Genomic DNA, 40,849 nt, shown 5'->3' with positions numbered 1-40,849 from the left:
GCAGTATCGGTCCCAAGGTTCGGCGCTGTTGCTGTCGCGGAATTGCTTGTGTGCGGGTACGCCGCTGGACACAATTGAGCTCAGCAATCACTGCGCTACCAAGAGTTGACTCAGATCTCGACTGTTATCCCCGCACCAGAGTTTTGGTGTGCACTCAGATGCACCAGACAACACTACCGAGCGGGAAGCACCACGTAGCGGATCCGAATGATCCGTCAATGGGGGTAGTGGAGGATGAAGGGGGCGGCGCGGGCGTCGAATCGGCGGTGGCTGCCGGGGCCGCGAGGACGAGTAGTGGCGCGGCAATTACAGTCGCGGCTAGGGTTTTGACGATCCTGCTAGACATTTTGCTTTGCTTCCTAATAACGAGATTTGTGACGTCCGCGTAGCGGGCCGCGCTGCCGAGCTACGGGACTTGGGCTGCGAGCACGTCACGTGCCGATCGACTTTGCGGCACGCAATTCGTTATTTCTGAAGTGCATATGCGTCCAGTTGAGAACGCGCATTCAGGTTGGCCGACAGCTGCAGCATCGACCGATCCGAACAAGACGTCATTTGGTACTGCTCTAGGCGTCAACAACAGCTTACCGCTGGCTATCGGACGTTCGGCCGGAACGGGAACATTTAAAGGTAACTTTTCTGCTTTAAGTGAGCGATCCAGTCGGCGTCGCACTCACCGCTGCCCGTTCATGGTCGGGCCGAACGAATACGGCATGCCGATCGTTGTCGAGGCTCAGGGAAGTCGCCCATGTCTTCGACTGCTGGTGTCTTCCGGGACAGGTCGGTCGCATGGGGTTCGAGCTGCTAGATGTCTGAGCGATGAACTGGCCCCGGTACCGTCCCCCTTGGCTGCTGGTGTGCTCGACTCCGAACCTGCAGTCGGCTCTTACTGCGGGTTCGCCCAATGCCCGGTCACGCACACAAGCCGCCGTCGGCGACGAGGGCTGCGGCGAGGCGCCCGGTTCGGTTGCGCGCGTCGTGCTGATCGCGGGGCCGGGGTTCCGCAGTCGATAGTGGGGTTCGTAACGGTCAGCGCAGTGCCCAGGGTGCGGCGGCTCGCTGCTCAGCCCAGCGGTGGGGGTCGGATTCGAGTGTGCTGCGGTCCCAATGGCCGAGTTCGGCTGCGGCCTCGTAGGTTTCGCGGAGAAACTCGGTGACCACGGCATTCGGATCGTCCGCGGTGCGCACTGTTTCATACGGTAGGACGAATTCACCCAGGTTGGGGTCGTAGGTCGCGCCGGGCACCCGTAGCCGACGCTCGCTGTAGCCGTCGGGCTCGGGATAGGAGTAGGCGTAGAACGCGCCTTCCTCGCCACCGCCGGGCCAGAATCCGCAGCTACTGAGCTCGTGTGAATAACCCTCCACCATGACCCAGTCGGCGCAGTGCGGTGCGCCGCCGCCGTGTTCGGGAGCAGTTCGTCCCGAAAAGCGTGTGTAGGCAAGATCCATTGCGCCCCAATAGAAATGAACTGGGCTGGTTTTGCCGGTATAGCCGGAGCGAAACTCGTTGAGCAAGCGGTTGGCGTGTACGAGTTGCCGCCAGAACGCCTGCGCGAATGTCGGATCGTAGGAGACGTGCCGGGTGTCCTCAGCGAATGGTATCGATACCTCGACTTCATTGGGGCGGCCTTGAATTCGGGTCTGGAATCCGAGTTCATCAAGCGCTTGCATGGTTTCGGTGTAGAACTGCGCCACCGATTTCGGTGCGAGTGCCACGGTACGGGTATCGCCGTTATCGGCTCGAATGAGCAATCGGTGCGCGAGGAAATCGAATTCGATGTCGAAGAGGTGGTCGGCGTAGGGTATCGCCGAGGTCGTCAGTCCGCGCGGACTCACATACAAGGTCACTTGCCACCAGTGATTCAACAATGGTGCGTGTGCGAGCCGGATTTTTCCCACCACCTGCGTCCACATGTGCAGGGTGTCACGTGTATCAGTCCAGTCCGCTACGCGCAGCCGCGGCCACGTCGCGGTGGAATTCGATGACGACAGCTCCGACATGTCAGTTTTCCCTTCGTCGCTGGTTCGATTCAGTCGTGGACTCCGCGGAAGGGCCTATTCAGCGAGTGAGGGTTCGTCGCGTCCAGTTGGTGGTCAACGTGCCAGCACACCGCCGCGCATCGGTGACAGCCCGCCTTGTCCGCCCGTGGCTTCGAGCACCAGAACCGGAGGATTTGTCACAACTCCTCCAATCCGAGCAGTAGGTTCGAAATCACTGGCATAGCTACCGTAGCGCGAACTCATGAGAACGTCGCTGACCTCGACCCTTACGCCGATGAACTCAATCGCGTCTGCGCCTGACCGCTCCCTGGTGTGAGCTGGTAGGCCGGTATGTGACCTCGGGGCTCGTCGCGATCCCGGATGAACTGTCCGGTAGTGCAGGATGCTGGGGCCGCCTTCGGGATCGGCTCGACCGATTCGCGATCACCGAGAAGTCCTGTGCGCCATAACGGCTTGCCGTCGATGTCATTCCCACCGGCTCATCGGCCGGTGAAGGCTGGCGGTCTGCGTTCCAGCATGGCGGTGACCGTTTCGCGGTGATCGTCGGTATGGTGGGCGGCCGCCTGCATCGCAGCGGACGGCTCGAGGTGGCTGTCCAGGCTCTGGTGTCGGCCCTCGCGCAGTAGTCGTTTCGTCATCCGGAGTACGTGCGGTGGGTTGCTTGATATCCGGGCAGCGAGGAGGTGGGCAGTATCCATTGGTCGCGGGTTGGAGCCCCTCCGGCCCCACGAAACCCTGGTCAGCGAGCCAGGGGGCATGTGGAAGCCTGCCCAGAAAGGGCCAACTCGCTATTTATTCTCTATTTCGTCGCCGCGCCGATGGGAAGATCAAGTCCTCCCGCCGAGCCGCCAGCCTCGGTGCGGGTCCAGTTGTGCAGGAACAGCCGTCGCGTGTCATTGGGTCCGCCTTTCGGGTGAGGCTGGATGAACATTCCGCCACCACGCAGCCGCACGACAGTGCCCTCGATCAGAACACTCGGTTTGGGCAATGGACAAAACAGCACTCATTCTTGGGGTCGCGGTCGCCCTCACCTGCATACTCGTCGATTATCTGTTTCTGTTGTCACCCATTCGCGTTCACGATCAGGGGTGACCCAGTCGACCACGGGACGGGATCTGACGACTTTGATGTGGCCCGCCCTGTCCTTGTCTAGCAAAGGCGCAGCGACGGACGGCGACCAGAAGGTGGGTCAGTAGTCGGCGACCGGCCGGACTCCGGAACTCGGTCGCCTCGGGAGTCGTTGTGTGCGTGGACGACCTCGGTCGTGGAGTTCACCAACAGAGCAGGAGTAGCCGATGGGATCGGAATCATTGTTGCGGCGAGGGATCAATGGGTTCAACGCTGGAGTGGTTGCGTTGACCGAGGCGCCGGTGGCCGGGAAGGTACTGGGTAAAGCGTTCGCTCAGGTTACCTACACAGGCCGCCGTTCCGGACAGACCTTCAGTACGCCCGTCAACTACCGGCGTTCGAATGGCGAGTACATCATCGGGGTGGCCATGCCGGACAAGAAGAAGTGGTGGCGGAACTTCCTCGGCGAGGGCGCACCGATCACGCTACGTATCGGCGGTGTCGACCAGAGCGGGCACGCGGTGGCGCATCGCGACGAACGCGGACGCGTCACCGTGCGCGTCCAGCTCGCCGAGACGGCCTGAATTATCCGCAGTGCGTCGTGCCGCAGTCGCATGGGCCACTGCGGCAACATCATCCAGCCGATCACCTCATGGCACCACGCCCCTCCGGTGCGTGCCTATGCGATCATGTCACGCTCGACGATGGGGCCGAGATCCCACCGCTACAGCCTGCGGCGACCGGGTCACTCGCTTGTTTGCGCCAGAACCAAACAAGGGGACGGCCCGTTTGCCCCTAGCAGTCAACGCTGGCAGCAGTCATAGTGCTCAAGATGGACTATCGGAGGGCTCCGCTTCCTGTCTGACGGCTCGTAGCAGGCGATGTCGTCGTTCGTTCGCCTCTTCATCGGTAATCGACTGAACGTGAACACCTCTGGCGATATCAGGTGAGACATCCAAGATCGCATCGAGCGCGCGGCGCGCGGCTGCGACCTCTGTCGAGGTTCGGATTATCTCCAGCAGAGCCTCGTTCTGGTGGATAGACGCTTCCGCTTCCAAAGCCGCGATCCGGGCCGCTCGCTCGGCCTTGATTGTGGTTGCCCGCACGATGACATCGAGAATCGCCGGTACGTTGCGCAGTGCGACCCACCCGGCGCGTGCCGCAGCGGCCATCAATCCACCCGTTGTGACGGCAGGAACGGCAACTTGAACGACCTCTTGCCACGGGTTGACCGTCACACTGCTCGAGATCGACAACGATGCTTCGATCCGTGCGGGAAGTCGTCCCGCGAGACCGGAGACGACCGTGGCCAGGGAATCGGCATCTTGGGTTTTCAGGATTTCTCGGACCAAGTCGCCGACTTCGGTGTGATCCTGCGCGGCCTCGTTGATGATCTGCATCAGCTTTTCCGTGGTCTCCGAGTCCGGATCTGGGCGTCGCTCAGGAAGTTTCGATACCTCGTAATCGACGAGCGCGAGCAGCAGCGCCCGCACGACCTGCTGCGTGTCAGACACTTCTCGTAGGTCGGGAAACTCGCCGAAGTCGACTTCTATCAGCAGCGCGTGCCCCACCTCCGACCCGACAGCCCGCACCACCATGTTCGCGCCTGGACTGGCGTATGCGATATCGCGTGGCCACGAGAAGGTGACAGGCACCTCGACCGGTTGTCCCGCCGGGGAGTCCCCAGGGGCGTCGACTTGGCTCGGCTCCCGATCAGTCATCGCTGCATCTTAAATGCCCACCTGCTAGGCGACGAGGTCTCGCAGCCACGCCGTGCCCGAGGGGCCGATCTCTGGAATCGGCTCGGACACATGGAGCTCCGGCCGGTTGCCCACCCAGTAATCCCTACAGACGGGATCGCCACGGCACATCACGATCACCAACCAGGATGATCGCCTCGAAGTAATAAGGAGATCCGTTATGGCACAGCAGGACACCATCGACGCCCTGGCCGTCCAGCTGGTCAAGGCGCGCGGCGAATCATCACCAGATCGGCCGCCTGGAGACCGGTCGCATCCGGTGTTCAAACGGCCTGTGCTGGAGCTTGTTTCGGGCCGCAGTCTGGCCGATGTTAAGCCGGGTCGGGCGCGGCCTGGTCGATGCGTTCATTGCCCAGACACATCGACCCGGCGACGAGGCCGAGGTCGACTTCGGCGAACTCGTGGTCGAGCTTCGTGGTGATTCGGGGTCAGTTGGGCATCATGTCGGCTGGCAAGCGTTTTGCGTTCTCCGCCTCGGTTATGGCGATGACCGCGTGGCCGCGCACCCTTATGTGCGAGCCGAGCGTCATCGGGTTCAGTGAGGTGCGTTCGGCAACTGTCGCCAGGTCGCACATCGGCCAGTTCTCGAGTTCCTCCGACGACGGTGCGAACGGCCAGCTGTCGCCTTCGGCCCGATGCGGCGGGCCGATCTCGTCGCGACCAAGGTCTCCTTGTGCGTAAAGCCTTGTCAACTCGCCATTTTCAGCCAGCGCCCAGCCGTCGAACCCGTAGTCGGACGCATACCAGCAGGCGGTGCCGAACCGACGACTGAGGTCGCACAGGAACGTCTGCAGCGGTTCCCACGACGTGTCGATGCCTGGTAGGTGGTACCCGGAAACCAGCGTCCAACCATCCAACTCGGGGCTGAAGTACGTCACTGCGACTCCAGCGTTGTGCCAAGTGTTCATTACTTCTATCCCCTGGCGCATCGTCACCGGCCTGCTGTCCACCATGCCGAATGATTCCAGCAACGCGTCCTGATCTCCGGTGGATACCACGAACCACTGGTCGAACTGGACCGGTTCTGGCGTTTCGTCTGGTTCTGGTGTTTCCTCGTGCAGCATCGTCTCGTACTTCGGCCCGGTCGGCACCGTCCCGAGGTACCGACATTGGTTTTGCCAGTCCAGCCACGAGAGCTGGCCGAACGTCTCATTCCGACAACAGGTCTCGCCGCGCTGGGCGTAATCGACTTCCACATCGAGCCTGCCGCCCCTACCTCGAGGGATGGAGTCCGGACAGCCCGCATAAGGACTACCACATGAGATCTCTCGACGAACTGTCGTTTCCCGGCCATGGCCTTCGGAGAAGATCGCAGAGGGCCGAATCCCGTTGTGCCAGAAGCAGAATTTCTGACATGGAGATGGCCGCTCGAGATGCGCTCTCAATGGTGAGGCGCGGTGTCAGTGGAGGTGTCAGGTGTGTGTCAGGCCGGTGTCAGTCGGCCCGGCGACAGTGTGTTCATCGAACAAAACGATCGGCACCGACACGGTTCAGTGCCACAACCGATTTCGAGGAGTACACGACATGTCTGTCACCATCACTCTGACTGATCAGGACAAGAGCACCCTGCGCACCGCCGCCTATGGCGCGGTGTCGTTGATGGCGGCTTCCGGTGCGCCGCACAAGGGCATCTCGCACGGTTGCATCGCCTTGACCTCCGCGACCGGGCTGGTCGGGCATGTGCTCGCTGCCAAGTCCAAAGACATTCATTTGCATGGCAAGTCCGTTGCCGAGCTGGCTGATCAGGTGCTGCCGAGCCTGACCGCGGCCATGAGCCTGCTCGGCGAGCAATATCCGGAGGAGGTCGACAACTTCCGTGGCACTGTCTTGGTGGCCGTTGAAGCCGCCGCCGGGCCTGGCAAGGGCGAGCCCGGCCCCGCCGTGGTTGCGATGGCTCGCAAGATCACCGCGGCCCTCGACGCCGCCTGACGGGTGCAGCGCAGTTGGTAGCGGTGTCGTGGGTCCTGTCCGGACCCCACGACACGGCTACCGACCGTCGAACCTCAGGGCGCGGCCGTGGGTAAACACGCGATAGGCCGGATGAGCGGGGCGCGCCGCGACTCGACCGTGTGCCTGCGCACTGGGCGGGCGTTGCGCGTCCCCGAGCCCGCACCCGTGGACGCCCCAAGAAGTTTGGCGGCCCCGACAACCTGATCCGCCACCGTCCCGTCGAGGCTCGGGATCGTGCTTTGGTAAAGGGATCTGATCCTGGGCCTGGACAGCTCTGCGATCGGCACCCTCCTCGAGCGGACCACCCGATTCACCATGCTGCCGCACCTGCCGCGCATCTCCGCTTTCGGATCACGGTGCGGCAGGCGGCATCTTCGAGAGCCTCCGGTGGTCGATAAGCGAAAGTGATCGTAAGCGGGCCGAATCGGTGTTGTTCCCAGCGCCCTCTTCTCGCAGGCTTGGGCAGCACATAGGGAATCCCCCGGTGACTCGGGGTCAAATCTCGGACAATCGGGAGAACAATTGTCTCGCACCAGGTTCGTCGTAAGCGCTTTCGCTTCTCTGGCGCTGGCCGGAAATAGCTTCACGAGCACCCCAGCATCCGCCGATGTGGCCTCGGTCGCCGACCTCAACCCTGGCCCCGCGGTTCCCGCGGTCGCCGACCTCAACCGCGACGGCTACCCGGACGTCGTGTTCAGCGACTTCGTTCTCGGGAACGGCGTCTCGGTTTTCCTGGGCAAGCCCGGCGGGGGTTTTCAGCCCACGGTCCGCTACACCACCGGTGGTCAGGCGGACTACGTCGCCATCGCGGACTTCAACCACGACGGCAAGCTCGACATGGCCGTCACCAACTTCACCTCGAACGACGTCTCCATCCTGATCGGCAACGGCGATGGCACCTTCGCCAAGGCCGTCAACTACTCGACCGACCTTGCCCCCGGGGCGGTGGCCGTCGGCGACTTCAACCATGACGGCAACCCCGACCTGGCCACCTCCAACCAGGCACCTTCGATGTCCGTACTCCTGGGCAACAGCGACGGCACCTTCGCCAAGGCCGTCACTCTTTCCAGCAACCTGGGCGTCGGCTCCGGGTCCGCCGACGCCGCGGACTTCGATGGGGACGGCAACCTCGACCTGCTACGCGGCAACTACGTCAACAGCACCATCCAGATCTACCGCGGCCGCGGCGACGGCACCTTCGCCACCCCGATCACGTTCAGCGAGGGCGCCCTGACCGCCTGGTACGGCATGGCGCGCGACATCAACGGCGACGGCAAGCCCGACATCCTCTTCTCCAACCTCACCGGCGGCACCGTGTCCACGCTCTTCAACAACGGGAACGCCACCTTCGGCGCGCCCAAGGCATACCCGACCGGCGGCCTGCTCCCGCAGTGCTTCGACCTCGCCGACATCAACGGCGACGGAAAGATCGACATGCTGGTCGCCAACGGTGGCACCTCCAGCATCGGCGTCCTGCTGGGGACCGGCAACGGCACCTTCGGCGCCCCCCACACATACCCCTCCGGCGGGCTCGTCCCCCTGTCCACCCCGATTCTCGCCGACTTCAACGGCGACGGAAAGATCGACGTCGTTATCGGCAACACCGGCTCGGGGAACATCACCCTGCGCTACGGCAACGGCGACGGCACCTTCGGCTCCCCCATCGACTACGCGGCGTGATCGACCTCGGCAAGGCCCCGGTGGGCACCTGTCACCGATCTAGAACGTGCCCGTCGCGCGATGACGCCATCATCGCGCGGCGGGTATGCCGCGTTCCTGGTCGACGAAGGCGCCCTGACGGGGGAGCAGGCGCAACGGTGACCTAACGGGGTTCGGCGCCGGAGGTCACCACCGGACGCTGGTCTGATGCTGCGAACCTGTGGCTCAACCCGCCGACAGACTCGAGGGGCCTGCCGCATCAGCTGATTGCCCTTCTCGAGCCGTCAACCCATCGGATGCCGCCGAACAGATAATTGATTTCAAGGGGTGGAACTCGCCGGTAGCGCGTGCCGCATCGCAATCCTCGGCACCGGCCGCGGCACTGGCGACGAAGCTCACCCGGGTCCACGCCGCCGTGACGCGTCGATTCGAGCGGTTTTCCCACCGCAGCGGGCCAAGGGCTGGACCATGGATGCAGGCGGTGCAATGCATACCGCGTCTCTTCCCTTTGTGTTCCGTGATCTATGTCCGCCACACAGGAGGAACGAAGCACATGATGACTATCCCGAGCTCTGGGCACTCTGCCCGTATCGCGGCTGTCTTCACTGCGATGGCCGCCGCCTCGGTGGTGGCTGCCGCTCCCGCGCTCGCCGCCGCGACTCTCGACATCTCCGGTGCCGGATCGAACATGGTCCAGGTCGACTACAGCTGCGACGACTCCGCCGGGGTGGTGAGCATTCAGGCGATGATGGGCGACCCCAACGCCGACCGTCCCGCCGCCCAGGGCGCCCAAAATTCCGTCGACTGCAACGGTTCCCCGCAGAGCGCCACCGTCCCCCTGACGGCGGACCCCAGCCAGCCGCCGCTGACCTCGGGTTCCGAGGCGCAGGTGCGGGTGGCGCTCGTCGACCGTGACGGCATCGTGGTCTCCGGACAGGCTAAGAAGTTCACTGTGTCGTAGTGCGCACCCGATTCCGCACTGGTGCAATTGATTTCACCCCTTATGCCGCCGAAACCAGGCGCCCGGCCAGCGCGTTTAACAGCTGCGCACGTTTCGGGTACTGCGGCGGAAGGGGTCGCCCCTGCGTCAGGGTTGAGGCTTCTCGCATGACGACAACAGCACTTCCTCGACTCTGCTCGCGCCGCCGATCGGAGGTTCCAGGAGATCGACGGCCGCCGCACTTTCGTCCATCGGTCGGACAGGAGCGGACCGGCCGTCGTGTTCCTACCGGGCGCGAGCGCGGTCAGGCTGGACTATTTCGGTGTCCAGCAAGGGGTTTCGCAGTTCACCGCGGCTGTGGTGTATGACCGCGGCACGGGCTATAGCGATCCTCTCCCGCTGCCGCGCACCGCCGCCGCGGTCGCAACGGAACTGCACGAGCTGCTGCGCGCCTAGAACCTCACCGGCCCACACGTTCTCGTGCCGCACTCCCTCGGAGGCTTCTACGCGCATCGGTTCGCGCAGCTGTACCCGCAGGACGTGGCGGGACTGGTCTGGTTGGACGCCCTCCATCGAGACTGGGACGACTTCATGCCGCCCGCAATGCATCTCGCCGCGACCGAGCCGATGGAGCCTGATCTGGAGCAGCTCGAACAGATGCGCCCGGCCCTGCACAAGGGCGCGGTGATTGTGCACACCCGGCCGGTAGTCCCTCCCTAACCCCGACCTACAGCGGCGGGCGATTGCCTGCCGCCGTCCGCAACAGCACGCACAGCGGGAGGGCGGGTTATTCCGCCCCAGGCGCAGTCGTCAACCAAGGTGATCGTGAGCGGTTCACCGAAAACTCCCTTGCCATGGCTGGCAATTACCGTCACTTGCGCCGGGCCGGAAACTGCGAAATCTTCATGCTGGGCACAACCGCCGCCTGCTAGCGAACCTGGAGCTAGCCAGGCAGGTTGTGGAATTACTTCATAGGTCCTCACAAGCTGAGTCGCGCAATGACTTGCCCCGGCCGGTCTCGGTGCGCGGCATGGGCAAGGTGAGGTGGTCGCGCGGGGAGGTGGCGACTTGATGGAATCGACCGACCAGATCGTGGACGGACTGCGCGAGCTGGCGCCGCCCGGGTGGCAGCGGTTGGAGGCCTGGTTCGCGATGACTGTCGTCTGCGAATCGGCGCTGCTGGTCGCTGATGACGGCACGCGGTCCGTCCTGTGCAGGGTGTCGGACACGGTGTGGGATGCGGTGCGTCGGCACCGGCAGCTGTCGGCTCGGTCGGACGACGGTCCGTGGTGGCGGTTGGGCGTGCGCGTAGACGCGCGTGAGGTCGAGGTGGTCGAGGACCGCGGTGCGGAACCGTTCCCCGGCGAGCAATTGTTCGCACCCGATGCGTATCTCGCCGACCTGGAAAGCTTTCCGCGGGAACGGCTGCCGGTGTGGTTGGCTGCCTATATCGGACGCGGGGAACCGCATTCGCGGCCGCCCCGGCAAGCCGCCGACCAGATGCGGGTGGATCAGCGTGCGGGGTTGCGGGCGGTGGCCGTGGACAGCGAACTGCCGGAGCTCGACGTGCTGTGGGCTCGGTGGGCGACGCTGTCGGCAGCCTTCGTCGCGGTCGGATCGGAACGGGGACCACGTGTCGGTCCGTCGGTTGGCATATTCGAGAGCGCGGGACACAGCGGTTCGACCTTGACTCGGCTGCCCGGCGACCGGGCGGTGCTGTCGGGGGGTGTCTGGAATGCGCCGATCCTCGACGCTGTCTACAACACGGGCGCGGAACTTCCGAGATTCTTTGCGGGGGCGCCGGATTGGGTGGCGGACCCGGTGCTCAATCCACGTGCGGCAACCGGCTTGCTGACTTTTTGTTACTGGTGGGAGGGCGGCCGATGGTATCGAGGTGAGTCCGCGCCGATGTCGGAATGCGCACCCGCGATGCCCGCGGTGTGGACGGTCGGCACCGTCGCGGGAATTGTCGAAAGCCTGGTCGAGGACCGCTCGAGCACGACAGCGGAAGCCGCTGAGCGATTGGTGTCCGCGGCGCAGACCGGCAGGGTGACCAGCGCGGCGATTGCGGATGTCTTCGGTTCCGGCGACACGGTCGACGTGGATGGCGCCATGTTCCAGTTCACGATCGCGGGCCTGGTGGCAGACCACGCGCCGCGGCTGCCCGAGGCGGATGCGGTCGCCCTCGTCCGGGACCACATCCGCCAGCGGGGTTACGACACCACCGAATACCCGCTCTCGATGTTGACCGCCGATCGTGTCGATGTGGGCTGGATAGTGCGTTCGCCCGTGCCGCCGGGCGAAATAGCCTTGGACCGCTCCATTTTCTACGTCGCCGACGATGGTGTCGTGGAGCGCTCGACCTCGTCGGTGCCACAGTCGGGGTTCATCACCGAATTCGAACAGCGGTTCCGGCTTCGCCGCGCTCGCCGAGCCTGACCGAAGGGGGCGACGTGCACGATGAGCTCGGCCGGATCTGTGCTGTTGGTGTTTGCTCCAGAGCTCCGCGTCCTTTTCCGAAGGCCGCCCCGGCCGGGTGCCGACCCGCGACGCAGTGACGGCGAACCCGGCTCATCGGCCGGTGAAGGCTGGCGGTCTGCGTTCCAGCATGGCGGTGACCGCTTCGCGGTGATCGTCGGTATGGTGGGCGGCCGCCTGCATCGCAGCGGACAGCTCGAGGTGGCTGTCCAGGCTCTGGTGTCGGCCCTCGCGCAGTAGTCGTTTCGTCATCCGGAGTACGTGCGGTGGGTTGCTCGAGATCCGGGCGGCGAGGCGGTGGGCGGTGTCGAGGAGGGCGTCGGGTTCGACAATATCGGAGATCAGGCCCCAATCGAGCGCGGTGCGCGCATCGATCGGTTCGCCGGTGAAGGCCATTTCGCACGCTCGGGCCATGCCGATCGCCCTCGGCAACAGCCATGAGCCACCGTCGCCGGGTACGAGTCCGACCCGGACGAAGCTCTCGGCGAATACCGCGGTGTGCGTGGCGATCCGCAGATCGCACAGCAGCGCCAGATCGCACCCGGCACCGATGGCCGGACCGTTGACGGCGGCGATCGTGGGGATTTCACAGTGGTACAACGCTTTTGGAATACGCTGGATGCCGTGCCGGTACCCTTGGCGCAGCTCCGCCGGTGTGCCACCGAACATTCCGGCACGATCGCGCATCTGCTTTACGTCGCCGCCCGAGGAGAAGGCCGTCCCGGCCCCGGTGAGAATCGCCGCCCGCACGCTGTGGTCTCGATTGACCGCCGTCACCGCGTTCTCCAGGGCGGTTATCGTGTCGACCGCGGATATCGGGTTGCGCGCCGCGGGGCGGTTCAGTGTCCAGACGACCACATGGCCGACGCGGTCGATGCGGATCGGCTCAGTCATTGCCATATCCGGTGTTCTCGCGCAACACAATTCGAATATCGACCGGGACTATGCCGGAACCGGAAGCGATCACCGGATTGAGATCGAGCTCGGATATCTCCGGGTGCGCGGCTACGAAATCGCCGACGCGGACCAGAAATCGGGCCAGCCGGTGCCGGTCGACCACCGGGAGATGGCGGTAGCCGTCGAGCATGCGGGCGGCGATCGTCTCGTCGATCATTTCGCGGGCCTCGAACTCGGTGAAGGGTGCGGCGCGAAAGGTGACGTCGCGCAACGCCTCGACCATCACCCCACCGCTACCGAAGGCGACCACCGGCCCGAAAATCGGATCGCGAGTGGCACCGACCAGCAGTTCGATTCCGGCATCGGCCATCGGGGCGACGATCATCCCGTCGATGCGGGCATCGGGCAGATGCGCGAGGACAGAGTCGATGATCGCCTGTGCGTGCTCGGCGGCCTGGGCGGCCACTACGCCGACCTTGACTCCGCCCACCTCGGATTTGTGGATGACTTGCGGGGAAACAACTTTCAGCGCGCACGGTCGCTGATAGTCGGCGACAGCCGTGGCCACATCATCGACGGTGCGTGCGAAAGTCCATGCGCCGAGCTCGATTCCGGCGGCGGTGACAACCCGCCGTGCGGTTGGTTCGTCGAGGAGTCCCGATCCGGAGATGGCGGGGGCCGATGGTGGAAGTACGAGGGTGGAGCGTTGCGTGGCGGTCGCCAGCAGGCGACCGCGCCGATCCAGGGCCGCCACGACCCGCACGGCGTGATCGATGGAGCTGATCACCGGTATGCCGCCCGCTCTCAGACGGTCGTGGTTGGCGATGTCGAGACCGGCGTAGCAGCTCTGGATCACCAGGGGGACACCGTGTTCGGCGACGAGCGTGAGCAGTAATCCTGCGGTGGAATCCTCGATCGCGCGCAGCTTTGGGTCGAAGCGCAGGTGGTAGCCGCCATAGAGGCCGATGACCAGTACGAGACCGACCTCGGGATCGCGCATGAGGATGTCTGCGGCCTCGGCGAATACCAATGGGTCGGTGTCGGTGGCGCCCGCCACGTCAACGGGATCGGCCACGGCTGCGGTCGCGCCGAGTAGGTGCCGCAGCCGCTTCTGGGTCCGCTCGCCGAGCCGGGCCAGTTCGATGCCGCGGGCGGCGAGGGCGTCGGCGGCCAGCGTGGCGTGGCCACCACCGTCGCTGAGGATCGCGACTTTGCGTTCCGGTGCGATCGGGGCGCAGTCGGCAAGTGCACCGGCGACGACCGCGAGCTCGTCGGAGCGGTCGACCAGCTCCACCCCGGCCTGCCGCAGCACGGCCGCCGCAACGGCGTCCGATCCGGCGACTGCGCCGGTGTGCGACCGTGCGGCGCGGCGGCCAGTCTCTGAGCGCCCACCGCGCAGCATGGCAACCGGTGTGTCCGGCACCGCACGAGCGGCGGCGATCAGGATTGACCGTCCGTCTGTAAATCCCTCGGAATGAATTGCCACGACGCCCGTACCCGGATCACGGACGAATTCGGCGAGGCATTCGTCGTACCGGATATCAGCCTGGTTTCCCAGCCCGACACAGATGTGGAAACCGGGACCTTTGAACGCCTGATTATCGTTGACCAGCGACAACAGCATATTCCCGCTTTGTGTGATCACACTGATCGGGCCACACGGAACCTCCTCGAGGCCAACGAGATTCGCGCCCGAGGCGACGTTGAGCAGGCCCGAGGTGTTGGGCCCGATAACCCGAATGCCGGTCTCGGCGATCGCGGTTGCGAGCGCGGCGGCGAGTTCGGCGCCGGGTTCCCCGATCTCTGCGAAACCGTTGGCGAGCACGACGGCTCCGGCGATACCGGCGGCGGCGCACCGGCGCAGCATGTCGGGGACGGCCGCGGCAGGCAGCGCGATCAGCGCTACGTCGATGCCGTGCGGGAGCCGATCGATCGAGGGGTACACGCCGAGGCCGAGGATCTGCGGTTCTGTTGGGTGGACCGGGTAGATGGGATGGGCGTAGCCGGACTGTTGCAGGGCGCGGATGGCCTGGAACCCGCGCTTGGCCGGATTGGCGGACGCGCCGACGATGGCGACGGAATGTGGGTCGAACAGCCGCTCGAGTGCGGTGCGGGTGGGAGCGTCGATGCTGGACGCGCGGTCGTCGATGCTGGTCATCGCTACTTTCCTTCGAAGACGGGGGTGCGGCGTTCGGCGAATGCGGCGACGCCCTCTGCCCAATCCCGGGTGGCCATCAATGCCAGGAGCTCGCGCGGCTCAGTGGCCAGCGCCACGTCGAGGGGGTCATCGCGGTGCAATGCCGCCTTCATCCGTGCCAGCGCGAGTGGTGCCTTCGCCGCGAGGGTTTCGGCGAGCGCTTGGGCCGAACTGAGCAGAAGATCCCCGGTTACCGCGGAATGGGCCAACCCCCAATCGAGTGCCTGCCGACCGGTGAATCGCTCGCCGAGGATCAGCATGTCCGTGGCCCTACGCAGGCCGACCAGGCGCGGAAGCCGGTTGGTCACGCCACCACCGACGAAGGTGCCGATGCTGACCTCGGGAAACCCCATTTGCGCGTCCTCGGCCATGACCAGGAAGTCCGCGCTGACGGCCAGCTCCGCACCGGCACCGAGGGCGTATCCGTTGACCGCCGCCACCACCGGGGTGCTCATCGTCTGGATCTGCTCGCAGGCGCGCTGGCCGAGCTCGACGTAGCGCGCCTGCTCCGCGGGTGTCATGGTCGCGGACTTGTGCGCTTTCAGGTCGGCACCCACACAGAATGCCCGTCCGGCACCGGTGAGGACGACACAGCGGATCCCCGGGTCGAAATCGGCGGCAGTCAGTTCCTCGACCAGCGTCCGGTACAGCTCGGCGTTGACGGCGTTGAGCCGTTCGGGGCGGTTGAGAACGAGCGTTGCGATGGAACCGGATCTGCTCACCAGCACTGTGGACATGGACCTCACTTCTTCCTCGGTGGGTTCGACACCTGCACTATGCCATGACATTTGCAATCAGTACATCTTATGCAATTTCTATTGCATTGAACCGGCTGAGCGTGTTGTATGTCACTACTCGCCCACGGTTCATGGAAGAAGGCATCGTGCCCAGCTCGGGAAATCTGAAGCACAGCATCAACACTCGGCAGCTGACGATGATCGGCATCGGTGGCGTGATCGGCGCCGGGTTGTTCGTCGGCAGCGGCAAAGCGATCTCCGCGGCAGGTCCCGGGATCGTCATCGTCTACCTACTAACCGGCTTGGTGATCATCCTGGTGATGCGCATGCTCGCGGAACTGGCGACAGCCAGTCCCGAAACGGGATCGTTCTCGAGCTACGCCTCCCGTGAACTCGGTACCTGGGCCGGACTGTCGGTGGGCTGGGTCTACGCCTATCACTGGTGTGTCACAGTCGCTTTCGAGGCGGTCGCCGGTGCGGCGGTCGCCGGTCAACTCCTGCCGTCGGTGCCGACCTGGCTGTATTCCCTGATCTTCATGAGCGCCCTGACCGGGGTAAACCTCGCGGCGGTAACATCTTTCGCGCGTTTCGAGTTCTGGTTCGCCATGATCAAGGTCGTCGCGATCGTCACCTTCATCGCAATCGGCATCGCGGCCATCTGTGGCCTGTTCCCGCACTACCGGGCGCCGGGGACGGCCAACCTGCTCGGGCACGGTGGCCTGTTCCCGAATGGCGCGATGCCTCTGCTCGTGGCCTCGCTGACGGTGTTCTTCTCCTACTTCGGCACCGAGCTGGTGACGATCGCCGCGGGCGAGGCACAGGATCCGGTCAGCGCGGTGCGCGCGAGCATGCGCAGCGTCGCCGGACGCATCCTGATCTTCTACGTCGGCTCGGTACTCGTCGTGGTCACGCTATTACCTTGGAACGCAACGCAAGTCACGCAGAGCCCGTACACCGCTGTGCTGGACCTGCTCGGTGTTCCCGGTGCGCGGACCACCATGAATCTGGTGGTACTCACGGCGGTGTTGTCGTGCCTGAACTCGGGTCTCTACTCGTCATCGCGGATGCTGTTCTCGCTCTCGCGCCGCGGTGAAGGCCCCCGCGTGTTGGGTAGGACCGCGCGCTCCGGGGTGCCTGTCGCCGGTGTTCTCGCCGCCTCCAGCGCCGGATTCGTCGCGGTCGTGGCGAACTACTTCCTGCCCACCGGAGCGGTGTTCACCTTCCTGCTCAGTTCCTCGGGTGCGGTCGCGGTCGTCGTCTACCTGTGTATCTGCGCCACCCAGATCATCGGGCGTCGTCGTAAGACCGCGGCGCAGATCACTGCGCTGCCGGTGAAGATGTGGGGCGCCCCGTACCTGTCCTACGCGGTCGGAGTCGTCCTGCTGGCCATCGTCGGTGGCATGGCCCTGAATTCCGGTACCCGTACGCCGCTCGCGCTGACTCTCCTGGTCACCGCGACCGCGGTCACCGCGGGTCTGATTCATCAGCGCCGAGCCCGCGCGGCACAGCTCGCTCCGGCGGAGTAGTCGACCGCCGCTTTCACTCGGGGGCGTAGACGCCGAACTCGCTCAACAGCTTCTCCTCCTCGAGCAAGGTGGGGCGCACTTCATGCCCGAGGACTTGGGCAACGGCACCCGTCATCGCCTGCGCGAGGGAGATGAAGGCGGTCATCGATCGCAGGATGCTCGCGCTGGACGCATCGACGTAAAACGTATCGTGCGCCGACACTGCCAGGGGCGATACGGCGGTATCGGTCAATGCGACGACGTGCGTACCGCGCTGTCGAGCCCATTGGGCGGCACGCACGGTGTCCAGGCTGTATCGGTGGATCGACATCGCGACGAAGCAATCGCCCGCACGTACCCGACGCAGTTCGTCGGTCAGCGTTCCCGCAGTGGCATCAATCGCCGACACATCCTCGCGCAGCATCCGCAGCAGATAGGTCAGCAGATACGCCGGGGCGTGGCATTTGCGCATACCCATCACATGCACCCGGGGCGCGTGGGCCAGCCGATCGATGGCCGAATCCCACATCGCGTCGTCGATGCGCGCGAACGTACGGGCGATATTCGCTTGATCCAGCGCCACGGTCTGTTCGCGCGCTCCGACACCTTCGGCTACAAGGTGTTCGAGATTGTCGAAGCGGCGCAACAGTTGTGCTTGCTCTTGCAACCGTTCACGACACAGTCGCGTAAGCCCCGGATACCCCTTCAGACCCAGGCCATTAGCAAAACGCACGACCGTGGCCTCGTTGACATCGACCGCGCTGGCGAGCTCGGAGACAGTCATGAACGCCACCGCTTCCGGGTCCGACAACACTCGCTGAGCCAACTTCTTGTGCGCAGTGGACAGCGAATCCATCCGGCGGCGTATCTCGACCGCCAGCTCGTCGAAGCTCGCGGAACCCGTCGTCTCCGCGTTCGTATCCACCGAACCTCCTCAGCACCTGGTACCGCTTTGCCACGCGGTTGTCTGCCAAGTTAGTCGATTACGCCGATGGTCCGGCGGGCCGAGCGCATCATGTGCCGCTCATGTCGGGGTCGACTCGGCGCAGGGCGGAGCCAACCATTCACTCTCGCGGTGCTCGGCTGGCATCGCGGCCAGCCCATGTGTCGCCTCTGCGACTGCTTCGCCGCTGTACCCGAGCATGGCCAGCACACCGCCGCGTTGGACGGCACCGAATCCGGTACTCCACCAATACATCGACGCACGAGGTTCTACGCCGTCGGCCGCTTCGGCCGCTGCTTCGGCCATGGCCAGCGCGCGCTGTACGTCGCGCTTCTCGCCGTGGGCGGCCAGCAGTTCAGCTCGTCGATTGATCGCCTGGACTGCCCGAGTTCGTCCGGACCAGTCGGTAGGAACTTCAGGTGGCGTCGGTGCCGATCACCGTCGCGTGACAGTCACCTGCACGGTGTCCTGGCCGGGGGTGGTGGTGAGTTGGAGTAGCCGGGCGTCGGGTGACGATACGACCTCGGCGCCCTGGACTTCGACCCGGTAGCCGTTGGGGTAGTTGCTCGGCGGCAGATACACCTCGGTGCGGGCGCCTGGTGGGAACGGTTGGCCGGAATCGGCTCGGCGGGAACTGTATTGGAGGGTGAACGTCCCGGTCGCGCCGTCGTAGTGCCACTGTTGCGGGGTGCCTGCGATCGCTCCGGGATATGGCCGGACAAGGGCCGGGTCCATCAGGTTCGGGCCGGTCGGCGGCTCCTGGGGGTGACCAGGGGTCTGGTTTTGCGCTTGGGACCAGAAAAGCCAGGAAGCCATGTTGTCGTCGTATGTGTCGGCGAGACGCGTCAGCCTCGTCGCATCCTTGGTCGCGCCGAACTCGGTCACCAGCCCGACAACTCCGTCAGCGGCGGCGCGATCCAATCCGTTGCTGATGCAGGTGTCGACCGGACCGACGCAGTAGTCGTGAAAGCTCAAACCCGTGTTCGGATCGCCGGTGGGATTCGGCATCCAGTCCGGCGTACCCAAGTCGTTGGTTACGGAAGGTTCGTAGAACAACAGGTGTTTCTGGTCGACTCGGCGTATAGCGTTCATCGCTTTGGCTTCCAACGGTGCGAGCACATCGCTCTCGAACCGGGGGCAGCCCTGCGGAAAGCAGGTCGGGTAATCCCATCCGGGCCACGGCTCATTGATCAGGTCGTAGCCCAGCACGTACGGCTCGTCGGCGAACCGTTGCGCGACATGCTCCCACATGGCGGCATAGTGGTCCTGTAATCCGATGCCATCGGGGGCAGCCCGGTTGTGCCAGAAGTTCGCCCATGTTTGGTTTTGCGCGGGGCTCGTAAAGTAGACCAATGGAAAGCCGGGGTCGGGCTGCAACGGGAACCCGTCGGTGATCGTTGCCCAGCCGGGGAACCCGCTCCAACTCGCGCCCACCGATTCGTTGAACGCGTCTTGGTGGGAATCGACCAGGCTGTAGATGTTGTACCGGGCGAGCAACTGCTGGGTCTGCTCGAGCTGCGCGATGTAGTTGTCGTCGTATACGCCGGGCTGCGGCTCGACCGCGTTCCATGCGAATCCCAGCCGCACCGCATTGAAACCGTTGTCGGCCAGGAACTGGGCGTCGTTCTCGCCGAAACCTCCCGCTGCCGGGAAGTACGGCGGGTACTTGTAGACCAAGTTCACGCCGTGCAAGGTGACCACCCGGCCCTGGTCGTCGGTGAGCCAGCGGCCCGCGTGCCCCAGCTCGGGAGCCGTCGGTGTCGCCGCGGCCGGTGTGGTCAGTCCCAGCAGCAACACGACCAACCCGAGACACCGCACTGTCGAGGACATGATGGTCAACGCGCAAACCTTTCGACGAGTATGCGCCGACGACACTTCTACGGCGCTGACGACTGCGGTGGATCAATCCGTACGACGAGATGGTGGAGACCACGGCTCTGATGTGGAAATGCTATATATCGCTGGCCCGATTCGGTCACGACACTCCGCCACACATCGGAGGAGGACAGCCGGGCCCGGCCCGCGAAGCTACGGTGGCAGTAGGTGGTCGCTCGATTCGTCAACCAACCGGACGCGTTCCATTGGCTTATCGAGTCCTCGGCGACGGGAACCGGAACGCCAGCCTCGTCGATGGTTAAGTGCCGCAATGCATTTGAGCGGCGCTTACGGAGTTGTGGCTAGCCACTCTTGGGAGTACGCGGTTCAACCCAGTTGATAGCGTGAATCTGCCGGTCGGACAGACTGCTTCGGCGTACGCGACCAGGAGGTGGTAGCCGCCATTGACTTGGGTCTGGCCAGGCCTGAATTCTCGGGGGCATGCGTTTCGATGTACGCATGCGAATACCACCTCCTTCGCGCACCATAAGCGAGCCGCCAAGAGGTTGATGCATCCGTGCATCGGAAACGGTTGTGCCGCATGGTCTCTGGTCGTCGAGTTCGCCAGTCAGCTGGTGCCGACGAGCTGGTCGAATCCGGTGCTGGCGGGGTTTGATCGACTGATCGCGAGCCGAGATCGACGCGGCGGGTCAGGTCGCCTGCGCGCCGATGCTGTACTGACGGTGCAGGCGCTGGACGGCGTCGTCCATGTGCTCGACCAGCAGCGTGCGCGCCCGGCGCGCCGGTCCCGATCCGATCGCGTCGCGCAGTTCGACGTGCTCGCGGGCCTGCTCGCGCAAGTCGGGATACGTTGTTTGCAACGCCCCCAAGCACATTCGGGTTTCGATCAGCAGGGTGCGGGCCGCTCGGACCAGGCGGGGGCTGCCCGCGCTGTCGACCAGCGCCTCGTGGAAGGCTTGGTCGGCGTCGGAAACGCCTGCGGCGTCGCCGTTTTCGGCGCACGCGCACATGGCGGTGACGCTGGGCTCCAGGGCCGCGTGGGCGATCTCGCGACGGCCGTCGAGGATGAGGGCAAGGGCGCCGCCTTCGATGGCGGTTCTGGCGCGGTAGATGTCGGTGACGTCGTCGATGGTCAGTTCGATGACGAAGATGCCGCGGTTGCGGATGCTGTACAGCAGGCCCTCGGTGAGCAGGCGCTGCAGTGCCTCGCGGACCGGGCCGCGAGATACCCCGAATCGGGTGGCGAGGTCGGCTTCACCGAGTTGGGCGCCGGGGGCGAGGTTGCCACGCATGATCGCATCGCGGAGCCGGTCGGCGATCATTTCCGCCGTCGACTGCCGGTTCACCGGCTCGAAATCAACGACCGACATGGATATGCCTTTCCGAGAAGAGAGAGCCGAGCACAGCGGATGCCACCGCGGTGCCGGTGAGCCGCAGGCCCTCCCAGATGGTGACCTGATTGGCCGTCAACACGATCTTGCCCAGGCGCGCCTCGAGTTCCGGCAGCACCCCGAGGGTGTGCATGGCGGTATCCGGGATCAGCAGCGCCTGTGCGTCGGGATGGTCATTCGCGCCCGCCAGTTCGCGCACCTGTGTGGCAGTCAAGGTGCCGACCTCCGCGGCGGTATCGATACCCGCGCTGGAGAAGGCGACCACCTCGATTCCGGCATCGGCCAGGAACTCCACGAACAGCTGCGCGACATCGTCGGGGTAGCTCGCGGCGACCGCGACACGGCGCACGTCGAGCGCCTGTGCGGCGGCGACGAAGGCCAGACTGGTGCTCGAGGCGGGTACTCCGGCAGCGGAGGCAAGCGCGCGAACCTGTTCGCGCGCACCCTGCGGTCCGTATACGAAACTCCCTGAGGTGCAGGCCCAGACGACGGCACCGGGCTGCTCGGGTGCGAGCAATGCGGCACCGTGGCGCAGCTTGTCCGGGCTGCCCAGATCGAGCAGTTCCGGAATGGCGTGCAGATCGGTGCCGTAGATGTGCGCCACCGGCAACCGCACGCCGAGCAGCGACGCGGCGAGTGGGTAGTCGTCTTCGGCCGCGTGGTCCGGGTAGATGAAACCGACGGTGGGTGCCTGCATGTTCTTCCAATCAGAAAACGTTGAGTAGCCACTTTCCCGGACCCGTCATCGGCAGCTTCATCCGGCCCAGGCAGGCCCACATAGTGAGTTGATTCGCGGTGAGGACGGGTTTGCCGAGCGCCTGTTCGAGCGGCTCGATGACGTCGTAGGTGGGCAGGTTGGTACAGCTGACGAAGATGGCCTGGGCGCGCGGATCGTCCGCGCCGACAATGCGTTCGGCGATGGTGCGGTAGTTGACCTTCCAGATGCCGCCGCCCAAACCGAGGTGGTCCGAACGGATTACGGTGCAGCCCGCCTCGGCGAGGAAGTCGTGCAGTTTGTGGGTGAGGATTTCGTCGTAGGGGGTGAGCACCGAGACTCTGCTGATATCCAGGTGCCGGATCGCCTCCACGAGCGCACCGGAGGTGGTGACGGCGTCCAACGCACCGGCCCGGCAGATGGTGTCGCGCAGTGACTTCTCATAGGCAAGGCCCCTGATGAAACTGCCCGAAGTGCACAGGTAGGCAACGACTTCCGGCTCGACGTGCATGACATCGCGGGTCGCGGCGGTCAGATGTACCGGATTGGAGACCAGCTCGGCCATCGCCATCGAAACCGGCACCGGTTCATACGGCGTGCGGGCCAGGTGCAGGCTGACATCCAGCGGCGCCCAGCGCCAGAGTTCGCGTTCGAGCGCGAGGTCGAACGGTGCGATGATCCCGATCCCCCGTTGTGCTACGGGCCCTTCGATATCGGGAAAGCCGAGTTCCAATGCGGCCCCTCTCGCGCTCAGCCGTTAGACCTCCGAGAACGATCGGATTGTTGACAATCATACGATGCGATTTTAGTGTGTCAATGTGGAACAGGGCCCGATTGTCACCGTCCTGCACAGTGACAGTGTGCCCGAGGCGGACCTCATGGCCCCAGTGGCCGATCGAGCCGAAGTACGGTACACGGAAGCGCCCGGACTCGCCGACGCACTGCGCGGCGCCGACGCGCTATTCGTCTACGACTTCCTCACTCGCGCGGTCCCCGGCGCCTGGCATGCGGCCGATCGTTTGCGCTGGCTGCATATGGGTTCCACCGGAGTGGATCCGGTGATGTTCCCCGAACTGCGGGAAAGCGAGGTCGTGGTCACCAATACACGTGGCGTATTCGATACGGCCATCGCGGAATACGTCTTGGGTCAGATTCTCGGCTTTGCCAAGGATCTGTCCGGATCGCTGCGCTTGCAGCAGCGGCACGAATGGCGGCACCGTGAATCCGAACGCATTTCGGGCGCCACCGTCCTGATAGTCGGAACCGGCTCGATCGGTCGCGCCGTCGCGCGTCTATTGCGCGCCGCCGGAATGAACGTGCGCGCGGTGGGCCGCCGCGCGCGTGCCACCGACCCGGATTTCGGCACCGTGAGCACCGACCTGCACGCTGAACTTCCCATTGCCGATTACGTCGTCGCGGTGGCGCCGCTGACGCCGCAGACCCGGGAAATGTTCGATGCCAAGGCATTCGCCGCGATGAAACCACATGCCAGGTTTGTCAATGTCGGGCGTGGGGAACTCGTTGTGACCGACGACCTTCTCGCCGCACTCAGCACCGGATCGATATCCGGGGCGGCACTCGATGTGGTGGATCCGGAACCGCTACCGGCGCGGCATCCGCTGTGGGATCTCCCGAATGTGCTTATCACTCCGCACAATTCGGGTGATTTCAGCGGCTGGCGAACCGAGGTCGTCACGGCGTTCACCCGCAATTTCGATAATTGGATCGCCGGCCGGACTTTGGACAACGTGGTCGATAAAGAGCTGGGGTACGTGCCCGGCTGAAGGAGCCCTGCCATGAGCGAACGAAGTGAGCGAATCATGAGCCAGCGCGCCGTGCGCATGCCGGAGCCGAGCGTCAGCGAGGCGCAGGCATGAGCTACCCGGACAGCAATACTCAACCGGCCGGGATGACCGCCGTCGAATTGGTCTCGGCCTATGCGGCCGGAACCCTTTCGCCGGTCGAGGCGACCGAGGCGATTCTGGAAGCCATCGCGGCGCGCGACGGTGCGGTGAACGCCTACTGTCTGGTCGATCCGGATCGTGCACTGGTACAAGCCAAAGATTCGGAGGCGCGCTGGAATTCGGGCTATGCGCGCGGACTGCTCGACGGTGTGCCGATCTCGATCAAGGACATCTTCCTGACCGAGGGCTGGCCGACTCGGCGCGGCAGCACCTCGGTCGATCCGAGCGGTCCCTGGCAGGTCGACAGCCCGGTCGCGGCCCGGCTGCGCGAGGACGGCATGGTGTTCCTCGGGAAGACGACAACGCCCGAAATCGCTTGGAAGGCAGTCACCGACAGCCCGCTGACCGGCATCACCCGCAACCCGGCCGATCCCTCGACAACCTCGGGCGGCTCCTCCGGCGGCAGCGCGGCGGCGGTGGCGGCCGGGATGGGCCCGGTATCGGTCGGCACGGACGGCGGTGGGAGCATTCGCATTCCGGCCGCGTTCTGCGGCATCGTCGGTTTCAAGCCGACGCACGGTCGGGTGCCGCTGTATCCGGCGAGCCCGTTCGGTCCGCTGGCGCACGCCGGGCCGATGACCAGGACCGTCGAGGATGCCGCGCTGCTCATGGACATTCTGTCGCTGCCCGATCCGCGCGATCCGACCGAGCTGCCGCCCACGGTGACGACCTTCCGCGGCCAGATGTCGCGCGAGGTGCGCGGACTCACCGTCGCCTACTCGCCGACGCTCGGTTATGCGAAGGTCGATCCGGAGGTCGCCGCGATCGTGGACGCCGCGGTGCGGCGGCTGGCCGATGCCGAGCTACGGGTCATCGCGACCGATCCGGGCTTCGAAGACCCGCGCGAGGCATTCGAAGTGCTGTGGGCCGCCGGTGCGGCCACCATGTTGGCGAAATTCCCGGACGGTGCGCGTGAGAAGGTGGACCAGGGACTGCGCGCGGTCTGGGAGCGCGGCGAAACCGTAAGTGCCGTCGACTATCTCGATGCCCGAGCGGTTGCTGCCCAGCTCGGCATCACGATGGGCGCCTTCCACACCACGTATGACGTGCTGATCACCCCGACGATGCCGATCACCGCATTCGAGGCGGGACACGACGTCCCGCCGGGCAGCGGACTCGACAGTTGGCCGCAGTGGACACCGTTCACCTATCCGTTCAATATGACCCAGCAGCCCGCGATCAGCATCCCCGCGGGCAAAACCGCCGCGGGACTGCCGGTCGGACTGCAGATCATCGGACCGCGCCACTCCGATGATCTGGTCCTCGCGGTCGCCCGCTATGCCGAATACGTCCTGGGCTAGGCGCGGGCGAATGCCAACGGTGGGATGCGGTACGTCACGCCATGTGGACGGTTCTGGTTCCCGGGTACCAGGCCCTCGGCCGCGGCCTGGTACCCGCAGTGACACCCGAGAAGCCAGCAGAAGGCCGGGCGGCACACTGGCGAGCTGCCGTCGATACGAGAGTGGTCGTGGGCGCCATCGAGAATGCGGCAGGTTCGGGCTATCGTGTTGAACGCGAGCCGATCCGGTCCGATGGCTGGAATCTGATCGAGAAATCGGGTGCGACTGCGCGCTGCGGAAGTCTGGACCGGCTCGAGGGGTGGGTCAGCCGTCGGAATCCGAATCCACCGCATCGGCTGATGTGGCGGAGAACGCTCTGCCACAACGGATTCCGGTTGCATCCGGGCACATTCCGGCTGTTCCGGCGAGGTCTCTGCCGGTCGAGCTGATGTCTCGGTTCGTCACCGCCGTGACCGGGTGGGCCGCGGGACCGCCGATACGAAATCAATCGAGCCGCCGAACGGCAGCGCAAGGTGGCTGCCCGGTGGAGGTAGCTCTGCTATCTCGGCCAGAGCAGCGCGCGTGTCATTGCGCAGGGCACGCCACCCCTGTAACGTCCACCGCATGCAGGCTGAGGGGGTTCAAATTGCGCGGGGCAAGATTTGGCGCTGGAACAGGAAGCGCGCAACTGGGGTCATCGAGTCCGTGGCTGGTGATCACATTTGGTTCGGCTTGGATTCTCTGCGGGGAAGAAATTTCGACGAAATCAATATTGGAGATATCGTCGACGTCGAATATGAGTTCGCCCAGCAGGATTCGCACGACCGGCGTGCTGTACTTATAACCTGGGTCGAAAACTAGACAGAATCTTTAACGTGGGGGCAACAAGTTAATAAGCTGATATTGCTGTTGATCTCAGCAGCGACTTCCCTATCGACTTTTGCGGGATCTGCTGCTGCGGAACCAAATCCAGCAAACCTCGAATTTACGACGAACTCACCGTACAAAGAGTATCAGAACAACGTCGCTCGGTTTACTGGGCAGATAGACTACGGCACGAACATATTCGCTTGGGCTCTGAAGCTCACGCCAGCCACTCAGAAGGTTGTCTACGGTTCGATGAACTGTCGCACCACGATAAACGGCATTTCAGGGTATTCGGACAATCATTACGACATTACACCCGACTACCTCCTTCACTCGAGTGTTCAAATTGACAAAGGGCACTGGTATGGCCTGCGGAGCAGGTGTGATTTCAAGGTCTTGACCGACACCGGAATGCAGCCTGGTAATGTCGAGACGGCCGTGGATTTGTCGCAAGATAGAGCAGCTGACGTAAATCACTCCAGCTGTCAAATAAAAGCTGCTCTGGCTAGGCGCGGGCGAATGCCAAGGTTTCGCCTTGGACGCCGTGCAGCCAGAGGGTGTTGCAGGCGGCCGCGATATCGGTGAGGCCCGATTCGATGGTGGCGAAGACATTGCCGGGCACCCAGCCCATATCACCATTGATGAGTAAGTTGTTGCGGCCGTAGAACAAAGCGAGGTCGGTGGCGCCCTGCTCGTGGTGCGCCGCCGTACCCGGCTCGTAGCCGTAGGCCGGGTTGCCGATCTCCCACGCTTCGAAATCGAACAGGCACACATCACCCGGAATCGGGGTGACCGTCGGGTTCTCCCGATGCGGTGCCGCCGCGATCCGGGGCAGCAGGGTGTACACCTCATTGCGGGCGTACTTGGCGTGGAATGCGTCGCCCTCCTGCGGCAGCGCATCCCACACCGCCGCACAGGTTTGTGGTGCTTCCGCGTCGAGCAGTCGGGCTCGGCAGGTCACGCCCGCCTTGGTCAGAGTGATCGAGATGTAGCGGCCCATCGGTTCTGCCTCCTGGTCACGCGGGGAGTTCGGCGAGCACGGTCGACCAGATCGCGAGCGCGTCGTCGATCTGGGTATCGGTCACGATCAGCGGCGGGATCATCCGCACCACATTCATATACGCACCGCAGGTGAGCAGCAGCAGGCCCTTCTCGACCGCGAGCCGCTGGGCCGCGACGGCCGTCGCGGTATCGGGTTCGCCGGTGGGCGTGGTGAATTCGGCGCCGCAGAGCAGTCCGAGGCCGCGCACATCGCCGATCGCTTTGCTGGCGCTGTCGCGCAGTCCGGTGAGCAGTTGAGCGCCGCGCGCGGCGGCGTTGTCCACCAACCCCTCCGATTGGATCACCTCGAGTGTCGCGATCGCCGCCGCACAGGCCACCGCATTGCCGCCGTAGGTGCCGCCCTGTGAGCCCGGCCATGCCTTGGCCATCAGCTCGCGCGGCGCCGCGATGCCGGACAGCGGGAAACCACTGGCAAGGCCCTTCGCGATGGTGATGACATCGGGGCGGACGTCGAAGTGCTGATGTCCGAAGAACTTTCCGGTTCGGCCGAAGCCGGTTTGGATCTCGTCGAAGATGAGCAGGATGCCGTGCCGGTCCGCGCGTTCGCGCAGCCCGCGGAAGAACGCGGCGTTGCCGGGGATGTAGCCGCCCTCGCCGAGCATCGGTTCGACCACGAATGCGGCGGTCTCGGCCGGGGAGGTGACGGTGGCGAAGAGGTAGTCGAGTTCGCGCAGTGCGAAGGCGGTGGCCTCGGCCTCGGTCCAGCCATAGCGGAAGGCGGTGGGGAACGGCGCCACGTGCACCCCGGACATCAGTGGACTGAACCCGGCGGAGAACCGGGTGCCCGAGGTCGTCATGGTTGCCGCCGCGACGGTGCGACCGTGGAATCCGCCTTGGAAGACAACGATATTCGGCCGTCCGGTGGCCTGGCGGGCCAGGCGCAGCGCGGCCTCGACGGCCTCACTGCCGGAGTTGGCGAAGAACAGCGTGTCCAGACCTTCGGGCAGCACGGTGCCGAGTCGCTCGGTGAGTTCGAGCAGCGGCCGATGCATGACGGTGGTGTATTGACCGTGGATAAGGCTGGCGACCTGGGCCTGGGCCGCCGCGACCACGTGCGGGTGGCAGTGGCCGGTGCTGGTGACGCCGATGCCCGCGGTGAAGTCGAGATAGCGGCGCCCGTCGGTGCCGTAGAGGTAGCAGCCCGACCCGTGGTCGACGATGACCGGGGTGGCCTGCTTGAGAACGGGGGATAGCTCGGTCATGATCCGCCTCCCGGGGCGCATATCCGCTGATTGTCTATTGTCGGATTGTTGACAATATGCATAACATGGGCACGGGGTTCGCGGCAATGGCCGAAGGCCGCGTCGGGAATGAAAGGAGCCCCCATGCTCACCGAAACCGCCCTGAGCGCAGCCGAACGCGCCGCGATCGACACCGTCCCGACCGGACTGTTCATCGACGGCGGATGGCGCGCAACAGCCGCCACGCTGCGGGTCACCGATCCGGCGACAGGTCAGCTGCTGTGCCAGGTGGCCGATGCCGACTCGGCCGACGGGCTGGATGCCTTGGCCGCGGCCGCCCGAGCGCAGGCGGATTGGGCGCGAACGACGCCTCGACAGCGCAGCGACATCCTCATGGACGCGCACCGCGCGCTGCTCGCCGATACCGAACGACTCGCGCTGATCATGACGCTGGAAATGGGCAAGCCATTGGCCGAGGCCCGCGGTGAAATCGCTTATGCGGCAGAGTTTTTCCGGTGGTTCGCCGAAGAGGCCGTTCGTCTGGACGGCGGATATATGCCTGCCCCCGCGGGGGGTTCGCGATTTCTGGTGACCAGACAGCCGGTCGGTCCGAGCCTGCTCATCACGCCGTGGAACTTCCCGATGGCCATGGGTACCCGCAAGATCGGTCCGGCACTGGCCGCCGGATGCACCTGCGTTGTGAAACCCGCTGAGCAGACCCCACTTTCGATGCTGGCGCTGGCCGACATTCTGGATCGGGTCGGTGTTCCGGCCGGTGTGGTCAATGTGATCACGACATCCGATCCGGGGGCGGTGATGACGCCGATGATTCTGGACAATCGCTCGCGCAAACTGTCGTTCACCGGTTCGACCGCCGTCGGGAAGTTGCTGCTCGAGCAGTGCGCGCGGACCGTGATGCGCACCTCGATGGAGCTCGGCGGCAATGCGCCGTTCATCGTATTCGACGACGCGGATCTCGATGACGCGGTCGAGGGGGCGCTGGCGGCGAAGATGCGCAATATCGGGCAGGCGTGTACCGCCGCGAACCGAATCTTTGTGCAGCGCGGCGTTGTCGACGAATTCGCGACTCGACTGGCCGATCGGCTGGCGGCGCTGCCGATGGGGCGCGGGACCGAGCCGGGAGTGGTCGTCGGTCCGCTGATCGACGCCGATGCGGTGGCGAAGGTGACGAGTCTGGTCGCCGATGCGGTCCGTCGCGGAGCCACCGTGCGCACCGGCGGTGCGGCATTGGATGGTCTCGGAAACTTCTATCCCGCAACGGTATTGACCGATGTACCCGATGACGCCGAGATGTGCCACACCGAAATCTTCGGACCGGTCGCGGCGATCGCCGCCTTCGATACCGAGGCCGAGGTCGTCGCGCGCGCGAATAACACGCCATACGGATTGGTGGGCTATGTATTCACCGAAAATCTGCGGCGCGGACTGCGGATCTGTGAGGCGCTGGAAACCGGCATGGTCGGTCTGAATCAGGGGGTAGTCTCCAATCCCGCCGCACCGTTCGGCGGCGTGAAAGAATCCGGGCTCGGCCGTGAGGGTGGACTCACCGGCATAGACGAATTCCTGGAGACCAAATACATCGGAGTGCGAATATGAGCAACTACCGGATAGCCACCATTCCCGGTGACGGCATCGGTGTCGATGTCACCGCCGAGGCCGTCGCGGTACTCGACGCGGTACTGCCCGGCATCGAATGGACCGAATTCGACTGGTCCTGTGAGAATTATCTGCGCACCGGAGCGATGATGCCCGCCGACGCACCCGGTCAACTCGCCGGATTCGACGCGATCCTGCTCGGTGCGGTCGGTTTTCCCGGTGTGCCCGATCATATTTCGCTGTGGGGATTGCTGATTCCGCTGCGCCGTGCCTTCGGCCAGTACGTGAATCTGCGCCCGGTCCGCCTGCTGCCCGGCACCGAATCCGCCTTGCGCGACCGCACCGCCGAAGACCTGGACATCCTGATCGTGCGGGAGAATTCCGAGGGCGAATACTCCGCGATCGGCGGCATGCACCATCCGGGCCGCACCGACGAATTCGTCCGGCAGGAATCGATCTTCACCAGGGTCGGCTGCGAACGGATCATCCGCTACGCCTTCGAACGGGCGCTGGAACGCGACGGACGCCTGTGCTCGGCAACCAAATCGAACGGACTGCTGCACTCGATGCCGTACTGGGACAGTATCTTCGAGCGCATTTCCTCGGAGTATCCGCAGGTGCAGACCCGGCAACTGCATGTCGACGCGCTGGCCGCAGAAATCGTGCTGCATCCGGATCGGCTCGATGTGATCGTCGGATCGAATCTCTTCGGTGACATCCTGTCCGACCTCGCCGCCGCGGTGACCGGTGGCCTCGGCCTGGCACCATCGGGCAATATCAATCCCGAGCGCACGGCGCCATCGATGTTCGAGGCGGTACACGGCAGCGCACCCGATCTCGCCGGACAGGGCATCGCGAATCCGGTCGCACAGATTCTCGCCGGAGCAATGCTGTTGGAGCATTTGGGCGAACACGGCGCCGCCGTGGCCGTCGATCGAGCGGTCTGTGATGTCCTGCGCGAAGGTCGAATTCGCACACCCGATCTCGGCGGCACGGCGACGACCAGCGAGCTCGGCAGTGCCATCGCGCGCCGCGCGGCCGAATTGGTCGAGACCGGTTCGGTATTCGCGCAACCATAGCTCCGCGTCGTCATGTGACCGCAAAGAATTCGACAGGGCGATCGCAAAGTTCATCCGCGACCATGGGTCGACTCGTGTGTCTGCGGAAGGACGGGGTCATGAAGTTCGAATTCAAAGGTGCGCGATTGCGGCGCGCCATGGCCGCAGCGGTGGCCGCGGCCAGCCTCGTGGTGGTAGCGGGCTGTGGATTGGGCGGCGACGATGCGGCGGCGGTGACCTACGAGGATGCGAAATCCTCGGGCAAGATCAAGGTCGGCTTCGCCAATGAGGCGCCGTGGGCATTCCTCGGTGCGGACGGCCAGTTGACCGGATATGCCCCGACCGTCGCCCGCGCGGTATTGAAGCGACTCGGCATCAATGAAATCGAAGGCGTGGTCACCGATTTCGACGGACTGATCGACGGCGTTCGAGCGAAGAACTACGCATTCGTCGCGGCGGGCATGTTCATCAATCCGAAGCGTTGTGAGAGTTCCGCATTCGCCACTCCCGACTACCAGGTCGGCTCGGCATTCCTTGTGCCGGAAGGCAATCCACGCAATATCAACCGTTTCGAGGACATCACCCGGGAGAACGTCCGTATCGCCACATTGGGCGGCGCGGTCGAAAACGGCTACGCGCAATCCTCGGGCGTACCATCCCAACTCATCGAGCCGATGGCCAAACAGGACGACATCCTGCGCGCGGTGCGCAACAAGGACGTCTACGGCGCCGCAATGCTCGATGTCACCGCCGCATGGTTGGTGAAGAACAATCCGGACGCAAAACTGACGGTCGGTCCGTCCTTCCGCTTCGGCACTAAGCCGGACGTCGGCACCTTCAACTTCCGCATCGGCGACGACAAGTTCCGCGAGGACTTCAACCGCGAACTGCGCGCACTGCACGAAAGCGGTGAATGGTTGAAGCTGGTTGAGCCGTTCGGCCTGACCAAGGCCAACGAGGCGGATCCGGCGGCCACCGCCGAGCAGTACTGCGCGGCTTGACCTCGTGTCGTCGCATTTCTCGACCTACCTCGAGCGGGTACTCCAGGGTCTGCCCTTCACGCTGTGGGCGGCGGTCGGCGGTATCGCGCTGACCGCCGTGCTGTCCTTCGTCGCCGGGATCGCCATGCTGTCGCCGTATCTGCCGGTGCGGTTCGTCACCCGGATCTATGTGGAGGGGTTCCGGGGCAGCTCGGAAGTCGTGCAGCTGTTCTTCTTCGCGGTGGCGATACCGATCTTCTTCGGGGTATCGCTCGGTGCGACGGCGAAGGGGCTGTTGGTCATCGGCATCATTGTGCTCGGCCTCAACCATGGTGCCTACGGCGCCGAAATCGTCAGGGGCGCGATCGGATCGGTGCCGCAGTCGCAGATCGAAGCCGCGATCGCACTGAATCTGTCACCGGCGCAACGCATGTGGCGGGTGGTGCTGCCGCAGGCCGTGGTGGAGATGCTGCCGTCGTTCAACAATCTGTTCATCCAACTCGTGAAAGCCACCGCGCTGCTGAGCTTTATCGCGGTCCCGGAGGTTTTCAAGAAGGCCGATGAACTGCGCGCGGTGCCCGCGTTCTCTCGCGAACTCGGTCTCATCTACGCGATCCAGCTGGTCGTGTACCTGCTCATCGCGGTGATGATCACGGTGATCATGCGGGTGCTGGAGCTGTTGGCCGCCCGGCGGGTCGGGCGGCGGCCGAAGCGATCGAGCATTCGACTCTCGGCACATGTGGGGGTCTGATGGAGAAATGGCGGTGGGACCGCTTCTTCGACGCCTTTCCCTTCATCTGGGACGGGCTGCTCGTCACGATCCAGTACACCCTGCTCGGATCGTTGGTCGCGTATGTGCTCGGTCTGGTCTTCGCGGTGATCCGGCGGCTGCGGATTCCGGTGGTCGATCAGCTGTTGTGGGCATTCATCGAGTTCATCCGCAGCACACCGCTTCTGGTGCAGATATTCTTTCTCTACTGGGTGGTGCGTCCGGATCTGCTCGGCGGATTTTCCATCGACACCCAACGGTTGGTCGTCGGTGTGACCGCACTCGGCGTGCACTATGCCTGCTATACCTCGGAGGTATTCCGCGCGGGCATCGACGCGGTGCCCGCCGCCCAATGGGAGGCGGCAACGGCGCTGAATCTGCCGCGCACACGCACCTGGGTCGATGTGATTCTGCCGCAGGCGGTGCCGCGGGTGCTGCCAGCGCTCGGCAATTACACGATCGCCATGTTCAAAGAGGTGCCGCTGCTGTCCTCGATCGTCATCCTCGACATGGTCTATCAGGTCAAAACCGAATACGCGGCCGATACCGGCGGCGCGGGACCCGAAGCCTGGTTCGCGGCCGGTCTGACCTTCCTCGCGCTGAGCTATCCGTGCTCGATCCTGGTACGAAAGTTGGAACGACGTGTCTGAACCGATGATCCGGTTCACCGGTGTGGAAAAGCGCTACGGCGCCACGGTGTGCCTGGATGAACTCGATTTCGCCATTGCACCAGGCGAATTCGTCACTTTGATCGGGCCGTCCGGCTCCGGCAAGACCACGATTCTGCGTCTGCTCATGGGACTGGAACGGATCGACGCGGGCACCATCGAGGTCGGCGGCGAGTTGCTCAGCCATCAGCGGCGCGGCGACAAATTGGTGCCCGCCGGTCCGGCGCACCTGCGTCGGATGCGACGCAAAATCGGCATGGTCTTCCAGCAGTTCAATCTGTTCCCGAATATGACCGTGCTGCGCAATGTCACCGAAGGCCCGATCCGCGGACTCGGCCAATCCAAGGATGCCGCCGAGGAGCGGGCGCGAAAGCTGCTCGAACTGGTCGGGCTCACCGACAAAATCGACGCCCGCCCGGCACATCTGTCCGGCGGCCAGCAGCAGCGAGTCGCCATTGCCAGGGCGCTGGCTATGGAACCGGAAGTGCTGCTGCTCGACGAGGTGACCTCGGCGCTCGACCCCGAGCTGGTGACCGGGGTACTGCATCTGCTGGCGGATATCGCGGCCGATACCGAGATCACGTTTCTCTGCGTGACGCACGAAATGCAATTCGCCCGCAAGGTCTCCGATCGGGTGATGATGTTCGACGCCGGACGGGTGCTCGAGGACGGTGATCCGGACAGGATCTTCACCGATCCCCGGCACGATCGGACTCGGGAATTCTTGAAGGCGGTCTTGGATGAAAACTGACCGCCGATCTTCCACAATCTGAAGCATGACCAAGCCGTGTCTAGTCCTGCAGTTGCGGCCGGAGCGACCCGCCGCGGATGACGAATACCGCGCCGTCCTGCGCATGGCCGAGCTCGATGTGCGTGACACGGTCCGGGTGCAGATGGACCAGGAATTCCCGGATATCGACCTCGACGATTACTCGGCGGTCATCGTCGGTGGCGGACCGAGCAATGTCAGCAGTCCGGACCCCGAGAAATACGGATACCAGCGGACATTCGAACCCAAGCTCAAGAAGCTGATGACCGAGATCGTCGACCGGGATTTCCCGTATCTGGGCGCATGCTACGGATTGGGCATCCTCGCGGACGTGCTCGGCGGCGAAGTGAGTGTTCGGCAATATAGTGAGCCGGTCGGCGCGCAGACCATCGATCTGACCGAGCACGGCCGCGCGGACGCACTGCTAGCGGGACTGCCACGAACTTTCCGGGCCTTCGTCGGCCATAAGGAAGCCTGTCAGGAGGTGCCGCCGGGTGCGGTGTTGCTGGCCGGATCGGCCGATTGCCCGGTGCAGATGATTCGCGTCGGTCGGCACGTGTACGCGACCCAATTCCATCCCGAGTTGGACAGCGACGGACTGGAGTTGCGGATCGAGGTTTACCGGCACGCGGGCTATTTCGAACCGGATGAGGCCGAGGACCTGATCGAGCTCGGTCATCGGGAATCGATCACGGTGCCCAGCGTCATTCTGAGCCGATTCATCGCGCGGTATTGCCGCGAGTAGGACCGACTACCGATCGGAGTCGAGGCGATGGCGCTTTCGGTGTTCGGACTCCGAGCTGCTACGCAGCCCCCAGCTGGGGGATTCGTGGCGCACGTCGGAGATCACCGGCCAGGATCCGGTCGTCGTCGACAATGTTTCGCGCGGTTCGCGCCGGGCGGGCAGCGGTTCGCGGGTGCTGCGTTCATCGATCTCGGCGAGTCCGACAACCACCATCAGCATCATGATGACCATCGTGACGGTCACGATCAGCGGTGTCACCAGTTGCAGCGGATCGATGCCGCCGCTGTCGACCTGGTGGTCGGAATGGCTGGCATGCATCGAGGTCATCCCGACGTAGTGCATTCCGCATACCGCGACACCCATGATCAGCGCGGCGCCGATGGTGGCGAACAGACCGCGCACGTGCAGCATGAACCACAGTGCCGCGGTGGCCGCGACCACCGCGATCACCACCGATACGGCAACCGTTTTGCGGTCGTAGTCGACGTGGGCGTTGGTTTTCATCGCGTACATGCCCAGGTAGTGCATGGCGGCCACGCCGATTCCGGTGATCGCGCCGCCGATCGGCAACGCCACGAATTCGTTTCGACCGCGCACGACGATCGATAGCCCGATCCAGACGACCACGATCGCGATGACCGCGCTGAGCAGCGTTATCGGCACGTCGTAGCGAATGGTGGCGCCGTGGATGGAGAAGCCGAGCATGGCGGTGAAATGCATGACCCAGATGCCCGCGCCGCCAAGGGAGACGGCGGCGGTGGCGAGCCACCCGCTTGGCCACTCGGAGGACCGAGCGTGCACCACACAACGGAGCGCGAGCGCGGATCCGATAAAGGACACCAGGTAGGCCATAACCGGGGTCAACCAGCCATGGCTGAAATGATCGAGTTCTAGCATGTGTACTCCGCGTTCACCAGTTGTGCCGTGGCCGAATGCCGAGCAGTAGGGGCGCCCCGCTATCGATCGGCGGCGACCAGCTACCTGTTGAGCGCAACGGCAGTAAACCAATGAACATCGGGTGGAACCTCACGATCTGTGGAAATTTACACTGGCATTTCCACCAGGCGCTGACAATAGCCAGGTCGGTCGCTCATGGCCAGCTCGGGTTCAAGATTCACAGCTAATGCGTAGTTCCTGCCGAGCCGCGGCGGAGCAATCGGCCAGCGTTCAGTTCTGAAGCCGGACTCGCCGCGTCGGGGCGTGGGCGGTGGCACCGCCTCGTTGTTGTCGAGCAACACCAGCTGCACCTGCTCGCTGGTCAGGCGCAGCCAGGCCGCGATCTCATGCGTGGTGAACCTGCCGAGGACCGGTCCGGACTACTGATCACCGAGTTTCCGCAGCGCCTGTTCAGATGCTGAGCCCGGCTCGGCGGCGAACAGGTCCAGGCCGCAGCACGACGGTGCGTCGGGGAGTGCGATGAGTTCGCCGTGCAGCGTCAGCTCGCCGACGAGCGGGTGGTGCAGCGTGTACGTCCGGGCGCGGACCTGCTCGACCGGGTGCTCGGCCCACAGTCGTGCGAAGTCCGGGTTCAGCTCTCGCATGTGGTCGATGTGGGCGACGAGCTCGGAGTGTCCGCGATAGCGTCCGAGCAGAACGCGCAGATGCGCCACATGTGCGAGCGCCGCCTGATCCCAACCCCGTCCGAGTAGTTCGCGCAGGTGCGGCTCGCTGAACAGGAGATGTGAGAGGGTGCGGCGGCCTTGCGGGAGTGCGGAGAAGTCGCCGAACACCGCGACGGCGAGCTGGTTCCACCCGATGATCTGGGTGTGGCGACCGACCACCAGTGCCGGTGTCATCACGAACGAATCCAGCAGATACCGCAGACCCACAGGCATATCCGTCGAGGGTGTTTCTTGTGCGCACGGTTGCGGACGCCGCGCGATCCGCTGCAGATATGCCGATTCGTCGGTGTCCAAGCGCAGCGCCGCGCTGATGGCTCGGAGGACCTCATCCGAAACGCTGTCGGTCTTGCCCTGCTCCAGACGCGTGTAGTGGGCGATGCTCACCCCCGCCACCTGAGCCAGCTCCTCCCGCCGCAGGCCCGTGACTCGGCGCACTCCGCCGTGGTCGCGCAGCCCGACGTCCTGCGGGCGCAGGCGGGCTCGGCGCGATTTGAGGAACCCACTGAGCTCGGTCCGGTCGTCCACTCGACAACCCTACGCCCAGCGTCTGAGTCCTTGCCGCCGTGGCCAATTGAGTGATCACGCCGTGAGTACGCAGCACAGGTCTGGTTGCATGGCCGCGGTGGCTCCACGCTGTCGCGCGATCAAAGCGTCTTGGCCATCTCGTCCATCATCGGTGAGTCGGGAAACGGCTGGTCTTGCCCGATCACTCACCAGCCCCGGGACTCGTATGCGCTTCTGGCTGGATTGCCGACTCGGACAAGTAGATAGGCCAACGGCTCCGGGCGCCCGGATAGCAATGCATCATGGATGATTCGTGCGTATCCGTGTCCCTGATAGTCGGGGTAAACGGCGAACGTGGCCGGAGTTCAGCCGACTTTGGCGAAGAACCGGCGGATGTCGCCGACGAGCAGTTCGGGTGCCTCGTGCGCGGCGAAGTGGCCTGCGGCATCGTTCGGACCGCCGATCGCCGAGCCTGCGTCGTAGGAGTTCCAGCTGACGATGTTGCTGTGGTCACGCTCGGCGAACCGGCGGATCGACTGGAAATCGCCCTTGAACATGGCAAGTGCGGTGGGGGTCGTGGTCGAGCCGGTCGGGCGGTCGGTGCTGTGCGCCTCCTCGTAGTAGAACCGGACCGAGGAGGCCGCGGTGCCGGTCAGCCAGTAGAGGGCAACGTTGCCGATGACGAAATCGGCGTCCAGACTCTCACCGAAAAGCTGTGCGTTCCACCCCAGCAAGCCAATCGGCGAATCGGAGAGCGCGTAGGCCAGCGTCTGCGGCTGCTGGCTGCACAGGATGTTGAAGGCCATCTTGTTGTCCTGGAACCACTTCAGGTGTTCGAGCGCCGCCAGATCCTCCGGCGAGAGGTCGACGAACTCGGCCGGATCGCCGGACGGGAACGAAAACAGCTGTGTCACATGGACACCCACTACCCGGTCCGGCGCCAGGCGACCGATCTCCGGGGAGACCATCGAGCCGCCGTCATTGCCGATCGCACCGAAGCGCTGGTAACCGAGCCGATCCATCAGCTCGATCCAGGCCTTGGCGACGCGCCGCATGGTCCAGCCGGTGCTGTGCGTCGGGCCGGAGAAGCCCATGCCGGGCAGCGCCGGAATCACCAGGTGGAAGGCGGGATCCTCAGCAGACTCCGGCGCGGTCAGCGACTCGATGACGTCGAGGAACTCGAGCACCGAGCCGGGCCAACCGTGGGTGAGGACCACCGGCAGCGCGTCCGCGCGAGCTGACCGGATGTGCAGAAAATAGATGTTCTCGCCATCGATCTCAGTGGTGAACTGCGGGTAGGCGTTCAGCTTCGCCTCGAGCGCCCGCCAGTCGAAGGTCTCCAGCCAGTACTGTGCCAGGCCGCGCACCCGATCCTCGGGCACCCCATAGGAGTCGCCGACGCCGGGCAGTTCGCTCGGCCACAGGGAGCGGCGCAGACGGTCGGCCAGATCGTCGAGCTTGGTCTGCGGAATGTCGACCTGGAAGGGCTTGATGGTGCTCATGGCGAATCTCCTTGGAAACGGAATGCTTCGTTCTGTTTGAAGCGTAACAGAACGGATCATTCCGTTTCAAGTCCTGGAGTCATACTCCGGTCAATCATGGCGGCGATCGTCGACCGACTGACTTCGGCGGACGCATCATCGAAGCCGAATGGTCACCGGCGCAGCCACTTTTAGACTGGCGACGTGTTTCGGCTGATCTTGTTGGTGCCGTTGGCCTGCTGGTTACTCGCGGCGCGCGCGCCCCGCACCCGGTGGCGCGTGGGTGCGGTGTTGGCGGTGCTGACCGTGGCCGAGCTGGGTGTGGCGTTCGGGGGCTGGCGAGTGCGCCACTATCAGCACAGTCTCGAGGTGCTGATGATCGCCGCCGGTGTCGTGGTGCTGCTGGCGGGACTGATCTGGGATTGGGCCGATACCGACGGTGGCGGGGTGCGGCAGTGGATCGGCCGGGTCCTCGGCGGGCTGTACGGCGTAATGGCCCTGTTCGTGCTGCTGTTCTTCGTGCTGGGCGACCTCGGCGTCTTCGCGATCGCCCCAGCCTACGGAGGCAAGGCCGTCGCGACCCCCGACGCCGAACTGCTGCTACCCCTGCCCGCTGGCCTAACGGTCGTCGACGACACGACCAGCTGCGAGGACTCCGACTCGGGCCCCTCCTGCCACCGCACCCTCGCCGTCGCCGCCGCCGACGGCACGCCCGATGATCAGGTGGCCGGGCGCGTGCTCGCTCATCTGGGTGATTCCGGCGGCTGGACATTCGGTTCCGCGGGCGAGGAAAGGCTCGCCGACTGGAGCGGCACCCGCTGGCGCGCCTGCCGCACCGCGGGCTGGTGGCTGGATCGCCAGAACGAGCACGTCTCGGTCTTCGCCTTCACACCCGGCATACCGTACAACCGATTCGCCCCGGCACGGGCGGCCGTCACCGTTGAATTCGGGTTCTCCCACCAGGTCTGCGAATAGCGCGGGCGGACTAGCCCGGCCCGCGGCGATCGGACGGATCCGCGCGACAGCCGATGCCGTTGGGAGCAAACTCCGGTTCATCTCCGCGGCCCGTCGCGCTCACAGCGGCAGGCCACCAAATCTGTTGGCGGTTCGGCGCATTCCGCCGCTGTCACGCAGCCCGACGTCCTGCGGCGCAGGCGGGCTCGGCGCGCTGAGCTCGGTCCGGTCGTCCGCTCGACAACCCTGCGGGGCGACCTCCGTCGTCGTTGGTGATCACGCGGTGAGTACGCAGCACACAGGTCTGGTTGTACGGCCGTGGCGGATCCACGCTGTCAGGCGGCACCCACACCAATGAAGGGAGATAAGCCGTGCACCGAACGCTCGGACTCATCGGCAGCGGAATGGTCGGTAGTTCCATTGCCCGCCTGGCCATCTCGGCAGGCCTCGATGTCGTCCTCAGTAATTCGCGAGGTCCCGAGACCCTCGCCGACCTCGTCGCCGAACTGGGCGGGCGGGCCCGAGCGGCTACACCAGCGGAAACGGCACGTGCGGCAGACCTTGTGGTGCTGGCGATTCCGCTGATGGCCTTTCAAAAGCTCCCCGCGGCAGCGCTGGCCGGAAAGACGGTTCTGGATACGGCCAACTATTACCCCGAACGAGACGGCCACCTGACCGAACTGGACACCGGCGCATCGACTTCCAGCGCCCTCATCCAGCGACACCTCGCGGATTCCCATGTGGTCAAGGCATTCAACACGATCACCCCGCACCAGCTGCTGTCCCTCGCCCGCCCCGCCGACGCCACCGACCGCAGCGCCCTCCCCATCGCAGGCGATAACGCGTCAGCCAAAGCCGAGGCGACCTACCTTCTGAACCTCCTCGGCTACGACGCAGTGGACATCGGTCCACTGACCGACAGTTGGCGCACCGAACCGAACACCCCGGCATACATCCGCCCCTACCTCGGCGAAATCCCAGCAATGGATGTCGACGCCTTTCTCCGGTGGACCCGACAAACTCCTGGCATCCCGGTCCCCGCAACCCAACTCACCGAACTCCTCGAAACCGCCGTCCGCCAGACTGCGGGTGAGGCGAAACTTCCGAGCGCCGACTGATCGGCCCCGAGCAGCGCCCGTCGAGCAGCACACCCGGTGTGCAACTGCCGTCAAGAGTGTGGGCATGGAACGATCGCTCGTCGAGCGTCGATCAGCAATGTGATCCATAGCAGCTCAACATATTTGCCGGTTG

The 40,849-nt window shown here is 64.6% G+C and carries 37 protein-coding genes and 2 pseudogenes; 21 read left to right on the top strand and 18 right to left on the bottom strand.

From position 1 onward, the window contains the following. Positions 1–1,029 precede the first annotated feature (1,029 nt). On the bottom strand, positions 1,030–2,001 hold the full coding sequence (locus NA5_RS31050) for a DUF5996 family protein (protein ID WP_062992458.1): 972 nt from the start codon (positions 1,999–2,001) through the stop codon (positions 1,030–1,032). A gap of 479 nt (positions 2,002–2,480) precedes the next feature. Beyond that, positions 2,481–2,690, bottom strand: a pseudogene (locus NA5_RS39720) (enoyl-CoA hydratase); the annotation flags it as partial. Between the two features lie 606 nt (positions 2,691–3,296). Here NA5_RS39720 and NA5_RS31045 point away from each other — a divergent pair. Next, positions 3,297–3,653, top strand: coding sequence for a nitroreductase/quinone reductase family protein (locus tag NA5_RS31045; protein WP_062992456.1), 357 nt, complete (start codon positions 3,297–3,299; stop codon positions 3,651–3,653). Positions 3,654–3,896: 243 nt separating this feature from the next. On the opposite strand, the gene NA5_RS31040 is transcribed toward NA5_RS31045, so the two are convergent. Then, a complete protein-coding gene (locus tag NA5_RS31040) occupies positions 3,897–4,667 on the bottom strand; it encodes a hypothetical protein (protein WP_157110730.1) in 771 nt (256 codons plus the stop codon). 590 nt (positions 4,668–5,257) lie between these two features. After that, positions 5,258–6,025: a hypothetical protein gene (locus tag NA5_RS40815; protein ID WP_062992451.1), complete on the bottom strand. Its 768-nt coding sequence runs from the start codon at positions 6,023–6,025 to the stop codon at positions 5,258–5,260. A 328-nt stretch (positions 6,026–6,353) separates the two neighbouring features. Here NA5_RS40815 and NA5_RS31030 point away from each other — a divergent pair, with 328 nt between their 5' ends. From NA5_RS31030 to NA5_RS31005, 7 genes and pseudogenes are all read left to right on the top strand, one after another. After that, positions 6,354–6,758 (top strand): hypothetical protein, encoded by a 405-nt coding sequence (locus NA5_RS31030; RefSeq protein WP_062992449.1) that lies wholly within the window; start codon positions 6,354–6,356, stop codon positions 6,756–6,758. 123 nt (positions 6,759–6,881) lie between these two features. After that, positions 6,882–7,130: pseudogene (locus tag NA5_RS42540) on the top strand (IS30 family transposase); the annotation flags it as partial. A gap of 258 nt (positions 7,131–7,388) precedes the next feature. Continuing rightward, positions 7,389–8,459 carry an FG-GAP repeat domain-containing protein gene (locus NA5_RS31020; protein ID WP_062992445.1) on the top strand — a complete coding sequence of 357 codons (1,071 nt, stop codon included), beginning with the start codon at positions 7,389–7,391 and terminating at the stop codon, positions 8,457–8,459. 532 nt (positions 8,460–8,991) lie between these two features. Continuing rightward, on the top strand, positions 8,992–9,399 hold the full coding sequence (locus NA5_RS31015) for a hypothetical protein (protein ID WP_157110729.1): 408 nt from the start codon (positions 8,992–8,994) through the stop codon (positions 9,397–9,399). A gap of 258 nt (positions 9,400–9,657) precedes the next feature. Continuing rightward, complete coding sequence (locus NA5_RS42535) at positions 9,658–9,834, top strand: hypothetical protein (protein ID WP_245672477.1); 177 nt, start codon at positions 9,658–9,660, stop codon at positions 9,832–9,834. Positions 9,835–9,858: 24 nt separating this feature from the next. Further along, positions 9,859–10,098 (top strand): hypothetical protein, encoded by a 240-nt coding sequence (locus tag NA5_RS42530; RefSeq protein WP_245672476.1) that lies wholly within the window; start codon positions 9,859–9,861, stop codon positions 10,096–10,098. Positions 10,099–10,449: 351 nt separating this feature from the next. Next, positions 10,450–11,817, top strand: coding sequence for a hypothetical protein (locus NA5_RS31005; RefSeq protein WP_062992441.1), 1,368 nt, complete (start codon positions 10,450–10,452; stop codon positions 11,815–11,817). Between the two features lie 132 nt (positions 11,818–11,949). Here the strand turns inward: NA5_RS31005 and NA5_RS31000 are convergent, their stop codons facing one another. The 3 genes from NA5_RS31000 to NA5_RS30990 are packed head-to-tail and all read right to left on the bottom strand — an operon-like array spanning position 11,950 to position 15,687. Then, positions 11,950–12,750, bottom strand: a complete 801-nt coding sequence (locus NA5_RS31000) for a crotonase/enoyl-CoA hydratase family protein (protein ID WP_062992439.1) — start codon at positions 12,748–12,750, stop codon at positions 11,950–11,952. Continuing rightward, positions 12,743–14,911 carry an acetate--CoA ligase family protein gene (locus NA5_RS30995; RefSeq protein ID WP_062992437.1) on the bottom strand — a complete coding sequence of 723 codons (2,169 nt, stop codon included), beginning with the start codon at positions 14,909–14,911 and terminating at the stop codon, positions 12,743–12,745. Before NA5_RS30995 ends, NA5_RS31000 begins: the two co-directional genes overlap by 8 nt. 2 nt (positions 14,912–14,913) lie before the next feature. Next, complete coding sequence (locus NA5_RS30990) at positions 14,914–15,687, bottom strand: enoyl-CoA hydratase/isomerase family protein (protein WP_062992435.1); 774 nt, start codon at positions 15,685–15,687, stop codon at positions 14,914–14,916. A 146-nt stretch (positions 15,688–15,833) separates the two neighbouring features. Between NA5_RS30990 and NA5_RS30985 the strand changes: the two genes are divergently transcribed. After that, the gene (locus NA5_RS30985) at positions 15,834–17,213 is read left to right on the top strand and encodes an amino acid permease (RefSeq protein ID WP_245672475.1); all 1,380 of its coding nucleotides are present in this window, start codon (positions 15,834–15,836) and stop codon (positions 17,211–17,213) included. A gap of 13 nt (positions 17,214–17,226) precedes the next feature. Here NA5_RS30985 and NA5_RS30980 read toward each other — a convergent pair whose 3' ends face one another. From NA5_RS30980 to NA5_RS30955, 6 genes are all read right to left on the bottom strand, one after another. Then, complete coding sequence (locus NA5_RS30980) at positions 17,227–18,117, bottom strand: MurR/RpiR family transcriptional regulator (RefSeq protein ID WP_218020195.1); 891 nt, start codon at positions 18,115–18,117, stop codon at positions 17,227–17,229. Positions 18,118–18,216: 99 nt separating this feature from the next. Next, the gene (locus NA5_RS30975; RefSeq protein WP_062992432.1) at positions 18,217–18,441 is read right to left on the bottom strand and encodes a hypothetical protein; all 225 of its coding nucleotides are present in this window, start codon (positions 18,439–18,441) and stop codon (positions 18,217–18,219) included. A 129-nt stretch (positions 18,442–18,570) separates the two neighbouring features. After that, positions 18,571–19,965 carry a cellulase family glycosylhydrolase gene (locus NA5_RS30970; protein ID WP_245672478.1) on the bottom strand — a complete coding sequence of 465 codons (1,395 nt, stop codon included), beginning with the start codon at positions 19,963–19,965 and terminating at the stop codon, positions 18,571–18,573. Between the two features lie 695 nt (positions 19,966–20,660). Beyond that, a complete protein-coding gene (locus tag NA5_RS30965) occupies positions 20,661–21,341 on the bottom strand; it encodes a GntR family transcriptional regulator (protein ID WP_062992428.1) in 681 nt (226 codons plus the stop codon). Next, positions 21,328–22,059, bottom strand: coding sequence for a maleate cis-trans isomerase family protein (locus tag NA5_RS30960; protein ID WP_062992425.1), 732 nt, complete (start codon positions 22,057–22,059; stop codon positions 21,328–21,330). Before NA5_RS30960 ends, NA5_RS30965 begins: the two co-directional genes overlap by 14 nt. A 10-nt stretch (positions 22,060–22,069) precedes the next feature. Further along, positions 22,070–22,810 (bottom strand): maleate cis-trans isomerase family protein, encoded by a 741-nt coding sequence (locus NA5_RS30955; RefSeq protein ID WP_062992423.1) that lies wholly within the window; start codon positions 22,808–22,810, stop codon positions 22,070–22,072. 85 nt (positions 22,811–22,895) lie between these two features. On the opposite strand from NA5_RS30955, the gene NA5_RS30950 reads away from it, so the two are divergent. From NA5_RS30950 to NA5_RS40810, 3 genes are all read left to right on the top strand, one after another. After that, positions 22,896–23,861, top strand: a complete 966-nt coding sequence (locus tag NA5_RS30950; RefSeq protein WP_062992421.1) for a D-2-hydroxyacid dehydrogenase — start codon at positions 22,896–22,898, stop codon at positions 23,859–23,861. A gap of 89 nt (positions 23,862–23,950) precedes the next feature. Beyond that, positions 23,951–25,342 (top strand): amidase, encoded by a 1,392-nt coding sequence (locus NA5_RS30945; protein ID WP_084484551.1) that lies wholly within the window; start codon positions 23,951–23,953, stop codon positions 25,340–25,342. Positions 25,343–25,945: 603 nt separating this feature from the next. Next, positions 25,946–26,182 carry a hypothetical protein gene (locus NA5_RS40810; RefSeq protein ID WP_157110728.1) on the top strand — a complete coding sequence of 79 codons (237 nt, stop codon included), beginning with the start codon at positions 25,946–25,948 and terminating at the stop codon, positions 26,180–26,182. Between the two features lie 511 nt (positions 26,183–26,693). Here NA5_RS40810 and NA5_RS30935 read toward each other — a convergent pair. Both NA5_RS30935 and NA5_RS30930 read right to left on the bottom strand, forming a co-directional pair. After that, complete coding sequence (locus tag NA5_RS30935; protein ID WP_062992417.1) at positions 26,694–27,188, bottom strand: DUF3830 family protein; 495 nt, start codon at positions 27,186–27,188, stop codon at positions 26,694–26,696. A gap of 16 nt (positions 27,189–27,204) precedes the next feature. After that, positions 27,205–28,452 (bottom strand): aspartate aminotransferase family protein, encoded by a 1,248-nt coding sequence (locus tag NA5_RS30930; protein WP_062992415.1) that lies wholly within the window; start codon positions 28,450–28,452, stop codon positions 27,205–27,207. A 123-nt stretch (positions 28,453–28,575) separates the two neighbouring features. On the opposite strand from NA5_RS30930, the gene NA5_RS30925 reads away from it, so the two are divergent. The 7 genes from NA5_RS30925 (at position 28,576) to NA5_RS30895 (ending at position 35,037) form a co-directional block, all read left to right on the top strand. Beyond that, entirely contained in the window at positions 28,576–30,048 is a 1,473-nt protein-coding gene (locus NA5_RS30925; protein WP_174555290.1) for an NAD-dependent succinate-semialdehyde dehydrogenase, read from the top strand. Further along, positions 30,045–31,127: a tartrate dehydrogenase gene (locus NA5_RS30920; protein ID WP_062992413.1), complete on the top strand. Its 1,083-nt coding sequence runs from the start codon at positions 30,045–30,047 to the stop codon at positions 31,125–31,127. Before NA5_RS30925 ends, NA5_RS30920 begins: the two co-directional genes overlap by 4 nt. Before the next feature lie 98 nt (positions 31,128–31,225). Beyond that, complete coding sequence (gene ehuB, locus NA5_RS30915; RefSeq protein ID WP_169811389.1) at positions 31,226–32,107, top strand: ectoine/hydroxyectoine ABC transporter substrate-binding protein EhuB; 882 nt, start codon at positions 31,226–31,228, stop codon at positions 32,105–32,107. Positions 32,108–32,111: 4 nt separating this feature from the next. Continuing rightward, entirely contained in the window at positions 32,112–32,837 is a 726-nt protein-coding gene (locus tag NA5_RS30910; RefSeq protein WP_062992409.1) for an amino acid ABC transporter permease, read from the top strand. After that, positions 32,837–33,505, top strand: coding sequence for an ectoine/hydroxyectoine ABC transporter permease subunit EhuD (ehuD, locus tag NA5_RS30905; protein WP_062992408.1), 669 nt, complete (start codon positions 32,837–32,839; stop codon positions 33,503–33,505). The genes NA5_RS30910 and ehuD overlap by 1 nt, the downstream gene beginning before the upstream one ends. Positions 33,506–33,509: 4 nt before the next feature. Beyond that, positions 33,510–34,274, top strand: a complete 765-nt coding sequence (gene ehuA, locus NA5_RS30900; RefSeq protein WP_062992480.1) for an ectoine/hydroxyectoine ABC transporter ATP-binding protein EhuA — start codon at positions 33,510–33,512, stop codon at positions 34,272–34,274. A 25-nt stretch (positions 34,275–34,299) separates the two neighbouring features. Continuing rightward, positions 34,300–35,037 (top strand): glutamine amidotransferase, encoded by a 738-nt coding sequence (locus NA5_RS30895; RefSeq protein ID WP_062992406.1) that lies wholly within the window; start codon positions 34,300–34,302, stop codon positions 35,035–35,037. A gap of 6 nt (positions 35,038–35,043) precedes the next feature. Here NA5_RS30895 and NA5_RS30890 read toward each other — a convergent pair whose 3' ends face one another. The 3 genes from NA5_RS30890 to NA5_RS30880 form a co-directional block, all read right to left on the bottom strand. Continuing rightward, the gene (locus NA5_RS30890; RefSeq protein ID WP_063813699.1) at positions 35,044–35,934 is read right to left on the bottom strand and encodes an MHYT domain-containing protein; all 891 of its coding nucleotides are present in this window, start codon (positions 35,932–35,934) and stop codon (positions 35,044–35,046) included. 419 nt (positions 35,935–36,353) lie between these two features. Further along, positions 36,354–37,184 carry a helix-turn-helix domain-containing protein gene (locus NA5_RS30885; protein ID WP_062992404.1) on the bottom strand — a complete coding sequence of 277 codons (831 nt, stop codon included), beginning with the start codon at positions 37,182–37,184 and terminating at the stop codon, positions 36,354–36,356. A 344-nt stretch (positions 37,185–37,528) separates the two neighbouring features. Beyond that, a complete protein-coding gene (locus NA5_RS30880; RefSeq protein ID WP_062992402.1) occupies positions 37,529–38,665 on the bottom strand; it encodes an epoxide hydrolase family protein in 1,137 nt (378 codons plus the stop codon). Between the two features lie 183 nt (positions 38,666–38,848). Here NA5_RS30880 and NA5_RS30875 point away from each other — a divergent pair, with 183 nt between their 5' ends. Together NA5_RS30875 and NA5_RS30870 are read left to right on the top strand one after the other, a co-directional pair. Beyond that, on the top strand, positions 38,849–39,619 hold the full coding sequence (locus NA5_RS30875; protein ID WP_062992400.1) for a hypothetical protein: 771 nt from the start codon (positions 38,849–38,851) through the stop codon (positions 39,617–39,619). A gap of 350 nt (positions 39,620–39,969) precedes the next feature. Beyond that, positions 39,970–40,716 (top strand): NADPH-dependent F420 reductase, encoded by a 747-nt coding sequence (locus tag NA5_RS30870; protein WP_062992399.1) that lies wholly within the window; start codon positions 39,970–39,972, stop codon positions 40,714–40,716. The last annotated feature ends 133 nt before the right edge of the window (positions 40,717–40,849 follow it).

The organism is Nocardia anaemiae NBRC 100462 (assembly GCF_001612725.1).
Taxonomy (GTDB): Bacteria; Actinomycetota; Actinomycetes; order Mycobacteriales; family Mycobacteriaceae; genus Nocardia; species Nocardia anaemiae.
Note: the sequence above shows the minus strand (reverse complement) of the source record. Positions and strands in the feature narration are given on the sequence as shown.

What these genes read in the sequence shown, in the direction of transcription:
- ehuD (WP_062992408.1), top strand. Translation starts at nt 32,837, where the DNA reads ATGGAGAAATGGCGGTGGGACCGCTTCTTCGACGCCTTTCCCTTCATC.
- NA5_RS40810 (WP_157110728.1), top strand. Translation starts at nt 25,946, where the DNA reads ATGCAGGCTGAGGGGGTTCAAATTGCGCGGGGCAAGATTTGGCGCTGG.
- NA5_RS30970 (WP_245672478.1), bottom strand. Translation starts at nt 19,965, where the DNA reads ATGTCCTCGACAGTGCGGTGTCTCGGGTTGGTCGTGTTGCTGCTGGGA.
- NA5_RS30890 (WP_063813699.1), bottom strand. Translation starts at nt 35,934, where the DNA reads ATGCTAGAACTCGATCATTTCAGCCATGGCTGGTTGACCCCGGTTATG.
- NA5_RS30935 (WP_062992417.1), bottom strand. Translation starts at nt 27,188, where the DNA reads ATGGGCCGCTACATCTCGATCACTCTGACCAAGGCGGGCGTGACCTGC.
- NA5_RS30895 (WP_062992406.1), top strand. Translation starts at nt 34,300, where the DNA reads ATGACCAAGCCGTGTCTAGTCCTGCAGTTGCGGCCGGAGCGACCCGCC.
- NA5_RS30920 (WP_062992413.1), top strand. Translation starts at nt 30,045, where the DNA reads ATGAGCAACTACCGGATAGCCACCATTCCCGGTGACGGCATCGGTGTC.
- NA5_RS31045 (WP_062992456.1), top strand. Translation starts at nt 3,297, where the DNA reads ATGGGATCGGAATCATTGTTGCGGCGAGGGATCAATGGGTTCAACGCT.
- NA5_RS30880 (WP_062992402.1), bottom strand. Translation starts at nt 38,665, where the DNA reads ATGAGCACCATCAAGCCCTTCCAGGTCGACATTCCGCAGACCAAGCTC.
- NA5_RS30930 (WP_062992415.1), bottom strand. Translation starts at nt 28,452, where the DNA reads ATGACCGAGCTATCCCCCGTTCTCAAGCAGGCCACCCCGGTCATCGTC.
- NA5_RS31030 (WP_062992449.1), top strand. Translation starts at nt 6,354, where the DNA reads ATGTCTGTCACCATCACTCTGACTGATCAGGACAAGAGCACCCTGCGC.
- NA5_RS31015 (WP_157110729.1), top strand. Translation starts at nt 8,992, where the DNA reads ATGATGACTATCCCGAGCTCTGGGCACTCTGCCCGTATCGCGGCTGTC.
- NA5_RS30975 (WP_062992432.1), bottom strand. Translation starts at nt 18,441, where the DNA reads ATGGCCGAAGCAGCGGCCGAAGCGGCCGACGGCGTAGAACCTCGTGCG.
- NA5_RS30990 (WP_062992435.1), bottom strand. Translation starts at nt 15,687, where the DNA reads ATGTCCACAGTGCTGGTGAGCAGATCCGGTTCCATCGCAACGCTCGTT.
- ehuB (WP_169811389.1), top strand. Translation starts at nt 31,226, where the DNA reads ATGAAGTTCGAATTCAAAGGTGCGCGATTGCGGCGCGCCATGGCCGCA.
- NA5_RS30960 (WP_062992425.1), bottom strand. Translation starts at nt 22,059, where the DNA reads ATGCAGGCACCCACCGTCGGTTTCATCTACCCGGACCACGCGGCCGAA.
- NA5_RS31000 (WP_062992439.1), bottom strand. Translation starts at nt 12,750, where the DNA reads ATGACTGAGCCGATCCGCATCGACCGCGTCGGCCATGTGGTCGTCTGG.
- NA5_RS31050 (WP_062992458.1), bottom strand. Translation starts at nt 2,001, where the DNA reads ATGTCGGAGCTGTCGTCATCGAATTCCACCGCGACGTGGCCGCGGCTG.
- NA5_RS30995 (WP_062992437.1), bottom strand. Translation starts at nt 14,911, where the DNA reads ATGACCAGCATCGACGACCGCGCGTCCAGCATCGACGCTCCCACCCGC.
- NA5_RS31040 (WP_157110730.1), bottom strand. Translation starts at nt 4,667, where the DNA reads ATGGTGGTGCGGGCTGTCGGGTCGGAGGTGGGGCACGCGCTGCTGATA.
- NA5_RS30965 (WP_062992428.1), bottom strand. Translation starts at nt 21,341, where the DNA reads ATGTCGGTCGTTGATTTCGAGCCGGTGAACCGGCAGTCGACGGCGGAA.
- ehuA (WP_062992480.1), top strand. Translation starts at nt 33,510, where the DNA reads ATGATCCGGTTCACCGGTGTGGAAAAGCGCTACGGCGCCACGGTGTGC.
- NA5_RS31005 (WP_062992441.1), top strand. Translation starts at nt 10,450, where the DNA reads ATGGAATCGACCGACCAGATCGTGGACGGACTGCGCGAGCTGGCGCCG.
- NA5_RS30925 (WP_174555290.1), top strand. Translation starts at nt 28,576, where the DNA reads ATGCTCACCGAAACCGCCCTGAGCGCAGCCGAACGCGCCGCGATCGAC.
- NA5_RS30945 (WP_084484551.1), top strand. Translation starts at nt 23,951, where the DNA reads ATGAGCTACCCGGACAGCAATACTCAACCGGCCGGGATGACCGCCGTC.